Source organism: Streptococcus sanguinis (assembly GCF_019928825.1).
Classification (GTDB): domain Bacteria; phylum Bacillota; class Bacilli; order Lactobacillales; family Streptococcaceae; genus Streptococcus; species Streptococcus sanguinis_L.
Window position 1 is genome coordinate 1 of the sequence record NZ_JAHZOP010000003.1, and the last position, 57,671, is coordinate 57,671.

Here is a 57,671-nt window from a genome sequence, read left to right on the forward strand (position 1 = left end):
GTCACCCTGCACTTGGTTCGTCTTGTTCAGTTTTCAAAGGGCTTTGTCTTTCGCGACAACTATATTAGTATATCACCTATACCTACTACCTGTCAATACCTTTTTTGAAAAAAATTTAAAAAATATTATTTTTAAATTGCTGGATTGTTTCGCATACCTTTGAGACTGGTAAATTGACCTACATTCTTTCTTTTAAAGGCGCAAAAAATGCCCTTTCGGACATTTTTTCTATTCTTGTTCTTGTTTATACTTTTCGAGTTCAGCCTTATTAGCCCAGACGTAGTGTCCTGGACGAATCTCAGACATTTCTGGTTTATCAACAGAATAATCGTGCTGTTCAGGATCATAGACCTTCAACACTTTCTTGCGTTCTAAGATTGGGTCTGGAATTGGAACAGCTGAGAGCAGGGATTGTGTGTAAGGATGGACAGGATGGTTGAACAATTCTTCTGTTTCAGCTACTTCTACAATGACACCTTTGTAAATCACGGCGATACGATCAGAAATAAAACGAACTACCGAAAGGTCATGGGCAATAAACAGGTATGTCAAGCCAAGCTCTTTTTGGAATTTTTTCAAAAGATTTAGGACCTGAGCTCGAACAGATACATCCAAGGCTGAAATCGGCTCATCAGCAATTACGAAATCTGGTTGCATGACTAAAGCACGAGCAATCCCAATCCGCTGACGCTGTCCACCAGAGAATTCGTGAGGATAGCGAGTTAAATGCTCAGCCAACAAACCAACTTCATTGATGATATCTTTGACTTTTCTTTGACGGTCTTCTTCACTATCAAACAAATGGTAATTATAAAGACCCTCAGATATGATATAGTCAACTGTTGCACGTTCATTCAGGCTAGCTGCTGGGTCTTGGAAAATCATCTGAATCTTGCGAATCAAGTCCGCTTCTTCTGCTTTTGACTTTTTACCATTAATCTTTTTGCCTTCGTAGAAGATATCACCTGAACTGGTATCATTAAGGCCGATAATAGCTCGACCAATAGTAGTCTTACCAGATCCTGATTCTCCTACAAGAGAGAAAGTTTCTCCCTTGTTAATGAAGAAATTTGCGTTTTTTACTGCTACAAATTTCTTACTTCCTTCGCCGAAGGAAATTTCTAAATCTTTAATTTCAACTAATTTTTCAGTCATTTCCTTCCTCCTAAGCTTCTAATTGATTGAAGCCCATTTTTGAACGAATTTTTTCATGTAGATTTTCGATAATCTCTGGTTTATCAACCTTAGGCGCATCTTCGTGTAGCAACCAAGTCTTTGCCCAATGAGTATCTGAAACATTGAAAGCCGGTGCTTCTTCTTCAAAGTCAATTGACATGGCATAGTCAGAACGCAAAGCAAAGGCATCTCCTTTGATTGGTGAATAAAGTGACGGCGGAGTTCCAGGAATCGAGTAAAGAGCACCATTCGCATCTGCCAATTGAGGCAAGCTGGATAGCAAGCTCCATGTGTAAGGATGTTTTGGCTCGTAGAAGATTTCTTCAACTGTACCGTATTCTACAATTTCACCGGCATACATGACCGCAACCTTATCTGCAATACTAGCCACAACACCAAGGTCGTGCGTAATAAAGATGGTTGTGAAATGATATTCTTGCTGCAAGGATTTGAGCAAGTCAATGATCTGCGCTTGAATCGTTACATCAAGGGCCGTTGTCGGCTCATCACAGATAAGAATATCAGGACGGCAAGCCAAGGCAATAGCAATAACAATCCGCTGACGCATACCACCTGAGTATTGGAAAGGATATTCTTCGAAACGTTTTTCCGCATCTGGAATCCCGACCTTACTCATATAGTCAATGGCCATTTTTTTAGCTTCTTTAGCTGATTTCCCTTGGTGCTTGATTATGACTTCTGTAATTTGGCTTCCAATCGTATTAATGGGATCCAAGCTCGTCATCGGATCTTGGAAAATAGTCGCAATTTTTGCACCGCGAATTGGCTCCCAATCCTTATTACTACGAAGAGTTGTCAAATCTTTGCCGCGGTAGTCAATAGTTCCTTTGGCCACACGGCCATTTTCTTCTAACATACCAGTAAATGTTTTGGTCAAGACAGACTTACCTGAGCCTGATTCACCAACAATAGCCAGAACTTCGCCTTCAATCAAGTCCAGAGAGACTCCACGAATAGCTGTTAAAACTCGGTCGCGAACATCAAATTCCACGACAATATCGCGAGCAGTCAATATTACATTTTCATTCTTTGTCATATTTACTCCTATCTATGTGTACGTGGATCGCTGGCGTCGGCTAAGTTTTGACCAACTACGAAGAAGGTAAGGGATACCAAAATCAGAGTTGTGAGTGGAATCCAAAAGAGGTAGGCATTCGTCGTCACGTTTTGAGAATAATCTGAGATCAAGCGTCCCAAACTTGGCACTGTTACAGGAAGCCCTAATCCAAAGAAGGACAGAAAGGCTTCGTAAGAGATAAAGCTTGGCAACATTTGTGAAGTGGTGGTCACGATAACAGATACTAACTGCGGCATAATGTTCTTCGTAACAATCTTGAGAGTCGGTGTACCAAGAGTACGAGAGGCAAGGTTGTATTCCAAATCCCGATAGCGCATAATCTGCACACGGATGGTGTAGGCAATACCGACCCAACCAGTAATCGTCATGGCAAAAATAAGATTCCAGAAACCAGCACCGATAGAGTAGGTCAAGACAATAACAATCAAGAGGGCTGGGATATTTGAAATGATATTGTAGATTTCCATCATGACACGGTCAACTGTTTTGGAAATTCCCCAGATACCGCCAATGATAACTCCGATAGCCAGATTAATAACCGTCGCAATAATCGAAATGAGAATAGAGTTACGGGCACCAAACCAAACACCGTCAAAGAGAGACTTACCATTACTATCTGTTCCAAACCAGTACTGGGCACTTGGCTTGATATAACGCATGCTAAAGTCATTTACCTTGCTCACGTCATTAAAGTCGAAGTTTGAAAACATAGGATAAATGAAGCTCATGAGAATAATGGCAATCAGAATCCCCAGCATGGTAATGGTTGATTTCTTTTTCAGAAATTGACGCATGACTGATTTCCAGTAAGAATAGGCTGGAGCATCAATCGTTTCAGAGGCAAAATCGTCACGTTTGACAAATTGGAATTTGCTTTTATCAATTGTAGCCATTATTTACCTCCTTTAGATGTTAACTTAATACGTGGGTCCAGTACAGTCATCAGAATGTCACCCAGCAAGAGAGCAAAGATAGACAGACATGTGAAGATGAATACAAGACCAACAACCATAGAGTTATTGGATGCTTTAACAGAATCAATCAGCATCTTACCCATACCAGGAAAGGCAAAGACAGTTTCTGTCAGAGTCGCACCTGCAATAACACCAACGATTGAAGCTGGGATACTAGATACCAGCGGCACCATAGCGTTTTTAAAGATGTGCTTGTTAGAAATTTCTTTTTCAGAGAGACCCTTAGCACGTGCAAAGCGGACAAAGTCCTGAGACTGCAGGTCAATCATATAACGACGAATCCAAACAGCTGTCCAAGGAGCACTCAAAAGCCCTAAAATAACAGCTGGAAGGACATAAGAACGCCAATCTCCTGCTCCCAAGATTGGAAAGGAGTCTGGAAGACCAACAGCAGACCCCGCCAAACGAACGATGTAGACCAATGCGATGGTTGGCAGTGACATCATAAAGGTCAAGCCCGCTGTAGAAATGCTATCAAACCATGTATTCTTGAGTCGAGCCATGTAGGATCCGAGTGGAATAGCAATCAGATAAGACAGAGCCACACCAATTAAACCAATAATGGCTGAGCTGGTAATCATGGACGGATTTTGATAGTTGCTTTGAGTCGCTGTATAGGCATCTCCCTTACCAAACTTAGCAATGTCCTGTGAATCGGCTTTGCTTGGCGTCTTATAGGTACGAGAATAGATATTTACAGACGATGTCTTTTTACCTGTTGGGAATTGAACTTCAGAAGACTTAGTTTGTCCTTGTCCCTGCGTAATAACCTGCAGAACAGGGATATTGGCATAGGTTGGATAAGAATTCCCTAAATTAAAGGTAATAAAGTTCTGGTGGACAAATGGAAACTGACCATTAAAATAAAGCAGATACTTATGCTTGGTACCTGAACCCACAAGAGACCAGCCAACAGAAGGATCATTTTCAAACCGGATATAACGCTCTAGGTTTGGATTTTCCTCATCTTGGATAACATTTGGATGGTCAATTTGAATCAAATTAGCATAGAACTCAAAGACACGTTCATACACAGGTACTTCACGTACAGCGTAGAATTCTCCGCTCAGTGGGAACTTCTGCAATTTCCAGCCATTACCAAGTTTATCAACATACTTCTGATAAATCTTCTCGTTTGCTTCTGTAGCTTCTGTGGTAACAGAAGAATCTTCCTTGCTGGCTTTCTCCTGCAGTTCCTTTGTATCATAATAGTCAATGTAGCCCATCCGCTCAAAGATAGTGTTTTCATAGTTAGTCTTTTTATCTTTATTTGTCGCTATCTTATTATAGTTAGGATCCTGCTTGAAAATCAACCTTCTTGGCACCATAGTATAGATAATGGCATAAGTCAGGGTCGTCACCAAGAAAATCGACACAATTGAGCGTAAGATACGCATAAAAATATATTTTTTCATTTATCGTTTCCTTTAAATTCCAAAAGAACTTTCTCCTCTATTAGAGAAAGTTCTCTTAGCAAGCTTATTTCACGTGGTCTGCTAATTCTTCTTGAGCTTTTTTATTAGATTCCGCACGTTCTTTATTCCATTTTTCCTGAGCGCTATTATAATCTTTTGTCGTTACAGGCTCATCCTGCAATTTCATGTATTTATAACTTGCTGCTTCACGCGCCTTAGCACCAGACCAAGCAAACGGTGCTGAGAAAGGCACTACCTTAGTCAAGGTTGGACGACCTGTTCTAGAAGTTACCGGAATCAACAAAGCACTATCAGTCAGCCAAGCCTGAGCAGCCGCATATTTTTCATAACGCTTGTTCAAATCTTGCTTTTCTGCACCAGCTTCGTCAACCAGCTTGGTATATTCATCCAAACCAACTTGTTTCGCTGCGGCATTATCTGTGCCATCAAATCCTAAGAAGGTCTTGGTGTTTTCACCACCAGGTTTGATAACATCCAGATAGGTAGATGGGTCTTGATAGTCCGGAGACCAGCCGACATTATCTGAAATATCCCAGTCCTCTTCAGCAGCAGAAGGAGCAAACAAGGTAATGTTAGTCACTTCATCCTTAGACAATTGGTGAACATCAATCACAACATTATCTGTTCCCAAAGTCTTCTCAATGGATTGCTTGAGGGATTGAACGCGCTGTACTTTAGAAGTAGCTGTTTGATCAACCGGAATGTCCAGATGAATTGGGAATTCCACTCCATCAGCTTTCAAAGCTTCTTTTGCTTTAGCGAATTCAGCCTTTGCTTTGTTCTCGTTATAGAGACCATCTTGACCATCTGAGAAGTCAACGTCTTTCCATTCGTCGCCATAAGTTACTACTTTTTCCTTAACTAAGTCACCGAAGGACTTGTCACCAGCCTGCACAAATGTAGGTGGGATGTAAAGGTTACGAAGAAGTTTGTCTGCTCCGTCCTTACCATTAATCTGAGATGCATAGGACTCACGATTGAAGGCAAAGGTCAAAGCCTGACGGAAGTCCTTGTTAAGCAAGGCTTTCTTAGTTGAAGTCTTTTGAGCTTCTGACGTCTTAGCAGTATGGTTGTAAGACTGACGATCAATGTTTGTACCTACTAAGAAAGTTGAGGCATCTTGAGGTGTATAGACGATATTATCTTTAAAGTCTTTTTCAACCTTTTCATAGGTCGCACTAGTTGGGAAGAGTCTAGCTGTTGTCAGAGCCCCTTGACTGAACTGATCAGCTAGTTTCCCTTGATCTTGTCCATCATAGAAAGATAGTTTCACTGCATCTACGTGAACATTTTCTTTGTCCCAATAATTAGGATTCTTCTCAAATTGGATTTCAGATTTTGAAGTCAATGATTTGAGCAAGAAAGGTCCGTTGTAAAGCAAACTTGTTGGATCAGTTGCTTGAGCGAACTTATCGCCTTGGTTTTCCAAAAAGTCTTTGTTTACTGGGTAGAGAATTCCCATTGTAGTCTTAGAGTTCCAGAAGCTTTCTGGCTCATTAAGAGTATACTCAACGGTATGATCATCAACTGCTTTAATCCCTACTTCTGAGAAATCAATCTTCCCAGAAATATAGTCCTTAAGCCCTTTGACAGAATCCTGAACCAAGTAGATTGTTTCAGATTTATTGTCTGCTGCATACTTAAGACCTGTAACAAAGTCTTCTGCTGTCACATCTGCATACTCTTCACCTTCAGAAGTATACCACTTAGCATCTTTGCGAAGCTTATAAGTATAAGTTTTTCCATCTGGTGATACAGTCCATTCCTCTGCCATTGAAGGAACCAAGTTTCCATATTGATCGTTTTCTAAAAGACCGTCAATGACATTGGCAGTCAAGTCTGTTGTAGCAGCTTTACTTGAAGTGAGATAGTTCAAGTTTTCAGGATCTGTCTCGTAGATATAATTAAAGGTGTTTGAAGAGTCTGAGCTGCCTGACTTTGTGTTTGGCTTAGAGCCTGAGCAAGCTGCAAGAAAGCCAGCTGCAAGAAGAGTGACTCCTGCTAATGCAAGGACTTTGCTTTGTTTCATATGGGTTTCTCCATCTTTTAGATTTTTAGATTTAATTAAGATTATAGCATAGATAGTACTAAAAGTAAAATAAATTTTCAGAATATTAAGTTAGCTCACTAGCACCCTAAGATGTTTATGCATTTGCTTTCCTCAGATGTTTATTATCTAGGATTAGACAAGCTTAGTCTCGCCCATTTCGACTCTAAAATCATCAAAAATCCCACTGTCTGCTACAATGGGATTTCCTTGCTTTATTTGATATGTTCTGCGAGTTCTTCTTGAGCTTTTTTGTTGGATTCTTCCTTTTCCTTTGCCCATTTTTCACGCGCTTTTTCATATTCTTTAGTCGTTATTGGTTTATCTTGGATTTCAACATATTTAAAGCTGTATTCACCCTTGTTTCCAGTCCAAGCAAATGGTCCTGAGAACGGAACAACCTTACGGACACTTGGTGTTGCACCAGATGACCATGCCGGCATCAACAGGGCACTGTCTGTCAGCCAAGCCTGAGCTGCAGCATACTTTTCGTAACGTTTGTTAATATCCTCGTTTTCTGAAGCAGCGTCCTCCAAGAGCTTGTCATACTCTTCAAAGCCGGCCTCTTTAGCTGCTGCATTATCTGTTCCAGGGTCAAAACCAAAGTAGCTGTCAACATTCTCACCAGTCTTAGAGCCAGTGATTTCCAGATAAGAAGATGGATCGTTATAATCTGGGCTCCAGCCGAGATTATTATTCAAGTCCCAGTCTTCTTGAGATGCCGAGGTCGCAAAGTAGGTGATATTATTCAACTCATCATCTGTCATCTGCTGAATATCAATCACCACATTGTCAGAGCCAAGATTAGCTTCGATAGACTGCTTCAGTGACTGAACACTTTTAACGCCATTGGTATCTGCTGAGCTGACTGGAATATCCAGATGAATAGGGAATTCTACTCCTTCTGCCTGCAGCGCTTCTTTGGCTTTGGCAAATTCTGCCTTGGCTTTTTCTGGATTATAAAGACCATCCTGAGCGTCGTCTAATTTGACTCCCTTCCACTCATCACCGTAGCTAGCCAGATTTTCTTCTACAATGCTGCCGAACTCTTTACCATTAGCTTGAACAAAGGTTGGCGGAACAAAGGTATTACGAAGCTGCTTGTCTGCTGCTTCTTCGCCATTGGTTTGTGCAGAATAAGCAGTACGGTCAAAGGCAAAAAGCAAAGCCTGACGAAAATCTTTATTGAGCAGTGCTTTCTTAGTGGAAGATTTCTGTGCATCCGTTGTCTTAGAAGTATGCTCGTAAGACTGACGATCAATATTAGTTGTAACAAAGAAGGTTCCTGAGCCTTGAGGGGTGTAGACGATATTGTCGCCATACTGTTTCTTCACACTGGCAAAGTTTGAGCTGTTTGGGAAAAGACGAGCAATGGTGTAGTTGCCGTCAGAGAAGCCACGCACCAGCGATTCTGTATCTTGCCCATCGTAGTAAGAGAATTTGACAGTATCAATTTTCACCTTTTCCTTATCCCAATAGTTTGGATTCTTCTCTAAACTAATTTGAGATTTCGAAGTGATGGATTTCAAGATAAACGGACCGTTATAGAGGACACTAGTTGGATCTGTCCCCTGAGCAAACTTGTCACCTTTTGATTTCAGAAATTCTTCATTTATCGGGAAAAGAATCCCCATGGTTGTCTTAGAATTCCAGAAACTTTCTGGCTGATTCAAAGTATACTGAACAGTAGAATCATCCACCGCCTTAACACCAACTTGGGAGAAGTCAGTTATTTTACCATTAACATAGTCGTCCAAGCCTTTAATGGATTTTTGAACGATATAGAGACCATCAGACTTGCTGTCTGCAGCATGCTTCAGACTGGTCACAAAGTCCTTAGCAGTCACATCTGCATACTCTTCACCATCAGAAGTATACCATTTCACTCCCTCACGAAGCTTATAAGTATAGGTCAGACCATCCTTTGAAACGGTCCAATCTTCCGCTAGAGAAGGCACTAAGTTACCATACTTATCGCTTTCCAGCAAACCATCTACTACATTAGCCATAATCTCATTGGTTGCCCGTTTATTGGACACTGTGTAATCCAGCGTATCTGGATCTGCGGTATAAACATAGCTATAGTTTTTCCCAGATGAATTGGAGCCGCCAAACGAACAGGCAGCCAAAATTCCTGCAGAGAGAATGACAAGCCCAGCAGCTGCAGCTAACTTAGATGTTTTCATAAACTTCCTCCAGTTTTCATTAAGATTACTTTCATTATAGCACTTCTGCGACAGGATGTAAACGCTTCAATGTAATGGAGGCCAACATAAAAAGAGAGAACAAAAATGTTCTCTCAACTAAATAACTTGATTCAGGACAGCCACAAAGAGACAAACTTTTGCTGTTCAAAATCTTATTTGATATGTTTTTCTAGCTCTTCTTGGGCTTTTTTATTGGATGCTTCCTTTTCTTTTTCCCATTTCTTAAGAGCTGCTTCGTAGTCTTTAACTGTCACAATATCATTTTGGAGCTCCATGTTCTTAAAGACATAGGCATCTCCTTTAATTCCGACATAAGAGTAAGACTTGGTAAATGGCACAACCTTCTGAACGACTGGTGAACCACCACCAGAAACACTAGGAATAACAATGGAGCTATCCGTCAACCAAGCCTGAGCTGCTGCGTACTTGGTGTAACGAGCATCTGTATCTTGTTTTTCTTGATCAGCTTCATCCAGCAAAGCCTTGTATTCATTCAAGCCAACCTTATTTGCCACATCAGCATTTTTCCCTTTTTCTATACCAATATTATCTGCAGCATCACCTGTTTCAGGGTTAAAGATATTCAGATAAGTTGATGGATCTTGGTAGTCTGCTGACCAGCCAGATATGTTGAGATCGTAGTCTTTCTGAGCTGCTGTTTCTGCAAAGTAGGCAGAATTATCAAAGTCATCTGTTGACATTTGCTGAACATCAATAACGACATTTTCTTGGCCAAGCGCTGATTCGACAGACTGTTTGAAGGAGTTCGTCCGTTGTACCAAAACCTTGTCAGACTGATCGACAGGGACGTCAATATGGATTGGGAATTCTACACCTTCAGCTTGCAAGGTTTCTTTTGCCTTGGCAAATTCCGCCTTGGCTTTATCAGCATTGTAGATGCTGTCTTGGGCATCTGTCAGTTTGACACCGCTCCACTCATCACCGTATGTAGGAAGTTTGCTCTCTACTACATCTGAAAAGTCTTTGCCATCAACCTGCACGAAGCTAGGAGGAACTAGCAAGCTACGGATGAGTTTAGTCGCCCCATCTTTACCATTCATCTGAGCTCCAAAAGATGTCCGGTCAAAGGCAAAGTTGATTGCCTGACGGAAGTCTTTATTTTGAATAGCAGCTGTAGTTGATGCCTTTTGAGCATCTGATGTCTTAGACGAATGATTATAAGTCTTACGATTCAGATTGAAAGCAAAATAGAAACTAGTTGAATTCTGTGGTGTGTAAATAATATTGTCTTTGTACTGCTTTTCTACAGAAGCATAGTTAGAGCTCGTAGGGTAAAGCCGTGCTTGAGAATAAGCCCCGTCTGAGAAGTTGCGGATCAAGGATTCCTGATCCGAACCATCAAAATAAGTCAGTTTTATATTTTCAACCTTGACATTGTCCTTATCCCAATAGTTCTGGTTTTTAGCATATTCAATGACAGACTTAGAAGTGAATGCTTTCAGAACATAAGGTCCGTTATAAAGAATGGAAGAAGGTTTTACGGTACCAAAATCTTTGCCTTGTGACTTCAAGAAATCCTCATTGATGGGGAACAGAATCCCCATGGTCGTCTTAGAGTTCCAGTAGCTTTCTGGCTGGTTGAGCGTGTATTCGACCGTGTGGTCATCAACTGCTTTTACTCCAACTGTTGAGAAGTCTTTAGACTCTCCTTTGACATAGGCATCCAAGCCTTTGATAGAGCTTTGGACGATAGGAAGAGCTTCAGAATTTTCATCTGCCGCGTGCTTCAAACCTGCTACAAAGTCTTGTGCTTTAACCTCTGCATATTCTTCACCATCTGATGTGTACCACTTAGCATCTTTACGAAGCTTATAGGTATAGGTCAAACCATCCTTTGAAACAGTCCAGTCTTCCGCAATAGATGGAACCAAATTGCCATATTTATCATTTTCTAAAAGGCCGTCCACCAAGTTTGTAATAACATCGGACGTAGTAGCCCGATTTGAATTGACATAGTCCAAAGTATCAGGATCACTCAAATAGACATAAGAATAGGTATTACTGGCACTAGAGCTTCCACAAGCAGCTAAGATTAGTGTTGACACGACTGTCAGTCCAGTAATGGCCAACCATTTAGATTTTTTCATGAGCATTCTCCTTCTCAATTTATATTGTATTATTATACAATATTTTTTTATAAAAACAAATGTTTTATGTAGAAAAATAATAATTTTCTATTTTTCAGCTTGTATATCTGTATTATTTCAAATATTTTTCTATTTTGTGAGTTTTTCCGAAAGATGCTTTTATAAAAAATCTCTTTAAGGGGATTACCCTACTTTTCTCTACATTTATTTTGTAACCTTTTATTATCCTTGATTTATAAAAGAAAAGAGAATTTTATGATACAATGGTTATATCTTGTTTTAGGGGAAAGAAATGAAACGATTATTCCTATGTTTACTAGTTTTGGTCGGAATGACCGCCAACAAGGTGGCAGCAGATGATTTCAACATTGCCGCTAAAAGTGCAATGGCTGTGGATGCTACTTCTGGAAAGATTCTCTACGAAAAAGATGCTAATACTCCAATCGAAGTCGGCTCCATCACCAATCTTTTGACCGTCTATCTGGTCTATGAAGCCATTGACAGAGGAGACTTGACTGCCGATACTTATGTTGATATTTCAGACTACGCTTACAGTCTGACATCTAATCCAAATATCAGCAATGTCCCTTTGGAAGCCAAACGTTACAAAGTCAAAGACTTGATTGCCGCTTCCTTGATGTCCAGCTCCAACAGTGCCACGATTGCTTTGGCTGAGAAGGTTGGGGGCAGCGAAGAAAATTTCGTCCAAATGATGAAGGCTAAGCTTAAAGAATGGGGTATCAAAGATGCTACTATTGTGAACTCCACAGGGCTGAATACTCTTCTTCTGGAATACGCAACTGAAGAAACAGACTATACTGCCTCAGCTAGCACAGCTAAAAAAAGCAAGGACACTGAAAACAAATTCAGCGCCTACGACTTGGCTGTTATCAGCCGGCATCTGATTATGGACTTCCCTCAAGTGACAGAGATCACTTCCAAGTCCACAGCCAAAATTGCGGGGACGAGTCTGGAAAATTATAACTTCATGCTGGAAAACCAGTCCAACTTCCGCTCAGGTGTGGACGGACTCAAAGCCGGCAGTTCGGAGAAGGGAGGCTCTTCCTTTGTTGCAACGACTACTGAGAATGGCATCCGCATGATTACAGTTGTGCTAGACGTTGAGCAAACTGACGGAGACCCTTACGCACGCTTTGTAGCCACAGCGTCTTTGATGAACTATGTTTCGCAAAACTTCACCCAGACGACCATTGTGGCCGAGGGTGAAGCCTACAATAAAAGCCATTCAACCGTTATTGACGGCAAACAAAAGACCGTGCCAGCCGTTGCCAGCAAGGATTTTACCATCATTGAACGCATCGCCAATCAGGCGGAACACAAAGTAGAATTCTCCACCAACGAAAAAGGCTTCCAAGCTCCACTGAAAAAAAATACTGAGCTCGGAACCTTGACCTATAATGACCCTGAGCCAATCGGCCAAGGCTATCTGGAAAACAAAGCACCTTCTGTCACAATGGTAGCCGGCCAAGAGGTGGAAAAAAGTATCTTCTTCAAGGTCTGGTGGAATGACTTCGTCCGCTATGTCAACGAGAAATTATAAAAAAAGCCGCGAATCAAATGATTCGCGGTTGTTTTGTATGTTTTGTAAATGTTGGACTAGAACTAGTAAACTTCTTTGAATATTAACTCGCAATGCGGTTCTTTAAGCAGTGATTTAAAGTTTCGCCTAGACAAAGCTTTATCCAACTGATCCTTCCATTTCATAGCTAATCAAGCGGTTAAGCTCAACAGCATACTCCATAGGCAGTTCTTTGGTGAAAGGTTCGACAAAGCCCATGACAATCATTTCGGTTGCTTCGGATTCGGACAAGCCACGGCTCATGAGATAGTAGAGCTGCTCTTCGGAAATCTTAGAAACCTTGGCCTCATGCTCCAGAGCCACCTGAGAGTTATGAATTTCATTAAAGGGAATGGTATCTGATGCCGAAATATCATCCATGATAATCGTATCACACTCAATATGGCTGACAGATTTCTGTGAATTCTTTCCAAAGGTCACTTGACCGCGGTAATCCACTTTACCTCCGCCCTTAGCAATAGACTTAGACACGATAGATGAGCTGGTATGCGGAGCATTGTGAATCATCTTAGCCCCTGTATCTTGGTGCTGATTGGTATTGGCAAAGGCAATGGAAAGCATAGTTCCACGCGCTCCAGGTCCATCCAGATAGACAGACGGATACTTCATAGTCGTTTTCGCACCGAGGTTCCCGTCAATCCACTCAACTGTCGCATCTTTCATAGCCCGCGCCCGCTTGGTCACGAGGTTGTATACATTATCGGACCAGTTTTGAATAGTGGTGTAGCGCATATAGGCCCCATCGAGGGCAAAAATTTCAACAATCGCAGCATGCAAGCTATTGCTGGAATAAGTCGGAGCAGTACATCCTTCTACATAATGGACGCTAGCACCCTCATCAACGATAATCAAAGTCCGCTCAAACTGACCCGAATTTTCATTGTTAATCCGGAAATAAGTCTGCAAAGGAACATCTACCTTGACACCTTTTGGAACATATATGAAGGTACCACCTGACCAGACGGCGGAGTTGAGAGCTGCTAGCTTGTTATCTGTCGGAGGAACCAGCTTAGCAAAATACTGCTTGAAGAGCTCTGGATATTCCTTTAGAGCTGAGTCGGTATCCGTGAAAACGATTCCTAGCTTTTGGAACTCTTCCTTCATATTGTGGTAGACCACTTCTGATTCATACTGGGCCGCCGCACCAGCGAGATAAGCTCTCTCTGCTTCTGGGATCCCAATCTTCTCAAAGGTTTCCTTAATCTTCTCAGGCACTTCATCCCAGCTTCTAGCAGGCTTATCAGAAGCCTTTTGGTAATAAATCAAGTCATCAAAATTAATTTCTGACAAATCCGGCCCCCAAGTCTGCATCGGCATCTTCTTGAAAGCCTCGTAGGATTTGAGGCGGAAATCCAGCATCCACTCTGGTTCATCCTTGGCTGCAGAAAGCTCACGAATGACCGCTTCATTCAGCCCTTTCCCTGTCGAGAGAACAGGTTCAACATCGTCATGGAAACCAAACTTGTATTCACCGAGATCAATCGGTTTTGGTTCTACTCTTTCTTCTGACATAATTTCCTTTCACATTCTTACTTTTTATCTTCTTCAATTGCTCGCTTGAGGGCATTCCAACCCAAGGTCGCACACTTAATTCGCTGCGGGAATTTGGCAACGCCTGCTAAAAAGGCTCCATCTCCCAATTCTTTCTGGCGACTGTCTTCTTGACCCTGAACCATCTGCGAGAAAACTTCTGCTAATTCCAGCGCCTGCTCTTTTGTCTTGCCCAGAACCGCATCCGTCATCATACTGGCCGAAGCCGTTGAAATGGTACAGCCGGAATTCACAAAAGCAATATCCTCTATCTGATTTTTAGCATTAAACTTCACTGACAAGCTGATAACATCGCCACAGGTTGGATTATTGAGGACTACTTGCTCCACATCTTCCAGCTTCCCATGATGATGGGGGTGAGCCGAGTGATCAGTCACAACTGCCTTGTAAAGACTGTCTAACTTAGAAAGCGCCATTGAAAAACTCCTTTGTCTTTTCTAAAGCATCTACCAGCTTGTCACAATCTGCATAGGTATTGTAGATATAAAAGCTAGCCCGAACAGTCGCTGGCACCTGTAGATAGGTAAGCAAAGGCTGGGCACAATGGTGACCCGCCCGAACAGCTACTCCTTCGTAGTCTAGAGCCGTCGCGACATCATGCGGATGGAGACCATCCAAGTTAAAGGCAATCACGCCCGAACGCTGGGCTAAATCCTGAGAGCCATAAATGGTCAAGCCTTCCACTGCCTGAAGCTTAGGAAATACGTAGGCAATCAGGTCCTGCTCATGCTGGGCAATGGCATCCATACCCAAGTCTTCCAAATAATCAATGGCTGCCGCAAGACCGATTGCTCCTGCCATATTCGGAGTGCCAGCCTCAAACTTCCAAGGCAATTCCTTCCAGGTCGCTTCCTGCTCATAGACAAAATCAATCATTTCGCCGCCGAACTCAACTGGCGACATCTGCTCTAGCAGCTCTTCCTTGCCATAGAGAACCCCGATACCAGTCGGGCCTGCCATCTTATGCCCCGAAAAGGCGAAGAAGTCCACATCCAAATCCTGTACATCAATCCTCATGTGCGGAATGGATTGAGCCCCATCCACCACCAAAAGCGAACCTTGCTGATGAGTCAGCTGGGCAATCTCCTTGATGGGATTGATGACACCAAGGACATTGGAAGCATGAGCCAGAGAGACAAACTTTGTCCGCTCGTTGAGCTTGGCACGGAAATCCTCCATATCCAGAGCACCGTCTTTGAGATAGACATAGACCAGCTTGGCTCCAGTCTTCCTACAAGCTTCCTGCCAGGGAATGACATTGGAATGGTGCTCCATAATCGAAATCATCACTTCATCACCAGGCTGCAGCCTTTCAGCCGCAAATTGAGCCGCCCAGTTAAGGCCCGTCGTAGTTCCTCGTGTAAAGAGGACTTCTCTGCTTGAAGCTGCATTGATAAAAGAATGAACTCTTTCCCTGGCTGCTTCATAGGCCGCTGTCGCACGCTCGGCTAGCGTATGCACACCGCGGTGCACATTGGCATTGTCTCTAAGATAGTAGTTTTCAATAGCTGCCAGCACCTGCTTGGGTTTCTGGGTTGTCGCCGCATTGTCCAAATAAACCAAAGGCTCATCATTGACAATTTGGTCCAAAATGGGAAAATCTTGCTTGATTGCTTCTGCGTTAAATCCAGACATGAAGACTCCTATCTACTTTTACGGGACAAGGCCCAGCTTTTTATCTTTTTGCGAGAATAATATCGATATTTTCAATCATTTCATCACGGACTTCCTTAACAGGGATTTCTACTATCACTGAGCCCAAGAAGCCACGAACGACCAAGCGCTCTGCTGTTGCCTTATCAAGACCCCGACTCATGAGATAATACATATCCTCCGGATCCACCTGACCGATAGAAGCCGCGTGACCAGCTGTCACATCGTTTTCATCAATCAAGAGGATTGGATTAGCATCTGAGCGCGCTTGATCAGACAGCATAAGAACCCGGCTTTCCTGCTGGGCATCTGCTCCTTTAGCCCCTTTGATAATATGACCGATACCATTGAAGGTCAGAGTTCCTTTTTCTAGGATAACTCCGTGCTGCAGGATATTTCCGATAGAGTTGCAGCCATAGTTAGTTACTCGGGTGTCAATTCCTTGAACCTGCTTACCACTGGAGAGAGCCACCACTTTCATATCCGCATGGCTGCCCTTGCCATAAAGGTCGCTATCAAAGTCAGCCACAACATTGCCTTCGTTCATAACACCGATGGCCCAGTCAATCATAGCATCATTGTCCAGCTTGCCACGACGGCTGATATAAGCCGTTATATTTTCGCCCAAGCGGTCAATAGCTGAAAACTTAATCTGAGCTCCAGCCTGAGCAATAACTTCGACAGTGATATTAGCTGTTACTGGAACAGAGCCCTCACCGTAAGTTTCCAGACGTTCCAAGTAGTTAACCTTGGAATGCTTGCCCGCGATAATCAAAATATGCTTGTTAAAAGGAACATCGCTTTCGCTGTCCTGATAAAAAATTCCTTCAATCGGCTGATCAATCTCAACATTGTCCGGCACATAAAGAACCGCACCGCTGTTGAAATAAGCCGTGTGGTAAGCCGCCAATTTGTCCTCGTCATACTTGACCGCAGACATAAAGTGCTTTTCTACCAACTCTGGAATCTCTTCCAAAGCAGAGTGAAAATCTGTGAAGATTACACCTTGCTCTGCTAAATCAGCCGGCAATTGCTCCAGAACAGTATGAGTTCCCACTTGGACAAGCTTGAGATTGTCTTCTAGAGCTGTAAAGTCTGGAACACTTGTCAGCGGCTCACTCTCTGAAATACGGCCGTCACCCAGATTCCAACGGTGAAATTTAACCCGCTCAATACGCGGCAATTCTAACTGGTCAATCTTATCAAAGGCCTGCTGGCGCAGTTGAAAGAGCCAATCTGGCTCTGCATGTAGCTGTGAAAATTCTTGAATCAATTCTTTAGTCATGTCATTCTCCTATCTTTTATCAAAGTCAAAAGAATGTTTGACTAGGCTTCTTCGGTATAGGTGAAGCCCAACTCTTCAGCCAATTTAGCATAGCCTTCTTTCTCCAAGCGGACTGCCAATTCAGGACCGCCAGAAAGAACGACTTTACCATCCATCATGACATGAACTACATCTGGAGTGATATAGTTGAGCAGGCGTTGATAGTGAGTGATAATCATAGCACCAAAACCTTCACCTCGCATAGCATTAACCCCTTTAGATACAACTTTAAGAGCATCAATATCGAGACCAGAGTCAATCTCATCTAAAAGTGCAAAAGTCGGCTCTAGCATGAGCAACTGCAAGATTTCATTGCGCTTCTTTTCACCACCGGAGAAACCTTCATTAAGGTAGCGCTCAGCCATTTCTTCTTTCATGTTGAGCAGTTCCATCTTTTCATCCAGCTTCATGATAAAGTCGCGGACAGAGATTTTTTCCTCGTCTTCCTTGCCAGCATTCATAGCTGCACGTAGAAACTCTGCATTAGTAATACCAGGAATTTCACTAGGGTACTGCATAGCCAGGAAGAGTCCCATGCGAGCACGCTCATCCACTTCCAACTCCAAGATATTGACTCCATCAAAAAGCACCTCTCCTTGAGTCACTTCGTAGTTAGGATTGCCCATGATGGCTGCAGACAAGGTTGATTTCCCTGTTCCATTCGGGCCCATAATTGCTGCAACCTCTCCTGTTTTCAGAGTGAGATTCACCCCTTTGAGAATTTTTTTCCCTTCAATTTCAACATGAAGATCTTTTATTTCTAAGACAGACATTTCTTTTTCCTTTCTTTGCTTAGCTGATTTACATACTTTAGTATACCAAAAAAAAGCCCAAAAGGCTTTTATTTTGTTTAGAGCTATTCTTATTTATTCCTCTTTTGACGCCATTTCCGCCGAACTTCCTCACGGTAGTAGGAGTTGCCAATAAAGCGGAGAATATTGAGCAAAGGAGTACGATTAGGCCCCAAAACTCCGACCAGCTCAGCAAAGAGCTCAACACCCAGAAGTAAGCCTATCATCAAGAGCACGCCACCAATTCGACTGGAAACATTCAACAAGAGAGAAATCATGGCAAAGACCAGCGAAATCCCGTAGATAACCAGCACTGTCCCTCGGTGAGTCAATCCCAAGGACAAGAGTCTATGATGGAGATGGTGCTTGTCAGGCGTGTAGAATTTCTGACCAGACAGAGTACGGCGGATAATCGCTAGAAAAGTATCCGTAATCGGCACTCCTAAGATAATCATAGGCGTCACCACCGCAACAGCCGTTGCATTTTTCAGCCCTTGCAAGGACAAGACGGCAATCATAAAGCCGATGAAGAGAGCCCCCGTATCACCAAGATAGATGATAGCCGGGTGGTAATTGTAAGGGAAAAAGCCTGCAATTGACAAGACCAAGACGAAAATAGTCAGGGTCAGAAAGAGATTGTGTTGGGGCAAAAAGAAGTAAGAAACAATCCCCATCGTCACCAAGGAGATGATGGACACCCCACTCACCAGACCATCCAAACCGTCAATCAAATTAACCGCATTGGTGATAGAAATAATCCACACCACTGTCAAAATATAGGACAGCCAAGGCTCAAAATGCAGGAAAGGTCCGCCAAAAGGAATCTTAAAATCATCCAATCGGAAATCAGTCAGCCACCAGATTAGGCTGGCTGCTAGAACAATTCCACCCATTTTCAGCATAGGCGACAGCTCTTTGATATCATCAACCAGCCCTGTAAAGGCAATAATCAAACCGCCTAGAACGACTGGCCAAACATAATCAAAATAGGTTTGTCCAAAAAAATCTACAGCAACAATCTGCGGCATCAAGAGCAGAGTAGAGATAGAAAAGGCCGCTACAATCGCCAGCCCGCCACTGCTAGGCATGGGCTTTTTATTGATGCGGCGAGCATTGGGATAATCTACCGCACCAATCTTAAAGGCTAAGAGCCGAACCAAGGGCGTCAGAATCACCCCGATAAAAAAAGTTCCCAGCAATACCAAGATAAACTTTAACGGAAAAGTAATCATAGGCATTCAACCTTCTGCAGGCCGGAGACGGCATCTGTCACCAAAAGCAGATGACCGTGCTCCTGCAGCACTGCCCGAGTGATATCTGAATCATCTGCGAATTCACGCATCTTGGCCAAGAGCCAAGCTGGATAGCGCTCTGGGAAGCCCTCAACATCTACTAAAATCGTCAAATAATAAGCTGAATCATACTTATAAAGCTCTGATAAGTCAATCTTATAGTCCACTGTCTGGGCAAAGGCCGCAGCAGCCTTAATATCTTCAAATCGCAGGATGTAGTAAATGTAACGCTCTGCATTTTCTGCTGACTGCTCATCAGCCGCTTCCTGAGAAAACTGCTCCCCTTCCTCAGCTTCGGCTGTTTCCAAAGATTGGACTGCTTCAATGTCTTCCTTACTCTTTTCAAAAATGCTCTTTTCCAATGTCTTGAGGAATTCATCTGGAGACATATGAGACAGCTCGTCCATGTCTGGCAGATCTGCTAAATCCTCAAAGCTCAGATTCTTATCCAACTTAGACTTGGTAACAAAAACATCTACCTTGTCTGGCTTAGGCGTCACACGGAAACTCAGCATACCACTGTCCAAAAAATTATCCGGCATTTCCAACTCATCTAAGATGGTATAGAAAAACTCTTCCGTCTTTTCTTGGGGAACCAAGAAATCGGCCATTTCCATGCCGCGCTCTTCCAAATCTTCCAGCTGAATCGTGATTTTTATGGTCGAATCACTAATCTGTTTCATTTCCATATCTCTACCTCATACACTTCTAGTCCTACTATTATACTAAAAAATCCCCCGTATTTCAAAAAATAGCTAGTATTGCTCTGAAAACAGCAATTACCAAAAAAGCTCTCAGAAAATTCCGAGAGCTTATTATTTCACTACATGAGATAGTCAGAGAAACATTAAAATTACTTCTTTTATCCCATCAAGGCTTTGATTGCTGCATAAACCAGAAGCACGCCGCCCAGGCCAATTCGATATTTCCCAAAAATTGTAAAGTCATGCTTTTTGACATAGTCTGTCAGGAAACGAATCACGACTAGGCTGACTCCAAAGGCCACCCCCATGGCAACTAAGAGCAAGAAAATTTGCCCAAATCCCAGACTGTTCCCATTCTTGATAAACTTAAGAATTTTCCAGCCACTAGCGCCAAACATAATGGGAATCCCCAGATAGAAAGTGAACTCTGTCACGACAGAGCGACTGACACCATTCAAGAGACCGCCGACAATGGTGGCGCCAGAACGGCTAGTTCCAGGAAAGAGAGCTAGAACCTGAAAGAGACCAATCTGCAAGGCTGTCTTGTAAGGCAAATAGGCTAAATCCGTCACAGTAGGCTCCTCATGCTCGCGCCTTTCCAAATAGATAAAAGCTGCGCCATAGACAATCAGCATCACTGACACAGAGACTAGATTGTAGAAATGCGCTTCAAACCAATCATCCAAAAATAGGCCGATAACAGCAGCCGGCAAGGCTGCCACGACCACCTTAGCCCAAAGCTGCCAGGTCTTTTGAACCTGACGTGCTGACTTGCCTGATTTAAAAGGATTGAGCTTGTCAAAATAGATGACGACAACCGCCAAAATTGCTCCCAGCTGGATAACGACATTAAACATTTCCATAAAGGCTGGACTTTGATTTTTATACTGGATAAAATCTTGAATCAAAATCAGATGCCCTGTACTGGAAATCGGCAGCCATTCTGTGATTCCTTCGATGATACCGTAAATAATAGAGATGAAAATTTCAATGATAAACATAGAATACTCCTGAAACAAGGGTTTACTCAAGGAAAGTCACAGTTAAATTCCCAAAGAGTATTAGGTTTTATTATATCACAATTTCAAGGCTAGGAAAAGCCAGTACTAAGACTTTTCCGGCTAGGAGGGAGTTTATCTATTAGAAAGCTCCACCGCCTCCGCCGCCTCCGCCGCCAGAGAACCCCCCACCTGAACTTCCGCCAGATGAGACAGAGAAATTGCTGGCTGTAGTGGCTACATGACCATAGTTTGAGAAGCTGTGCATACTACTATAGAAGGCATAGTGCAGATTAGCCTGAACATAGCTGTCCATAGATGGATTTTCCAAGTGAATCCGACACAGAGCCATGACACGGCTGACACGATCTGCATAGCCAAAGAGGGTCGCATAAACCAAGAGACGGTTCCACAGGATAATGCCTTCGATTTCTGTATTGTCCAGATGGGCAATATCTCGCAGCATATTGGAAAAACTTCGCCACAGATAGAAGTCGTGTGCGCCTTCGTCATTCAGGACGCCATCTCGCCAATAAAGCTGTGCCTTACTAGCAAAAATCAAAATCAAGACAAGACTCACCAGCGCCAAAGGAATATAATACCATATAAAGCCGCCAAAAGAAGCCATATAGATAAAGAAAACAGCGATAGACACTACCAACCCAGCACAAGCTAGAATAATGGCAGTAATCAGCAATCTCTTTTCCTGAACTTTAAGAGGCCGGTAGTGACCAAAGAGACCCAAACGCTTGCCTTCAGAGCGCACTTCTTTAGATAAGGAGCGCAAACTGTTAGTAAACAAGGACTTAATATTGCTACCAATGTTACGGATATAGGACTCATCCGCAGAAGACTTGTGCTTATAAATATCTTCTGAAATTTGATAGGCTGAAAATAGATCTTTCACACTGGCTTGGGATTGCTTGTTGAAAGCCATGCCCAGAAAACGTCTCTCAAAGTCCGCTAGCCCATCATAGGTCGCTATTTGCAGAACAGGATTTTCAGCATCTCCCTGCAGGAGGAGATTGCCCCTATCCAGCAAGTCTAACAAAGTCGCCTGGACCATGTTTTCAAAGTTCAGCACTGCCTTGCCGCCCCTTGTTGGGTCGACATCCTCCATGTCTACCGCGTAAATATTTTCCGCCAAGACAAGGGGAGCCAAGTCCTGAGGAGCTTCGTATAGACGGGCATTCTTGGGATAAGACTGCTTAGGCTTGATCTTCTGGGCAAAGACAAAATAAAGGATAGCCGCTACAAGGATGGCACATAAGAGCAGCAAGGGCATATAAATTTCTCCTAGCTGCCGGTAAAAGACCGTCTTGCGGGCAATCTTTTCTTCTTGAGCTTTAAAGGTTGGCAAGTAGTCACTCTCGTCTTCATTCTGGGACACAAGAGAGACCGCTTGTCGATCCCAATAGCCGTGGAGCTCGACATTATCGCCCGAGCCAATTCCATTGAGTTTGACCAGATAATCGGTGCCATTCTTATCCACGAAAGGCTGGGTTCCAAAGTAGCCACTATGAGCAAAAAGCTCACTCTTATCTGGATTGCTCAAGCCAGAAACTGTCAAAACGACTTCTCCTATCCCCTGATCCCAGTCGCTGATAGGAGTCCAGTTGAGCTCAGCAATATCCCTGTGAAGAAAAAGGAGATTTCTCAGCTGCCAGGTTACAGTGACAACAACTCTGTCACCGTCGTTTCCGGAATTATAGATTTTGACTTCATAGCCATCTCCTAAGTCTCTGACTTGGGGGTTAATGTCCATATCTGGCTCACCATTCGTCAGAACCGAGACCGTCGGATTCCCATCAATGGCAAAGCCATTGGGCATCTTTCCAGCAGAGCCCAGCGAAACAATCTGACCATTATAGTCGTCATTAAACTTGTAGGTCACTTTCTCTGTGTAGGTAGCTGTATTGTCCTCACGCAAAACCAGATCTCCTTGATAGGATTCAATATCATAGTCAACAGCCGAGACAACCTGACCAAAACAAAGGCAGGAAAACAAAACCAACAGAAGATAAAAATATCGTTTCATACTCAACCTCTCTTTACAGATATTTTGTTCTATTATATCATTTTTATCAAGTAAGGGCTTACTAGGATTGAAAAGAACGGTGATTTTCGATAGAATAGGAAGAACTATTATTAGATAAGCAGGAGAAACCCATGAAGAAATTATTACTCACTTTATTTACAGCCCTCCTGGTCGCCTTAGGAACAGTCCATGTTATTCAGGCCGATGACTACCTGAGAATCGGTATGGAGGCAGCCTACGCTCCCTTCAACTGGACTCAGGATGATGATTCCAACGGTGCTGTAAAAATCGAAGGCACCAACCAATATGCCAACGGATACGATGTGCAGATTGCCAAAAAAATTGCACAAGAGATAGGCAAGGAACCTCTGGTTGTCAAGACTTCTTGGAATGGCTTAATTCCTGCTCTGACCTCTGGCAAGATTGACATGATTATTGCTGGTATGAGTCCAACTGCCGAGCGGAAAAAGGAAATTGCCTTTTCCAACAGTTACTACACCAGCGAGCCAGTTCTCCTAGTTCGTAAAGATGGAAAATATGCATCCGCTAAGACTTTAGAAGACTTCAAAGACGCTAAAATCACCTCCCAGCAAGGAGTTTACCTCTACAATCTCATTGACCAGTTGCCTGGCGCCAAAAAAGAAACAGCTATGGGCGATTTTGCTCAGATGCGTCAAGCCTTGGAATCTGGAGTTATTGATGGCTATATCTCTGAGCGGCCAGAAGCCTTGACTGCTGAGACTGCCAACTCCAACTTCAAAATGATTCAGTTTGAGAAAGGCTTTGAAGTCGGCGAAGAAGATGCTTCCATTGCCATTGGTATGCGCAAGGATGACGACCGTATTGAGCAGGCCAATGCAGCTATCGCTAAGATTACCACCAATGATCAAGTCAAGCTGATGGATGAGATGATTCAGAAACAGCCTGTTGATACGGATAGTGAAGCAGCTAAGGAATCATTCTTCAGTCAAGTTGCTAAGATCCTAGCTGAAAACTGGCCGCAATTCCTACGCGGAGCTGGTTTGACCTTGCTCATTTCGATTACAGGTACCATCGCAGGCCTCATCATCGGACTGCTAATTGGCGTTTATCGGACGGCACCAGCTTCTAAGAATAAACTCCTAGCATCACTGCAAAAAATCTTCGGCTGGTTCTTAAATGTCTATATTGAGATTTTCCGCGGAACTCCAATGATTGTTCAGTCCATGGTTATCTACTACGGAACAGCCCAGGCATTCGGAATTTCTATCGACCGGACTATCGCTGCCATTTTCATCGTCTCCATCAACACCGGAGCTTATATGAGCGAGATTGTCCGCGGTGGTATCTTTGCCGTTGATAAGGGGCAATTCGAGGCCGCAACGGCACTGGGTATGACACATGGTCAGACCATGCGCAAGATTGTTCTACCTCAGGTCGTCCGCAATATTCTGCCCGCAACTGGTAACGAATTTGTCATCAACATCAAGGATACATCCGTGTTGAACGTTATCTCAGTAGTAGAGCTTTATTTCTCTGGCAATACCATTGCTACCCAAACCTACCAGTACTTCCAAACCTTTACTATCATCGCTGTAATCTACTTTGTCCTGACATTCAGCGTGACACGCATCCTGCGCTATGTTGAAAAACGCTTCGACACAGACAACTACACGACAGGTGCCAATCAAATGCAGACAGGAGAAGTGAAATCATGACAGAAACCATTTTAGAAATTAAAAACCTCAAAAAGTCCTATGGTAAAAACCAAGTCCTCAAGGACATCTCCCTCACCGTTCATAAGGGAGAAGTGATTTCCATCATTGGCAGCTCTGGCAGCGGAAAGTCAACCTTCCTGCGCTCCATTAACCTACTGGAAACTCCAACCGGAGGTCAGATTTTTTACCGCGGCAAGAATGTCCTAGCAGAGAACTATGATCTGACTCATTACCGTGAAAAGCTGGGCATGGTCTTTCAATCTTTCAATCTCTTTGAAAATCTTAATGTCCTGGAAAATACCATCGTCGCTCAGACAACGGTCCTGAAAAAAGAGCGGTCAGAAGCCGAGAAAATTGCCAAAGAAAACCTCAACAAGGTTGGAATGGGCGAGCAGTACTGGCAGGCCAAGCCTAAGCAACTCTCAGGCGGTCAGAAGCAGCGGGTCGCTATTGCCCGCGCCCTCTCCATGAATCCTGATGCCATCCTCTTTGATGAGCCTACTTCAGCCCTCGACCCTGAAATGGTTGGTGAAGTTCTGAAGATCATGAAAGAACTGGCTCAGGAAGGACTGACTATGATTGTCGTGACCCACGAAATGGAATTTGCCCGTGATGTCTCTAGCCGTGTTATCTTTATGGACAAGGGCGTCATTGCTGAAGCTGGCAGCCCGCAGGATATCTTCACCAATCCCAAAGAAGAAAGAACCAAAGAATTCCTGCAGCGCTTCCTCAGTTAAATTACTTCTATTTTCAAAAGCAAAAAGGAATCTGGAACTAAGTCCAGATTCCTTTTTTTATTTAATGAGCAATATCAGTTGCACGATTTTGAAGTTTAGTCTTCAAATTTTTCATGGTTTTTGTCGTAGAAATCAATCAAGCCAAGAGCTGTTTCAAAAGAGATATTTTTCACTTTTGCACGTCCTTGAGCAAGAGCAATGATAGACATTTCACGTGCGTTTGTTTCTTTACTAATACGGTAACCGGTGATCTTCTTATCACGTACCCAACTAACAACAGACTCTACTTTCTCGAAATTAGATTTAGCCATTTCTTACTCCTCTCTATTCTAGCTACATCAACTACTATAATTGTTTTTATACAGTTTGTCAACTTAAACAAACCAAATTCGAACAAATTAAATAATTCTGAATTTTCTTTACTTAGCTTTGAGGGCTGAAAGTATCTGAGTCCGAATACTTTCGACTCCTTCTGGATTTGCTGGAAGGAAGATGGTATTATTACCCGAACTATCTGCAAAATTATTCAGCGTATCCAGGTACTGGTTGGTCAAAAGAATGGACATAATCTGCTCTTCAGTCAACTCAATATTGGCCCCCTTCAATTCCTTGATAGAGTCTGCCAAACCATCCACAATGGCCTTCCGCTGCTCGGCAATACCAACCCCATGCAGGCGGTCTTTCTCAGCTTCTGCAGAGGCAGCTGTCACAATCTTAATCTTATCTGCTTCAGCCAATTCCTGAGCAGCCACGCGCTTACGCTGCGCCGCATTGATTTCGTTCATAGACTGTTTAACTTCAGCATCAGGTTCAACCTTGGTAATCAAGGTTTTGACAATAATGTAACCATAGGTCGACATTTCTTCAGCTACCTGCTTTTGGACCTCTAGGGCAATTTCGTCCTTCTTTTCAAAGAGCTCATCCAAGGTCAGTTTTGGAACGGAAGAACGAAGGGCATCTTCGATATAGGACTTAATCTGAGCTTCTGGACGCATAAGTTTGTAATAAGCGTCAATCACGTTGTTTTCATTTACACGATACTGGGTCGCAACATTCATGGTTACGAAAACATTATCCTGTGTTTTAGTCTCAACGATAATCTCGCTCTGCAGCAAACGCAGCTGAACGCGAGCCGCTATCTTGTCAATCCCTAAAGGAAGACGGAAATTGATACCGCTACTGCTGGTTTTGTGGTAGCGTCCAAAACGCTCAATGATTGCCACAGATTGCTGACGAACCACATAGACTGCACTAAGCATCAAGAATACAAAGATTATGATCAATATGATAAAGAAAAATGGAATAAAAAACATGTTCAAGCCTCCTTGATTCACTATAGTATATTCTAACATATTTAATTTGCAGTTTCAAACGAAAGCATACAAATTAGGCTAAAATATCTTTATAATTAGACAAGCATATTGTAGAGTGTTTCATTCCCGTTCAGATTGATAAAGGAAGGATCGAACTGCTCAACACGGTTAATCAAAGAAGCATAATCATGCTTATCTGCCAGAGCAATACCAATCAGGACGGGACCCGTTCCCTTACTGGCCCGTTTGATATATTCAAAACGAGTGATGTCGTCATTAGGCCCTAAAATATCATTCACAAACTCACGCAAGGCACCAGGACGCTGCGGGAAGTTAACTACGAAATAGTGCTTAATACCATCATAAATAAGCGCCCGCTCTTCCATCTCTGGCATGCGGTTGATGTCATTATTCCCACCTGAGATAATGCAGCAGATAGTCTTCCCCTTGATAAACTCGCTCAGGACTTCCAAAGCTGCGACACTGGCAGCACCAGCTGGCTCTGCGACAATCCCTTGCTTAGAGTATAGGTCAATGATGGTCTCTGAAATAAGCCCTTCGTCTACACCAATAAGATTTTGAACATTCTTTTGTGTTACTTCATAGGTTGATGCACCGACTTTCTGGACTGCGATACCATCCGCAAATTTATCGATTTCTTTAAGCTTGACTGGACCACCTGCTTCAAAGGCTGCTTTCATACTGCGGGCACCGTTGGCTTCCACACCAATAACTTCAATAGTTGGCTGACTTTCTTTGATATAGGTTGAGACTCCTGATATCAGGCCGCCGCCTCCAACTGGTACCAAAACTGCATCAAAAGTAATAGCTTCTCTCTTGGCCTCATCTAAGATTTCATAGGCTACAGTCCCTTGACCAGCTTGGACATCTTCATTATCAAAAGGATCGATAAAGGTGCGATTTTCAGTCTTAGTATAATCAAGCGCTGCCTTGGCTGAAGCATCAAAGGTATCTCCAACCAATTTAATTTCCACAAATTCACCGCCAAAGAAGCGAACCTGACTAATCTTCTGCTGAGGGGTCGTGATTGGCATAAAAATGGTTGCTGGAATTTTCATTTCCTTACATGTATAGGCCACTCCTTGGGCGTGATTGCCCGCAGAAGCACAGACAACCCCACGCTGGCGCTCCTCTTCGCTAAGTTGAGAAATAGCGTAATAAGCCCCGCGGAGTTTAAAAGAGCGCACCCGCTGCATATTTTCTTTCTTCAGGTAAATTTTAGCCTGGTACTTCTCTGACAAATAGTGATCGTAGTCAAGCGGTGTATTGACAACCACATCTTTTAACACTTTATGAGCATGCGTGATATCTTTTGCTCTGAGCATATTTCTTCCTTCCCTGTTTTTTCAGTTTATTCTCTATCAAGCAAAACAAGGGGCTGGGAATTCGCATTCCAACCCCTAATTTCTTATCTGCTCTTTATCTTAATTATAAATCTTGAAAGCATCGTCGTCGTTTTTACCAACGAATGGCATTGCTTTACGTAATTCTGCACCGACCTTTTCAATCTCCAGATTAGCAGCTTGCTCGCGGTAAGCAGTGAGTTTTGGACGACCAGCCTTGTAGTCATTTACAAAGTCGTTCGCAAATTTACCGTTTTGGATATCAGCCAAGACCGCCTTCATGTTTTCTTTGACTTGCTCAGTAATCACGCGCGGACCAGATACATAGTCACCATATTCGGCTGTATTTGAGATAGATTGACGCATCTTCTTGAAGCCACCTTCATAGATTAAGTCCACAATCAGTTTCATTTCGTGCAGCACTTCAAAGTAAGCCAATTCTGGCGCATAACCTGCTTCAGTCAGAACTTCAAATCCTGCTTCAATCAGGGCAGTCAAGCCACCACAAAGCACAGCTTGTTCACCAAAGAGATCTTCTTCAGTTTCTTCTTTGTAAGTTGTTTCAAGCAAACCAACACGAGCCGCACCAACACCTTTACACCAGTCCATTGCGATGTCTTTTGCATTTCCAGTAGCGTCTTGGTAGACTGCATACAGAGCTGGTACACCAAAACCTTCTTCGAAAGTACGGCGAACCAAGTGACCAGGGCCTTTCGGTGCACACATAAAGACATCTACATCGGCAGGAACTTTGATAAATTCAAAATGGATGTTGAAACCATGAGCAAACCCAACTGCGTTTCCAGCTTCCAAGTTTGGAGCGATTTCTGCTTCATAGAGATCTTGTTGGATTTCATCTGGAGCCAAAATCATGATGACATCAGCTAATTTAGCTGCTTCTGCTACTGTATAAGTATCAAAGCCATCTTCTTTAGCCTTGTCAAATGACTTACCAGGACGAACACCGATAATCACATCGTGGCCTGTATCACGCAAGTTTTGTGCATGCGCATGTCCTTGTGAACCATAACCGATAACGGCGATTTTTTTACCGTCAAGCGCTGCTACTTTAACATCTTTTTCGTATTCCATTGTTACTGCCATAAGTTTTACTCTCTTTTCTATTTTTATTGCCTGTTAGGCGGTTTTAACAAATTAAAGGTTTGATTTAATCTCGGGTAAAGCCTGTCGCTCCAGTCCGAGCAATATTTTTGATACCATACGGGCGAATGACCCGAAGCAGGGCTTCGCTCTTCTCGGCATCACCAGTCATCTGAACGGTAATGGAGCTAGGTGCTACATCTACAACTGTCGCCCGGAAGGGTTGGATAATAGACAGAATCTCTGCCCGCTTATCAGCTGGAGCCGAGACCTTAACCAGAATCACTTCACGCTCCAAGTGAGGACGGTCCGTGATATCTCGAACCCGAATCACATCAATCTGACGATTGAGCTGCTTGATAATCTGCTCAACCTCTGCCAACGAAGCCACATCAATAATGATGGTGATACGGGAGACTTCCGGATTTTCCGTCGTTCCGACTGAGATACTCTCGATATTAACCTGACGTCTGGAAAGGACACCAGTGAAGCGGTTTAGAACACCCGAACGGTTTTGGAGTTTAGCTGTCAACATTCTACGCATGGAACTTCACCCCCAACATCTCATGATTGCTCTTGCCAGCCGGCACCATCGGAAGAACGTGCTCCTTACGAGAAATATCTACCTCGATAAACATTGGTATATCTTCCTTCAGGACTTCCAAATCCTGGACAATGGTCTCCGGATTGTCAAATTTATAAGCTTTAACACCATAGGCCTGAGCCATGAGCTGGAAATCTGGCAAAGTATCAAAGACAGACTCAGAGGTACGACCATCATAGAAAGCCTCCTGCCACTGGCGCACCATACCTAGCGAATGATTATTGAGCATGATGACCTTAATCGGAATCTTATAGATATTGAGAATAGCCATCTCTTGGTTTGTCATCTGATAGCCACCATCTCCGACAAAGAGTACGACTTCCTTATCCGGATTGGCAATCTTAGCCCCAATCGCTGCAGGCACACCGAAGCCCATGGTTCCCAGACCGCCAGATGTTACCAGTTGACGCTCGTTTTTATATGGATAATATTGGGCGGCCCACATTTGGTGCTGACCGACGTCTGTTACAACGATGGCATCACCCTTGGTCAACTCACCTACGCGCTCAATGACAGCCTGAGGCTGTACGACACGTTCTTTCTTATCATATGAGCGGACCCGTTCCTTATCCTGCGTTACTTTTTCAATCCACTTGCTGGTATTGTTATGCACCTGCTCTTCATTCAACAGCATCTGCAGGGCTTTCTTAGCATCCCCTACGATAGGAATGTCTACACTGATAATTTTTCCAATTTCCGCTGGGTCAATATCAATATGTGCTACTTTAGCATTCTTGGCAAAAGTTTTCGGATTACCAGTCAGACGGTCATCAAAGCGGCAGCCGATACTAATCATAAAGTCGGCCTCAGTCATGGCAATATTGGCCGCAAAAGAACCGTGCATTCCACCCATACCTAAGAACAAAGGATGGTCAGTCGCAATGGTTCCCTGACCCAACAAGGTAGTGACTACTGGAATCTGATACCGCTCCGCCAAAGCAACCAGCTCTGCTGCTGCCTCAGCATAACTAATACCACCCCCTGAAAGAAGAACCGGCTTTTTAGCCTTAGAAATCTGCTTGATAATCTTCTTAATCTGCAATTCATTAGGCTCAATAGTCGGCTGATAGCTCGGCAGATGCAACTTGCTGTCATAGATAAAGTCCGTTTCCAGAGCGGAGACATCCTTAGGCAAATCAATAACGACTGGCCCAGGACGACCTGTCGTCGCAATGTGAATAGCTTCTGTAATAATACGCGGAATTTCTGCCGTCTCCCGAACCTGGTAATTGTACTTGGTAATAGGAGTCGTAATCCCAACAATATCCGCTTCCTGAAAAGCATCTTTACCGATTCCGGCCTTGGCTACCTGACCAGTAAAGACTAAAAGGGGTACGCTATCACTCATGGCATCAGCAATACCGGTAATGGCATTAGTAGCTCCTGGACCGCTGGTCACAACCGCAACTCCGATTTTCCCAGTAGACTTAGCATAGCCTTCTGCTTCGTGAACACAGCCTTGCTCATGGCGGCCTAGAATATGACGGATGCCTTCAAAACTATAAATAGCATCATAAAGCGGCAGTACAGCGCCGCCGGGATAGCCAAAAATCGTATCAACACCAAGATTTTTCAAGGTTTCCAAAACAAGCTCTGAACCTGTCTTAGAAGTTTCTAATTTGATTTTCTCCATTCTTCCCCTTTCATTTATTTACAATTTTCTAAAAATTCAAAAAGCTTTCTACTATGATAACATTTTTGAAAAAAATTGCAAGCCGCTAGTTAATTTTTTTCTTGATTTTTTATCTAAATCCGAATGTTTTTCAAACAAAAGATAAAAAGCCAGAACTATATCTTTAGTACTGACCTTTCATTAGAATTATTAGCTCTCAAATGTTCCGTTTATGGGAAAGCTACCGCTCCTCATCTTTTCTACAAAACTGAGCATGCCATCTATAACCAGCCTTTCTCTTGCCCGATTCGGACTGCTTCTGTTCGGTTTTCAGCATCTAGCTTGGTCAAAATAGCAGACATGTAGTTACGAACCGTTCCATTTGACAGGAAGAGTTTTTCTGCAATTTCTTTATTAGACAGACCATCCGCTGCTGCTTGTAGGACTAGCCTCTCCTGGTGAGAGAGAGGGTTCCTTCTGGTCATCAGTACCTCCATCAATTCTGGCGAATATTCCTTTTGCCCATCTAGAACGGTATGGATGGTCTTCATCAAATCCGCAATGCTGCGCTCTTTGAGCACATAAGCATCTACATCAGCCTTAACAGCTCGCTCAAAGTAGCCCGGTCGCTTGAAGGTTGTGACGATTATGACCTTGATGTTTGGTCGATTTGCCTTGACCCATTCGAGAACGTCTAGGCCGGTCTGGTGGGGCATTTCCACGTCTAAAATAGCTACATCAACAGTTTCTGACTTGAGACAGTCAATAGCCTTCTGCCCATCTGCGGCCTGATAGACTTCTTCGACATCTGGCTGCAGCTGCAAGAGCTGAGCTAAGGCATCTCTCAGCATACTTTGATCTTCTGCTAACAAAAGTTTCATGCTTCCTTCCCTCCGTATGGCAATTCAATTCGAATCCATGTTGGATCTTGGCTGCTAAGAATCTCAAGCCTTCCTGACAAGGCAGACAGTCGCTCTCGAATACTATGCAACTCCCGACCAGTCAGCTTTTGAAAACCACAACCATCATCCTGAATGTCTAAAACAAGTTTTTCGTTTTTCTTTACCAAAGAAAAATTGCTCTTTTTAGCCTTGGCATGCTTAATAATATTGGTAGCAGCCTCCAGCACAATCATACTGATTGTTGACTGCTGACTCGGTGGGATACTAGCAACATTGAGCTGGTTATCTATCTCGACCTGAACACCGCTCATCTCCAGCATGGCACGAATGGTCACTAGTTCCTCGTCCAGCGTCCGATTCTTTAGATCATTAATAATCCGCCGAACATCAGCCATTGATTTCTTACTAATTTCTTGCACTTCCTGCAGTTCTTTTGCTGCCTTGTCGTAGGCTTCCATCTGCAAAAACTGCTGAGCCAGCTCCGCTTTAACACTGAGCATGGCAAAGGTGTGTCCTAGACTATCATGTAAGTCTCGACCAATCCGATTGCGCTCATTTTCTGCCAGGAAAAGATTCAGCTGGGCATTTTGCTTGACCTTTTCTTCCTTGATTCGCTCTGTCGTTTGAATCCGATGGAGACCAAAAGTCAAACCATCTGAAAAGAGAAAGGTTACAATAAAGAAGATCAGCTCTGCTGGACCAACATTACCCATCAAATAATTAGTTAGTACAATAGCAGGCTGCAAGGCGATAAAGGTCAAAAAGCGCCAGGATTTAAAAGAAATGTCATCCAGTTCGTAAATGAGCAGATTAGATAGATAAAAAATGTACCAAGTAAACCCTGTATTTAACCAGACAGAACTATAATAAATGTAAGCAATCAAGAGCCACCAAGAAAAAAACTGGATGAGGCGATGGTTACTTAACAAGACCGCATAGTAAGCCACAACAAAAATAGCTGTCCAGAGCAAGACGAAAAGCGGGTATTCCCCGCTAATCACTCCCGCAACTGGAAAGATGATAAAGACCAGCGCAATATGAAACATATAGTGGACTTGTTTAAGTTTTTCCCACATGAATTTATTTTACCTCAATTCGCTTTTTGAGCTGCAGCACAAGAATGCTGACCAAAATCGTATAAATCAGAACAATCAAGGCTGCCTTACCATTAAACTGATGGTGTTCTAGATAAGAAGAAACAACCTGCATCAGTTGATAACTTGGTGTCAACTTACCGATTGGCTGGAGCCATTTTGGAAACATAGTCAGAGGAAACCATAGACCGCCCAGAACAGCCAGTGCCATATAGACGATATTTCCCACAACAGACATGAGCTGAGCACTTGGCAAGAGACTGACCAATACACCCATAGCAATAAAGACCACACTTCCTACCAGAAGGATCAAGGCAATAAGAAGCCAGTCTACCATTGGTAGATTAACCCCGCGAACAAAATGCCCAATCGAGAAGACTACGATGATAGAAAGCATAAAAGTCAACAGCGTACTGCAAAGTTTTGATATATAATATTTTACCATAGAAATCGGTGAGTGCTGAATCATTTTTTGCCAGTTATTATTTTTATCAGACTGCAAAGTGCTTGGAATGCTAAAGAAGGCACTAGACATGATACTAAAAAGAGTCATTGAGAAGAGGTAGCCTTGAAGCACCAGATTAGGCGTATCACTTCCAGACATCATTCCTGAGAAAATCAGGTAAAAAACGCTGGGCAGACCAATAGACAAGAGATAATAAGCAGCCTGCCGTTTCATTAAAATCAACTCAATCTTCATAAGACTTGCCATATTTTTCATGATTACTCTCCTATTCTTGTGTCGTTTCAAAAATACTATCCAAGAGGGTACGGTTACGTACTTCAATCTCTTCGATTGTACAGCCGTGTTCCTGCAGAACCTGCCAGACCTGTCCAGCATCTCTAGTCGCAAAAGATAAAGCCTTTTGCTTGATTTCTAAATCAGTCACATTATCCAGCTTTTCCAGCACAGACTGATAAGTCAGCGGCAAGGTGAAGTGTTTTTCCTGCTCCTCACTGCGCATAGCATAAGGTGTCGTATCCCGAATCAGCTCACCCTTGTGCAGCACCAAAATCCGGTCTGCCGTATGCTCGACTTCTTCGATATAGTGAGAAGAATAAACGATGGTCACTCCCTGCTGCTTGAGCTGATTAACAATTTCCCAGAAATGCTGACGAGTAGAGGTGTCCATAGCAGAAGTCGGTTCGTCCAAGAACAGAATCTTAGGACGGCCAATCAGACTCAGAACAAAAGAGAAGAGACGCTTTTGTCCACCAGACAGCTTGCTGGCCAACTGATTCTTTTGCTTGTCTGTAAATTGCAGCAAGTTATCAATTTCTTGATTGGACAGACTATTTGGATAAATAGCTTGGAAGAAAGTCAAGAGTTCCTTGACCTTCAAATCTTCTACCACTGTATTTTCCTGTGGTAAAATCGCTACCGACTGCTTGAGATGATTGTCAGTTGGTTTGAGCCCCTGAATCGTTGCCTGGCCTGCTGTCAGAAACTTATCACCCAGCAAACAGTCCATGAGAGTCGTTTTCCCAGCTCCGTTGGGACCAATCAAGGCTACACAGTCACCTTGGGAGATTTCAAACGAAATATCCTTTAAAATCTCCTTGCCGCGAATGCTTTTTGAAAGCTTCTTTACTTCAATCAGTTCCATTTTGCTCCTCCTTTGATTTGATAAACCGTATGTGCATCTTTCCTTTATTTTTCCAAAACCGGAAGAAGAACAAAGACCAAATGCCTTTTGAATTCTTACAGCAACCTTTTATCATTTTGTTAACTATATTATAAGACAAAGAAATTTTTCCTACTAGTTGATTTTGTCACCGACTGACATGACAAATGTCACTATTCCGGTTTTTGAACCCAAAACTAGCAAATATTGGAATAATCTGATTATTTCCCTTCTGCATGAAGACCCAAAAAAGCCGGCTCCCTCATTGAGAGGAGCCGACTAGTTGTATGTCTGTTGCAATTTAGATAGAAACTGAACTTAAAGTAACTTAATCTAAAAATTTTTTCAATAAATTAACTACTCAATCTTGTATGACGAGGCTACCAACGCTTTTTAAACTTTAGCTCTGTCCCTCTTCTTTGAGACCGTTGAGCTTCAGACTCAGAATAAACATCTCAGGTGTGCTTTCCTTAATATCCTTAAGACCCAAATCTTGGAAGAAAGAATTCTTTTCCATCTCCTCAATATTGACTTTTTGCAAATCAATTTCAATCAAGGTTTGCAATTTTTTCTCTGCTGTGACTGAATAGTCAATATTAACACCTTCCAGACTCTTAGCCGCTACAAAGTTTGGATCGGACTGGACCCCTTCACGAATGAGAGCTGTCATTTCCTCTGGAGTCAGGGTAGCTGAAGCCGTACTAGCTTCTTCTGGCAAGGAAGTAAGCAATTCCATCCGAAGATTCAAGATCTTTCTGCCCTGATAGGTAATGGTATCTCGATGATGAATGCCCTCAATGTCTCCGACTAAAGTTTTAGAGACGACCTCTGTACTTTCGGAAGAAGAACTGGATGACTCGCTGGAGCTAGAGCTGGTTTTAGTCCGCCTAGAAGAAGCTACTGATTCAGAAGAATGTCTAGGACGATGCTTGCTGAAGTTAGGAAACACACAGCCCGTCAAGAGCACCGAAGCAGAAATAACAAGAATGAAAAATTTTTTCATAGTTCACCTTTTTTACTTTTTATTTGTTACAGTATAACATAATACCAGTTTCTTGTCTAAGTATTTTCTATAAAATGACAAAAGGCAACCTTTCGATTGCCTTTTTATGCTATTCAACACTAAAAATATATGGATAAACCGGCTGACTGCCCTGATGAATTTCTACTTCAACATCCTCGAATTGTTCCATTAAATCTTGAGCAAGACTGCTAGCCAATTCTTCTCTGCCGTCTTCACCGATATAGATAGAGACAATCTCGCTATCTTCATCCAGCATCTTGCTGAACGTTTCTTTCAAAGCTGTCAGCATGTCTGGATTAGAAACAACAATCTTACCATCCACCATACCGAGGTTGTCATTTTCATGAATTTCCAAGCCATCAATGGTCGTATCTCGAACCGCAGTCGTCACGCTGCCACTGACTACTTCTGATAAGGCAGCAGTCATACGTTCTTGATTTCCCTCGATGGTCTTGCTGCCATCAAAAGCTAGGAGACTGGTCAAACCTTGAGGGATTGTGCGAGTCTCAATAACAGCTGCAGGCTGTTCAATCACTTCTGCTGCTGATTGGGCTGCCATGAAGATGTTTTTATTGTTTGGCAAGATAATGATATTACGAGCATTGACTTGCTCCACAGCTTTGATGAAGTCTTCTGTTGATGGGTTCATGGTTTGCCCGCCAGAGATGATATAGTCAACTCCCTGAGCCTTAAAGATTTCAGCCAGACCCTCACCAGCTACTACAGCAATAATCGCAAACTCTTTTTCTTGAGCCGGCTTAGCTGAGCGCTCTTCCTTTTCAACCTGTGCTTCGTGCTGGTTGCGCATATTGTCAACCTTGACCTTGACCAAACTACCGTACTTGAGACCTTCCTGCATAACCAATCCTGGATCTTCAGTATGGACATGGACTTTGACTATTTCATCATCGTTGACTACCAACAAGGAATCCCCCAAATCGTTGAGGTAGTTGCGAAATTCATCATAATCAAAATCTTTTACATAGGTTGGCCCTGTCTTGAGAGCCACCATGATTTCTGTACAGTAGCCGTAAGTGATGTCTTCTGTTGCCACATGGCCAGCTACAGACTTATGATGCTCAGCATTGATCATCTCAGACATGGTCGCAGGTGTCGCCACAAAGTCCTCAGAAGCGATATATTCGCCTGTAAGAGCAGACAAGAAACCTTCGTAGATAAAGACCAGCCCTTGACCGCCAGAGTCCACAACACCGACTTCTTTCAGAACCGGTAGCATATCTGGTGTCTTAGCCAGAGCAGCCTTAGCTCCTTCAAGAGCCGCTTTCATAACTTCTACAGCGTCATTAGTGACTTCAGCTTTCTTCTTGGCACCAATCGCTGCACCGCGGGAAACAGTCAAAATTGTTCCCTCAACCGGCTTCATAACTGCCTTGTAAGCCACTTCTACACCAGACTGAAAGGCCAGTGCTAGATCTTCACCAGTCAGCTCTTCATGCTCTTTCACACTTTGAGAAAAACCGCGGAAAAGCTGGGAAGTGATAACACCTGAGTTACCACGCGCGCCCATCAAAAGACCTTTCGCAAAGATACCTGCCGCTTCGCCAACTGTTGAAGCAGACTTATCTGACACTTCCTTAGCACCATTTTCAATGGTCATGCCCATGTTGGTCCCTGTATCTCCGTCTGGAACTGGGAAGACATTCAAAGAGTTTACATATTCAGCCTGTTTATTTAAGCGAGTAGATGCTGCCTGCACCATTTCTTGGAATAAACTAGTAGTAATATTTGCCACGATTATTCTCCTACGACTTTAATATTTTGGATATAAACATTCACTGCATGGGCAGTAATTCCGAGCTTGTTTTCCAAACTGAATTTAACACGCTCTTGGATGTTTTTGGAAACTTCGCTGATTTTGACTCCATAGCTTAAGACAGTGTAGACATCAACTGCGATATCACCTTCATCAGTCGCTTTCACAACCACACCCTTAGCATAGTTTTCTTTTCCTAAAAGGGCTTGAAAATTATCCTTGATTGCATTTTTGCTGGCCATGCCAACTACACCAAAAATTTCAGTCGCTGCACCTCCGACGATTGTCGCAATAACGTCATCAGTCAGCTCAATTTGACCATCTTTTGTATTAATTTTCACAGTCATAATTTGTACCTCAAAAGTATTTTATAGTTTATTCTACCATATTTTATACAGGGTGTAAAAGAGGAAGGGTCTAAATCAACTGTCTAGGCGGAAATTCCCAAGCAAAAAAAGGACGGAAATTTTCCATCCTTTTTAAATAAAGATTAAACGCGTTCAACTTTACCTGATTTAAGGGCACGAGCTGAAGCCCAAACTTTTTTAGGTTTACCGTCAATCAAAACAGTAACTTTTTGAAGATTTGGTTTAACAGCGCGTTTTGTTTGGTTCATCGCGTGAGAGCGGTTGTTTCCTGATACAGTCTTACGACCAGTAAAGTAACATACTTTAGCCATTATCGTGTTTCCTCCTATTAGATCTAATATTACGGATGTGCTAGCACCACATACCTTCCTATATTACCAAAAAACTTGACGTTTGACAAGTACATTTGTCCAAACTTTCGAAATTAATCCGTTTTCCTAAACATAGCTAATCTTCAAAGAACCAAAAGCCACGTTGCCTTTGACATAGAGAGTTTTTCTCTTTTCATTGACATTGCGAGGATTGTAGACAGAGCCAAAGGCATTATCTACATCCAGCTCTACACGCCAGTCACTGGGCACATAAAGCATCACACTGCCAAAAGATAGATCCACTTCAAAAGTTGCTGAGTCCCCTTCGATAGTCGCATTATCAAAATAAACCGATGCACTGCCAAAAGCACAGTCTAACTTTTCATAGGTGAAGTTATCTGAGTTGATATAGCGCGTGCCGCTGCCAAAAGCAATATCATCTTTTGAGGAAGAAGAAGCAGCCGAGAAGATACCCCCCTTAAAAATGCGCTGGGGCTTGAAAATCATATTGAGACCAATACAAGCCAGAATACCACCCAAAACCAAGGTTCCTGTTGAAATAGCTAAAAAGTGGTAGACGGCATTGGCAATAATCAGCGCAATAACTGCCATGATAAGCCCAGTGCCAAAGTCTCTTTCTAAGAAATTTTCCAAGGCGAAATAGGCAAACATTGCAACTACTAGCATGGGCCAAATATTAAAATTGAAGGCAGGAATCCCAAAATTCCCCTGCAGCAAGACCCAAGCTGCCAAGACTAAAAAGCCGATTCCAAAAATTGTTTTTTTCATGATAATTACCTCACTTCACTTAACTTTTCTTTTACTAACTGATAATAATGCCTAGACACATGCACCTGCTTATGGGTATTGTAAAACTGGACGGTGCTCGTTCCTGAAAAGGACTTGTCCAAAGCATAGATAGCCTTGATATTGGCAATGGTGGACTTAGAAATCCGACAGAAATAGCGGGGCAGAATCTCTTCTAACTCATAGAGCTTTAGTTTGACCTCATAAGCATCATTGCGAGCATGGGCAAAAATCTTGCTGCCATCCGTCTCGAAAAAGAGAATGTCCGCTAAATCAAGAAAGTACTCACTGCTTTCCTTATAGAAAAGAATGGATGGAGTCGCCGTTTTTTCTAGAGCTTCCTGGATGCGCTGAATCCGCTCATCCAGCCGCGAAACTTTTATCACCATTTCTGTTTCATCCAAACTCTGATCTAATTCAATCCGAATGTTCATACGCTCTCCTTTCCATCTGCTTATCTTTATTATAACAAGAAACTCCCGAGAAACAAGGCCTTTTCAGTAAGTGGTTAAATTTGACCAGTAAGTGGTTTATAAGAGATGATAGAAAGTATATTTACCCCAGACAACAAAAATTTCTAGCATAAGCAAAGAAAAAAGAAGCCTTTAAGCTTCCAAATTAAGATGCCGATTGCAGGGATCGAACCTGTGACCTACGCGTTACGAGTGCGTTGCTCTACCAACTGAGCTAAATCGGCGCCTTTCCCCTTTATTCTAGCATCTTGAGTTTTTTTGTCAAGCGAAAATTTCACAACTTTTTAACCCAAATCAAACAAGGGTTGCTTTTATCCCAAAGCTCAGGAAAGATTTCTAACTTTTTAAAGCCCCGAGCCTGATAGAAAGCGTTAGTCCTGTCGTAAGTAGGATAATGACCTGGTGCTACCGTTTTTACCTGCAGATAGGATGCTTTTTGACGAGCAGATTTTTCTAAAACTTCTAGAAGTTGACTGCCAATTCCCGCTCTATGATAGAATTTTTTAACAGCTAGGCAGTCAATCTCAGCACAATCTTCACTAGAGTATGATAAGCTTACAAAGCCAGCCAAATCACTCTCCTGATAGGCAGCCCAAACTTGCAAATCCTTGGCTCCTTCAATGTAAGCTCGTGTACTTTCAGGTATTCCAAACCATTCTGGTAGATCCTTCAAAACTTCGCTAACCACTATCATCTTTTGTTTTTCTTCCTTCACTTCTTCAATTACTATCATCTGAAAATCCTTTCTTGATTTAAGCTTTAGGACTAAACATATGTTCTATCTTACGAACCCGCACTCTCGTAGGCGTCTAAGCCTCTGTCCCATAGTTTCAAAGAAATGACAAAGAAGATAAGAGAAGTCAGAATCAAACCACCGATATTAAAGAGTCCATTCTTGTCCTGCAAGAAATAGCTAGCTGGATAGTAGGCCGTAAAGGCGAAAGGCACGATAAAACTAATCAACCAACGGATAAGCGAATGGTAAATCGAAATCGGATACTTGGCAAAATCATTGAACATATAGAAAATGTAAATCATGGCGCCTGACTGCTTGGTCCAAAAAGCGATACTGGCTGTCGCGATTTTCAAAGAAGTATAAATCAAGGTCGCAAAAGGAATACAAACTAGGAAAAGCAAAAATTTAGGAAAGGTCCAGCTAATACTGGTGACCGTTGTCGCCAGAAGGATTCCACCGACCAAGAGTTCGCCCAAGGCATCAATCTGAAAGGTCTCAACTAAGATGTGAAAGAGAGGATTGATAGGACGAGTCAGGTATTTGTCAAACTCTCCTTTTCGCACCAAGCGTTGCCCCAGTGCCCAGAGATTGTCAAAAAAGAGATGGTCCAATCCCTTGGGAATCAAGGAAAAGCCATAGATAAAGGCAATTTCTTGAAAGGTCCAGCCCTCCAAGGAAGGGATGTGTTGAAAGAGTACATTGAGAAACAAGAGGTTCAAGCCTTGGGTCAGAAAGACTCCCAGCACACCAACTACAAAATCAACCTTGTATTCCATGATTTGCTTGATGTATTGTCTGATAAAAATCAGATGCATGCGCTGATATTTTTTCATACTAACCTCCTTGAATGGTGATAAATGACTGGACTCTTTTCCAAATCAACTGAGACAAGCCAACCATCACTAAGAGCCAGAAAAACTGAAGCAAAAGTGCTTGAAGAATCTGACTGGCATCGTATTTCCCAACAATGATCATGACTGGAGTATAAATCAAGGACGAAAAAGGCAAAAAGGACAGAATATTTGAAACAATCTTGGGAAAGAAAGCCAAGGGAATCAAGCTTCCAGACATAAAAGCCACTAGGGAATTCTTGAGTAGATTGGAACCCCAAAGATTTTTAAAAACAAAAGCTGAAAATCCAAAACAGATATTAAAGAAAAAGTTAATCAGATAGGCCAGCGTTAAGCTAAAAAGATATAGTGCAGTTAAACCCAATATTTCTACAATGCCTTGACCCGATATGATTTTCATTAATACAATGACACTTAAAAATGGAAGGCCAACGCTGATAAAAATCAACCACTTAGAACCAAGCTCGGTGAAGAGATAAGAAGCCGCAAAGTGCACCGGTCTCAGCAAGCGCATGATAATGGATCCGTCCTTGACCTCTTCTCCAATCATAAAGGAACCATCAGACCTAGTCAAAAGATTGGTCACAAAACTCATGATGATGTAGAGGGTGATATCTGCCATACTGAAGCCTTGAATCAAAGACTCCTGCGACGAATCAAAGACTGCCTTCCAAAGATAAAAAGCAACAAAAGCCCCCATGACATCGCCAATCCGATAGAGAATAAAGTTGACTCGATAGGTAATCAACTCCTGAATCCCTGCATTGATAAAGGGTTTATAACGTCTCCACAATTTGACCATCTTAGAGCTCCTTTCGGTAGAAGCGACGGATAATATCCTCAATATCCGTATCCACCATCTTCAAATCACGGACTTCAAAATCAGACAGGGTTTGCTTGATAATATCAGCCGATTGGTAGCGGGAACTATCGTATTGAATGTTGAGGCTATTTCCTTGTCTATCAATAGTCATATCAGGCAAGCCTTCATAGTGAGAAACGAGATGACTTTGCCCTGGCACCAGTTCAAAGGAAAGAGTCTTCATCTTGCCAAAGGTTTCCTTAAGCTGGCTCACCGTTCCATCAAAAATCTCCTGCCCCTTGTCAATCATAAAAATCCGATCACAAAGTTGCTCAATATCACTCAAATCATGAGTAGTCAAGAGAATGGTTGTCTCTTCCTCCTGATTGATCTGGGTAATGGCCCGACGAATGTTGTCCTTGACCGAAACATCCAAACCAATGGTCGGCTCATCTAAAAAGAGAACCTTGGGATTGTGGAGCAAGGAAGCCGCAATGTCCGCCCGCATCCGCTGCCCCAATGAAAGAGTCCGCACGGGATCTTTGATAAATTCCTTCAAATCTAAGACTTCATTCAAAAAGTCCATGCGCTTATGGAAAAGCGAGTCTGGTACATCATAAATCTCCTTTAAGACCGTGTAGGTCTCTTGCAGAGCTAAATCCCACCACAGCTGAGTTCGTTGCCCGAAGACCACTCCAATATCCTTGACATAGTCTTGGCGATTGTCCTGCGGAATCTTGCCATTAATCCGACAAAAACCAGATGTCGGTTTCAAAATCCCTGTCAGCATTTTGATGGTTGTCGACTTCCCAGCACCATTGGCCCCGATGAAACCTAAAATCTGCCCTTTTGGAACCTCAAAGGTTAAATCCTTGACCGCTTCAAAGGTCTGCTTTTCAGGATGAATAAAGGAGCGCAAAGCTCCTTTCAAACCTGGTTCCTTCACCGTCTTCACAAAATTCTTTTGAAGATGTTCTACTTCTATCATTGCCATACGTTTCTCAATATCCTATTATTCAATTCATGTTTCAGACCCTTTCCCCACCTAACTCAGGAAAATAGAATCTTATCTCCCCACTATACTACCACTTTTACTTCCAAACTAACATAGGAAATTCAAAAATAATTATCATATTTTATCACACACCAAAAAACCCACCTTTACGGGCAGGTTTCTATTTTGTAGTCTTCAGCTAGATTAAGCTTTACCTTCTCATTTCAATTCTTTAGCCAAGATACTCATGTTTTCTTCTAGATTCTCTAGGTAGTTTTTATCATTTTGGGGATCGGCTTCTAAAGGATTGAGAGTTTTCAGTCTGACTCCCGTTGACTTGACGAGCGTTTCTGCCACTTTCGACGATGCATTGCTTTCGGTAAAAATCGTTTTAACTTTATAGGTTTTCACAAATTCTTGAATTTCAGTAAGCTGCCTTGCATTTGGCTCTTGTTCAGGAGAAATCCCTGCAATACCTAGCTGCTGCAAACCAAACCGCTTTGCTAAATACGAGAACGCAGTATGTTGAGTGACGAAAGTCTTTTGCTTAGCCTTTTCAAAGATTGGTTGGTATTTTTTGGTCAATTCTTGAGCTTTAGAAATGAATTTCTTAGCATTTTTTTGATATATTTCCTTGTGTTCTTTATCGAGTTCAGATAGCTTATCTGCAATAATCTGTGCTTCTTCACCAGCTTTTTCAGGATCTAGCCAGGTATGAGGATCGTAGAGAGTTTTTTCATCAATTCCTTGGCCAGCTTCCACATCTTCCAAACCCGGTACACGTTCCAGGGGCATTCCTTCGGAAGCTTCAAGTACTTTCACCTTAGATTTTTGCAAATTTGGATCCAAGCTCCCCGCCCACGACTCTAAGGTATGTGAATGATAGACAAAAACATCCGCATCATAGATAGCAGCTACATCATTAGCCGATGGTTCAAATGAATGGATCCCTGTACTAGATTGAATCATGCGAACATCATTCAAATCACCAGATACTTCTTTAACCATGGCATAAACCGGATAAAAACTGGTCACAATCTTCAAACCTTTAGCTTGTTGTTCTTCTTTCTGAGTACACGCTCCCAGCATCAAAACTAGTATACTCAGCATTAGTAATACTGCAGTTCTTTTTTTCATACAATACTCCTTCACCTCAGCTAATCAGTTACTTCTGTACTTGACACAGAAGCTGAAGAAGCAGATTGCAGCAAGGCTAGCATTTTTTCTACTTCTGCCATGATGTTATTATTATCCATAGTCCCTAAATTAAGATTATTTCGCAATCCTGTTAAGGTCTCAGTTGCATTGGATTTCAAACTTGGATCCGTCGTCTTTTCAAGTAAGTCTTCCGCCTCTTGCAACTTAGCTTCTACTTTAGCAGTTTCAACTTGAGGTACTTCTGGCTCAGTTGGTGTTTCCTCTTCAACTTCTTCTTGAGGTTTCTCTGGGCTAACAGCATCCTCCTTGTCATCTTTTTTACCTAAAACATGATCACTTGTATTCCCCCATCCATCGCTAGACTGTGGTCGCTCATCTGGATGTTCAACATAATACTTGATAGTTGCAAATAAATCCTCTAATGTATAGCCATTAGGAGCTCGGTAAGTCTTATCATCGAACCAAGCAAATTTGATGTTGTGGTAGTGATCCTTATGAGGGATAATCAGATTACCATTTTTTACTGCTACAGTATGCTCAACATTGTAAGGCAGACGAACGAGCGGTATTCGTTTCTCTCCTTGAACACGTTCGTAGATAGCAGCCGCACTTTCTCCACTTGGATTGGCTTTGGAATCATCTGTTGGTGCAGGTGGAAGAAGACCTTTTTCTTTAGTATACGCCTGAGCAGCTGCTTTTTCTTTAGCTGAAAGACTATCTTTTCCTATCCAGTGACTGTGTCCCATATGAGGGGTCACATAAGCATCTCCTTCGTCGCTGATAATATCCCGGGCATCAAAGATATATCCATCAGATGTCGTATATTTGTCAGCCAGCTGGGCTACTCGAACTTCGGTTTCAGTATACTCAATTTGTGAATTTGCTTTGCCGAGACGTTCTGGATGATTGATAGGCGCAAGAAATGCTAATAAGTCATCAATTAATTGCACCTTATCACTTGTTTCATCATTCAAACGCTTCACTAAATCATCCAAGACTTGAAAATCTGACAAACGTCCCTTATTTTCTAGTAATTGCTGATGAGCCTGAGTCAGAAGACCATATACTTTATCGTAAAATTCTTGATTTTTCGGTTCAACTGATTCTTTCTTAGCTTGCAGGACATGAGACATGCTTTTCTGCTTCGCCAATTTATTTTCAATCGCTGTAATAATCTCTTTAGGCAAGTCTTTAGCTAAAAGATAGCGGGACACTCCTTTATCCTCTAGCACATAACCGTCAGCTATTTTCCTAACGACCTGCTGGATTAAATCCTTATCCAATGAATCCGCATGTTCCAAATTTAACTTTGGAGGAAGAATCGGTTTTAAAGCTGGTTGAGATGGAGTTAGTATCGGAGTTGGTATAGGTCTATAAGGTGTCAATCCTAACATAGGTTTATTAGGCTGACTTATAAGAGGAATTGTCCGAGCAAGCTTTTCTTCCAATGCCGACATTTGTGTATAAGGAATAAAGTGATAATGATTACCATGCGGCACTGCTACTCCATTTTGTGTTCGACTAGTAATTTGTGCTGGATCAAAGATCAAGCCATCTGATTCAACATGACGCTGACTAAGTGGAAGATTATAAAGTTGCTGAAGGAGACTCTTAACATCTTCTCCTTGACTCGGTTGATAGTTGTTTGAAATTTGAGTAAAAGTAGGTTGTGTCTGTATCCAGCCACTGCTTCCATTATTATACGAACGGCTGACTACAGTACTAGCTACTTTTCCTCTACCTGATAGGTAAGCTTGAGCTGCAGCTAGCTCACTAGGCGACAAATCACTCTTTGGGATATAGTGAAAATGATTACCATGAGGTACAATATACGCATCTCCCGTATCCTCAATAATGTCTGAAGCATTAAAAACATAGCCATCATCTGTTGTATAACGGCCTTGAGCTCTAGCTGCTGCTACTTCATTGCTTATTTTCGTAATATTATGACCATGTTCCTGCTTTTGACGATTAATCTCTTCCTTACTGCGAATATTATCCGCGCGAGCTACATCTTTCAGATAAACATAATATTGGCCATTAACCTTGATAACATATCCACCCTTGACTTCATTGACAATATCCTCAGTCCTAAGTTGATAGTTGGGATCTTTCATCAAAAGATCTTCGCTGAAAATAGCATCATATGGAACTTTCCCATTATAATAATGATAGTGATCACCATGAGAAGTGACATAACCCTGATCAGTAATTTTGATAACAATCTGCTCCGCGTTAATCCCCTCTTTTTTGCTTACTTCGTCAGGCGTTAACTCCTCAGACTTTTGAACACCTTGCTTACCATCAATATAGCTAACTCGATTGGATTTTTTAATCGAACTGTTTGCCTGATAATAACCTAACTGATGAGCAAAAAGACCCACAGTAGCAATGACAACAATTCCTGTTAAGTATTTCTTATTTTTTTCCATTGGATATCACTTTCTTTTTTGATTACATAGAATTCGCTAAAACTTATCACAATTTACAATTAACTCATAATATACCCCCAAAGAAATCATCTAAATATTTTTTTCTATAAAATATAGCAGAAACTCAATTTTTAACAACTTACTAAACTAATTAACCGGTTAATTAACTGGTTAATATTTTACTCCTCATCATCTAATCTGTCAAGATTTTTTTATTAGATTGTAAGAAAAATATTATTTATTCTTTACTTGTCCAATTATCATAATACAAAAAAGCTTATCCTTTCGGATAAACTTTTTTAAAAATATATCAAGCTTCTTAAGCTTTACCTTCTGAACCGAATACATCGATACGTTCTTCAACTGATGCTTGGATAGCTTTTATACCGTCAGCCAAGAATTTACGTGGGTCGAAGAGTTTCTTCTTGTCGTATTCTGCTTCGTTTGCTTCGTAGTCACGAGCAAATTTACGAGTTGCGTTAGCGAATGCGATTTGGCATTCAGTGTTAACGTTAACTTTCGCAACACCAAGTTTGATAGCTGCTTGGATTTGATCATCAGGAATACCTGAACCACCGTGCAATACAATTGGGAAGCCTGGAAGAGCTTCTGTCAATTTCTTCAAGTGGTCAAGGTCAAGACCTTCCCAGTTTGCTGGGTAAGGGCCGTGGATGTTACCGATACCTGCAGCCAAGAAGTCGATTCCAGTTTCAACCATTGCTTTAGCGTCTTCGATTGGAGCCAATTCTCCCTTACCGATGATACCGTCTTCTTCACCACCGATAGTACCAACTTCAGCTTCTACTGAGATACCTTTAGCGTGTGCTTTTTCAACAACATCTTTAGCCAATTTAAGGTTTTCTTCTACTGGAAGGTGTGAACCATCAAACATGATAGAAGTGTAACCAACTTCGATACACTCAAGTGCATCTTCGTAGTGACCATGGTCCAAGTGAATCGCAACTGGTACAGTGATGCCCATTGATTCTACAAGGTTAGCGATCAAGTTACGAGCAACTTTGTAGCCACCCATGTATTTAGCAGCACCCATTGAAGTTTGGATAAGCACTGGTGCTTTCTTTGCTTCTGCCGCACGCAGGATAGCTTGAGTCCACTCAAGGTTGTTTGTGTTGAATCCACCAACTGCGTAACCATTGTCACGAGCTGCTTGGACAAATTTTTCTGCTGAAACGATTGCCATTCTTATCAGGCCTCCTCTTATTTTTTGTGGTTAAACCACTTACATTGTTTATTTTATCACTTTTTCACTAAAATTGCTAGTTTTTCCTGAAATTTTAAAGAATTGCAGGTAGACACTTAGCCTTTTTAAGCGTTTCTATTGCAAAAAGAAAAAGCTGACCGAAGTCAGCTTACTTAATGCGGAGAGAGGGACTTGAACCCTCACGACCTAAAGCGGTCACAGGATCCTTAGTCCTGCGCGTCTGCCAATTCCGCCATCCCCGCGATTGAGTACCTTACTAGTATAACAGGACAGCTAAGGCTTGTCAAGAAAATTTTTGACTTTATTTCAAAAAATCAACTTTCTACTCAATCAGCAAATCTAGGAAATCTAAGCGAAAATGAAGCTAAGGCAGGGACACAGAAAACTCAGTGCTGATGAGTCGCAACAAAGACAGCCACCGTTTGGTCGGGATCGTATTTTTCAAAGTCAATAGTATAATCTCGATGAAGCTCACCTGTTTCTTCTGCCTGCCAAATCCTCTGCCAAGCATGAAGAATCGCTTGCGGATCCTCCTTATCAGCCTCAAATACTTGATAGGTCTGCTCGGATGTGTCAAAATCATAGACTTCCCCATCTGTCAAACGGCAGATAGAGAGACTATAGTCTCCTTTGTAATCACTAGCATAGTCATGATAGACAGCATAAACCGGCTCCCCTTGGGCAAAAGCTTCTTTCACAGCTCCCTCTTGTTCCTGCCAGAGAGCTTGGATTTTTTCTATACAATGCTCATCTTGAAAATTATTAGTACGAATACTAGCTAAAATATTCAAAAACATCTTCTTGCCTCCTTTTGTTTTTCATTATAACATTTCTCTAGAAAAATCGCTTATCCTAGAAAAAGCAAGTCTATCTCTCCTGACTCTTTTCTACCGCTACTGTGACAAAGGCCGTATAAAGACCTTCAGGTCGGTTCGGTCGGCTGGAAAGCTCTGGGTGATACTGACAGGCTACGAAGAATTTATTTTCTGGGATTTCTACTATTTCGACCAAGCGATTGTCTGGTGAAACTCCTGAAAATATAAATCCAGCCGCCTCAAACTGCTCACGGAAAGCATTGTTAAACTCATAGCGATGACGGTGACGGCGCTGCACGACTTCTTGATAGTCGTAAGCCGCTGCTGCCTTAGAGCCACTCTTAAGCTTAGAAGGATAGAGCCCCAATCTCAGCGTTCCACCCAAGTCTTCGACATCAATCTGATCACGCATGAGGTCAATAATCGGATACGTTGTGTCTGGATTGAGCTCCGCTGAGTTGGCATCTGCCAGCCCAAGGACGTGACGGGCGAATTCAACACAGGTTAGCTGCATACCCAAGCAAATCCCCAACATAGGAACATCCTGCTCACGCGCATAGCGGATTGCCTGAATCTTACCCTCAGTTCCTCTCTGACCAAAGCCACCCGGAACGATAATTCCATCTGCACTTCCAAGAAGATCTGCTGCGTTTTCGGCTGTTACCTGATTCGCATCAATCCAGTCAATCTTAACATCTGCATCATTGGCATAGCCGGCATGCTTGAGCGCTTCGACAACTGAAATATAGGCATCTGGCAACTCGACATACTTACCGACCAGAGCAATACGTACTTGCTTTTTCAGGTTCATCACTTTTTCTACCATAGCTGACCACTCCGTCATATCCGCTGCCGGCACATCCAGCTTCAGATGGTCACAGACGATTTGGTCCATCTTTTGCGCCTGCAAATTGAGAGGAATTTGGTAAAGATGCTCCACATCTAGCGACTCAATGACCGCCTCCGGCGCCACATCACAGAATTGAGCCAGTTTATTTTTGATGTTTTGTCCAGCTGGCTTCTCTGTGCGGATGACCAGCATATTAGGCTGAATCCCCAAACCGCGCAACTCTTTGACAGAATGCTGAGTCGGCTTGGTCTTCATTTCACCGGCTGCCTTGAGATAGGGCAGGAGGGTCGTATGGATATACATGACATTATCTGCACCGACGTCCGCCTTCATCTGGCGCAAAGCTTCTAAGAAAGGAAGAGACTCGATATCCCCCACTGTGCCACCGACCTCGGTGATAATCACATCCGAGTCCGTCGTCCGTGCAGCCCGCTTGATCTTGTCCTTGAGAGCATCCGTAATATGCGGAATGACTTGGACCGTTGCCCCCAGATACTCGCCTTTACGTTCCTTGCGCAGGACTTCGCTATAGATTTTACCAGTGGTGACATTGGAGTATTTATTGAGATTGATGTCAATAAAACGCTCATAATGCCCCAAATCCAGATCCGTCTCGGCTCCATCATCTGTGACAAACACTTCCCCATGCTGGTAAGGGCTCATGGTGCCGGGATCAATGTTGATATAAGGGTCAAACTTCTGAATCGTAACCTTGAGGCCTCGATTCTTCAAAAGCCGGCCCAAGCTAGCTGCCACAATCCCTTTCCCGATAGAAGAAACTACACCACCGGTGACAAAAATATATTTAGTTGACATACATGCTCCTTTTCATAAAACAATTCATTCTAGCAACCACGTCGTTGCTGGAAACTTATCTAGAGGAGGATTTTCCGTAATCTGTCTGAAAAAGAAAAATAGCTCCCTGAAAACAGGAAGCTCTGACCTCTAAAAGAGGTGCCCGAACAGTATGATATCGCAAACCTAAAAAATTGTCAAATATTTTCAGTCGGTTTTCATTCATTCTCACCAATACTGATAACATGTGTTTCAAATTCTAAATCAGGCATGGACTCTGCTAAATCGTGACGGATTCGCTCCAAGGCTTCCAGACGCATTTCGACAGAGGTGTTGGCATTTCCCTGAATAATGAAAATGGCGTCCTTGGTGTCCTCATCAAACTTATAATACTCGCTGTCGCGAACATCCAGCCAAGCCAAAATGCCTTTGGCATCCCGATAGACATAGTCCGTCTTGGCAACATGCTTCTCCTTGGACAAAATAGGCAGAAAAACATCTTCCTTCTGGCTTACGGTAAATTCTATCTGACCATCAATCTTATCAAAATCATGCCCACCAATAGCCAGTAGAGAATGTAGGGCTTCGACATTATAAATATCAATAATGCTATTAATACGAGGGAGCGAGCCTCGGTGCTGGATATTGCGAATCAGAGCGGGAACCGTCGGAGGATTTTTCTTGACACTGCGACCTACGCGCTGGAGTATGTCTATATAACCTTGAACTACTGGCGACTCAAGCACCTCATCCAAGTCACAGGCCAGAGCCCAGTCTTCCATTTCCTTTTTCTTTTTTAGAAATGAGGCAGACAGTTCTGCATGCGGATTGACATTCTTGGCAATCCCGATAACAACACTTTTTATGCCTAGTTCACCCAGACTCTTATCAATGACAAATTTCATAGCAGCATACCTCCATCTTTTCTTTATTAAATTTTATTAGTATTCTACACCTTCCGAACTCATATTTCAAGGAATATCAAAAGAAACAAGGAACGAAATCCCTTGTTTCTTTTGGTTGATTTATTCTTCCTCTTCGGTCTCCGTGTCTTCGTCAGAGTAGTCGTCATCTTCTTCGTTGAGTTCGACTTCTTCACCTAGATCATCCGGAGCGATTTCGTTGATTTCAGCATCGTAAGCTTCCACTTCATTCTTCTCATCGTCTGGATTTTCCTCATCGTATGAGAGAGCTGGATCTGCTTCGTAGCCGTCCTCATCTTCTGGATCGTCATCGCTGTAGTCAATGGCATCCTCGTCGCCATCCATAAAGGCATTGACGCGTTTCTTCTTACGTTTCTTAGGTGCGTCGTCCTCATCAGTCTCTTCCAAGGCGATGATCTCTTCATCCACTTCGTCGATGGCATACCATGAACGCAGGCCCCATTTATTATCTCCCAGCGGAATAAAGCTGCCGTCTACATTGAGTTCTGTGTAGAATAAAGGCAGAGCATCGCGAATCTCACTGTTTGATTTTTCCAGGTAGTTTTGAATCTCATTGACCAGATCATTAAAATACATCTCATGATCGCGGCCGCGGGCTTCCAAAATGGCACGCGCCACTTCAATCATAGAAAGCTCACTTTTTTCCTGTCCAGCAAATACTTCTAATTCCAAGGCTTTTCTCCTTTTTTGTCTTTCCTTACTATTTTACGCTAATTTCCAAAAATAGTCAAAGGGTTACCATTTATATTTTAAGTTAAAATTTTTCAAATTCCTAAAAAAACGAATCTAAGCAAATCAACTACAGCATGGGCTGTTATGGCGCTGTAGAGCCCCTGTTTCCGAAGCAAAAAAGCAAAAGGCAAGCCGAAAACAAGACTAAGAATAACGACGCTTCCTATATCAAATTTTTCCAAACTAAAGTGAATCAGAGTATGAGGCAAGGTCAGAATACCATAAACTAGCATATTCTCCATTTTTGAAAAAGTATCTTTTTTAGTCAGATAAAAGATAATAGCAAAGAAAAATAGTCTAAAAGCCACTTCTTCAAATACACCTGCGCGGAGAGCATCTAGGACAGCCTGAATAGGAAAAGAGCCTGGTAGACTGATAGGCTTGTGGGCCGAAGCGAGATTTAAAAACCCCAGCACAAATCCCACAAGAAGTCCCAAAATCAAAGCAAGAGCTGCTTGTTTCGGACTATCAAGTTTTAAAAGAGTGCTGAATTTTTCCTTTTCCTTCAATAAAAGACTGCTAGCCAGATAAGTCAGGACAGTCAAAGCAGCAAAAATAGGATTCGAGAAGACCGCTAAAAATCCCAGAATAATAGCTGTTATCCAGTCCCTTTTTGAAAGTTTGCGGTAGTTCTTAGCAATTACGGTCAGGGCAATGCCAGCTAATAAAAGGAGCCAAAAAAGCCCTGTATTATGAAATAAAAGATTGACTATTAGCCAATAGAAAATAAAAAAGATAAGAAGCAAGCTTAGCTTCAGATAAGATTTTTTACTGCTTTTCATGCTCGACCTCCTTCACGAGTTCTATGGACTAGCGACAGAGCCAGCTTTCCTTTCAACTATATACTATTATTATAGCAGATTTGCCTCTTGTTTTCTAAAAAAAGGAGGCAAGAATCATATCTTGCCTCTTTCATCTTTATTTCACTTTCGCAGTGCTTGTAATCACTTCAACAGCTTTCTTGATAGCAATGTCGTGTTTCAGCATATCTTCTGACAGCAATTGACGAACACGTTCTACTTCCATGTTGTAGTCTGTAGCCAATGAAGTTACTTCAGCTTCGATTTCTTCTGCACTAGCTTCAAAACCTTCTGCCTTAGCAACAGCTTCTACGACAAGGTTTGTCTTAGTGCGTGACTCAGCATCTGCTTCGTATTGCTTGTGCAGGTCTTCCTGAGTAGTTCCAGTGATTTGGAAGTACATGTCAGGTGAGATTCCTTGGCGTTGCATATTACCCAAGAATTCATTAACAGCGCGGTGTACTTCTTCGTGGACCATTTCTGCTGGCAAGTCAACGATTTCCGCATTTGCTACTGCTTGATCAATAGCTGCTGCTTCTACCGCATCCTTATAAGCTGTTTCCTTAGCTTCTGACAATTCTTTGCGGTACTTTTCTTTCAGCTCGTCAAGAGTTTCCACTTCTTCGTCGATATCTTTTGCAAGTTCATCGTCCAATGCTGGAACTTCTTTTTCTTTAACTTCGTGAATAGTTGTCACAAACTTAGCTTCCTTGCCTGCCAAGTCTTCTGCTTGGTAGTCTTCTGGGAAGGTTACGACAACATCCACTGTTTCACCTGCACTGTGGCCAACCAACTGCTCTTCAAATCCTGGGATGAATTGACCGCTGCCCAGTCCAAGTGAGAAGTTATCACCCTTGCCGCCGTCAAATTCAACGCCGTCGACAGAACCAACAAAGTCAATCACAACTGTATCACCGTCAGCTGCTGGACCTTCTTTGAGAACCAACTCAGCCAAGTTGTTGCGCTCACGCTCAATGCGCTCATCTACTTCAGCGTCAGTCACTTCTTTAGTAGCTTCAACAGTTACTTCCAAGTCTTTGTAAGCACCCAGCTTAACTTCTGGCTTAGTGACTACTTCAGCTTTGATGACCCAGTCTTGACCTTTTTCCATAGACTCTACATCAAACTGAGGCTGAGCAACTACTTCGATACCCGCTTCTTTGACAGCCGCTTCGTATGCTTCTGGAAGAAGAGCGTTCAAAGCATCTTGGTAGAGGGCTTCTTCACCAAAGCGTTGGTTGAAGATAGCACGTGGAAGGCGACCTTTACGGAAACCTGGTACAGCAATATCTTTTTTTACTGACTTAAATACACGGTCCAAGGCAGGCTTGATTTTCTCTTGACTGATGCTAAAAGTCAAAAGACCGCGATTTGTTTCTTTGTTTTCAAATGATACAGACATTCTGTCATTTCTCCTTAAAATTTATTGAATACAACCCATTATAGCATAATTAGAGTTTTTTTCAAAATTATTTTTCCTTTTATCCCTTCCTGATTTTATCCTCTATATAGGCCGCTCTGGCGCCGCCGATTAGCTTGGGACGGCTGGCTAAAGCCGTGACATGGGCAGCTCCCAATTCCTTGAGAATCGGTCGGATAGGAATCTGCACGTGCTTGACATGCATGCCGATAGCAGTATCGCCAATGTCCAGCCCCGCCTGAGCAACGATAAACTCCACCTCGACAGGATCCTTCATGTATTGGAAAGCTGCTAGCTGACCGCTGCCTCCAGCATGAAGAGTAGGCAGAACATTGACTATCTCCAAATCCTTCTTGTTCGCCAAGGCTCTTTCGACTACGAGGGCCCGATTGAGATGCTCACATCCCTGAACTGCCAGAAAGATATCCTTCTCTTCTAAGATATCCAGTATGGTTTTGACAATGACCTGTCCGACTTCCAGACTGGAATTCTGACCGATATGTCCTCCGACAACCTCACTAGAGGATAGACCCAGAACAAAAATATCTCCCTCGACCAAGGCAGCCTTGTCCAAAACATCTAGAAGAATCTGACGAGTGTCTGCTCCAATCTTAGCTAAGTCCATGTCTCTCTCACCTCACTTATTTCACTGTGACTGTCTTTTTCAAACTCTCTGGGAAGGCCTTGTAAAGAGCAAAACCGACCGCTAAACCAAAAGCATTCTGCATAAAATTACTTAAGATTTCGGCTAGGGCAGCCCCGACACCATTCATGATACTACCAAAGAGGGCATAGCCACCGACCATAGCTACTGCAGCCAAGACCAGCCCAAGGTAACGTTTCTTGCCCTCAAAGCCAGCAAAGAAACCTTGAAGACCATGGCAAATCAGACTGAAAATCATCCACTGGGGATAGCCAGCAACCATATCAATCAAAAAGCCTGAAAGGCCTCCGACAATAGCCGCTTCCTTGCGGCCAAAATAGAATGCTGTAAAATAAATCCCTGCATCCAGCAGTGTCAAAAATCCTGTCGCCGTTGGGATTTTCATAAAATTCCCCAAAACCACAGATAGAGCTGTGATAAAAGCTAAGATAACTAATTTTTTAACTTGATGATTTCTCATACTGAACTACCCCATATTGATCTGAGCGCTGAATCGCTCGATAAACAAAATCTTTAGAAATTTGAACTGCTGCAAGCGGAGACTTGCCTAGAAGCAACTGACTGGCAATGCTGGAAGCAAATGTGCAGCCTGCTCCGGTATTGTTGCTGGCCAGCACTGGCGATTCCATGACCTTAAAATCGCGTCCGTCATAGTAAACATCCACTGCCCGCTCCTTGCTTAAGCGATTGCCGCCCTTAATCACCACATGCTTGGCCCCCAAATCATAGAGCTCCTTGGCTGCAGCCTGCATATCCTCCAGACTTTTGATTTCTTTTTGGGTTAATAGCTGAGCTTCTGCTAGATTTGGTGTGATGATGCTGACATAAGGAAAGAACTTGATGATTTCTTCTCTCAGTGCACTGACTTCCAAGTCATGATTTTCCTTGCAAACCAGAACAGGATCCAGCACTACTGGTATATCCGCATGCTGCTTGACAAAAGCCAGAGCTTGCTCTGCTATTTCCAGATTGGGTAAAAGTCCTATCTTAATAGCAGAAAAAGGAACATCCTTGAGACTGGCTAACTGCTGGGCAAAAACCTCTTCCTCAACTGGAATGACCTCAAATCCCTTGTCAGTCATCGCCGTCAGGCAAGTCACAGCTACAAACCCATGCAGACCATTGACTGTATAGGTAGCCAAATCAGCGTGCAGTCCGCCGCCGCTGAAAATATCATTGCCCGAAAGGGCTAAAATCAACTTATTCTTCATAACGAATCCCCTTTAGATAGAGGCCGTTTGGACCAGCTGTTGGCCCTGCCAGATGACGGTCTTTCTCCCCTAAAATCCTCTGAATCTGCTCCACCGGCATGCGCTTGTTGCCAATCTTGAGCAAGGTACCGACCATATTGCGGATCTGCTTGTAGAGAAAGCCATTGCCCGAAAAAGTAAAGACTAGAAAATTACGCTCCGCATCATAGCGGACCTTGGCCTCGGTGATGGTCCGAACCTTGTCTTCCACGCTGGTCCCAGAAGCCGTAAAGCCAGTAAAATCATGCGTCCCCTCTAACTGAGCAATCGCTTCTTCTATCAGACCCAGCTCCAACGGATAAGGATAATGCGTGGCATAATGGCGCATCATAGGATTTTTGGGCCGGCCGATATCCACCAAAAATTCATAGGTTTTGCTGTGCTTATTGTAGCGAGAGTGAAAATCGTCCGACACCTGCTCCACCCTGATAAAATCAATATCTTCTGGCGTCTGTGTATCCAAGGCAAAACGCAATTTCTCTTCATCCCGTCCCTCCGGTAAATCAAAATGCAGGACTTGTCCCAGAGCATGGACACCGCTGTCAGTCCGACCTGCTCCATGAATCACCACAGGCTGGCCTTTATTGATACGGGTCAGGGTCTTTTCAATCTCTTCCTGAACACTTCTGGCATGGGGCTGCCGCTGAAAACCAGCAAAGCCATAACCATCATAGGAAATAATAGCTTTATAACGTGTCATGTGTTTATTTTAGCAGGAAAAAAAGCCCCCAGCAAGCCCTAAAAGCAGGAACTGTCCGGGGACAGATTTTTTGAAAAATATTGTATAAGAAATAGGGATAATCTGCACTTTGACTTGCCATTATACAACAAAACAACCCATCTGAATCAGACCGTCAGTGACGACACAAACAGAGCAAATTCAAATGGGTTATTGATTGCATATTGCTAAAGGTCATTATCTGCAGTTACACATGCAGCAAATCTGACACTTTTTCTTAGGAACCCCAAATGGAGTTTTCATCCATAAAGCTGTTGGTGTTCTTGAGTAATTGCGTAAAGACAGCGTACTTGAAGTCCTTGGTTGCGCGTTCATCGACACGAGACTTCTTCAAATCCTTGTCAACAGCTTCTGCAAAGCCAGCTTTCAACTCTTCATAAGTGTGATAGACTTTTCCGTTGACAGTCACTGGCTTAATACCTGAGGTTTGTGCTTTATCCACAACTTTTCTGAAGTAAGCTTTCTTGAAGGCTTCCATGGTTTCAAATTCGCCTTCAGAAATTTGCTTGATGATAAAGTTATCGCTCAAACCAGTCACCCCTTGCTCATTGGCTGTCTTACGGTGTTTATTAGAAGCATAGCTTACAAAACCTTTCTCATAGCCATAGTAACCCCAGATTCTGAAAGTATTATGCTTGAACATCAAGGCACCTGGCGCTCCAG

The 57,671-nt window shown here is 42.7% G+C and carries 53 protein-coding genes and 2 tRNA genes (1 of these 55 running past the window's edge); 3 read left to right on the top strand and 52 right to left on the bottom strand.

The features are described 5' to 3' along the window. Nucleotides 1-228 precede the first annotated feature (228 nt). The 7 genes from K1J09_RS06105 to K1J09_RS06135 all read right to left on the bottom strand — a co-directional run bounded on the left by K1J09_RS06105 (nt 229) and on the right by K1J09_RS06135 (nt 11,047). The gene (locus K1J09_RS06105) at nt 229-1,155 is read right to left on the bottom strand and encodes an ATP-binding cassette domain-containing protein (RefSeq protein WP_223323496.1); all 927 of its coding nucleotides are present in this window, start codon (nt 1,153-1,155) and stop codon (nt 229-231) included. 10 nt (nt 1,156-1,165) lie between these two features. Beyond that, nucleotides 1,166-2,233 (bottom strand): ABC transporter ATP-binding protein, encoded by a 1,068-nt coding sequence (locus K1J09_RS06110; protein ID WP_002898856.1) that lies wholly within the window; start codon nt 2,231-2,233, stop codon nt 1,166-1,168. An 8-nt stretch (nt 2,234-2,241) separates the two neighbouring features. Next, nucleotides 2,242-3,168: an oligopeptide ABC transporter permease OppC gene (oppC, locus tag K1J09_RS06115; protein WP_002898857.1), complete on the bottom strand. Its 927-nt coding sequence runs from the start codon at nt 3,166-3,168 to the stop codon at nt 2,242-2,244. Next, nucleotides 3,168-4,664, bottom strand: coding sequence for an ABC transporter permease (locus K1J09_RS06120; RefSeq protein WP_004192144.1), 1,497 nt, complete (start codon nt 4,662-4,664; stop codon nt 3,168-3,170). The genes oppC and K1J09_RS06120 overlap by 1 nt, the downstream gene beginning before the upstream one ends. A gap of 64 nt (nt 4,665-4,728) precedes the next feature. Then, on the bottom strand, nt 4,729-6,714 hold the full coding sequence (locus K1J09_RS06125; RefSeq protein WP_223323499.1) for a peptide ABC transporter substrate-binding protein: 1,986 nt from the start codon (nt 6,712-6,714) through the stop codon (nt 4,729-4,731). A 233-nt stretch (nt 6,715-6,947) separates the two neighbouring features. Further along, nucleotides 6,948-8,918, bottom strand: coding sequence for a peptide ABC transporter substrate-binding protein (locus K1J09_RS06130; RefSeq protein ID WP_223323501.1), 1,971 nt, complete (start codon nt 8,916-8,918; stop codon nt 6,948-6,950). 173 nt (nt 8,919-9,091) lie between these two features. Next, nucleotides 9,092-11,047: a peptide ABC transporter substrate-binding protein gene (locus tag K1J09_RS06135; protein WP_223323502.1), complete on the bottom strand. Its 1,956-nt coding sequence runs from the start codon at nt 11,045-11,047 to the stop codon at nt 9,092-9,094. A gap of 292 nt (nt 11,048-11,339) precedes the next feature. Between K1J09_RS06135 and pbp3 the strand changes: the two genes are divergently transcribed. Further along, nucleotides 11,340-12,608, top strand: coding sequence for a D-alanyl-D-alanine carboxypeptidase PBP3 (gene pbp3 / locus K1J09_RS06140; RefSeq protein WP_111675345.1), 1,269 nt, complete (start codon nt 11,340-11,342; stop codon nt 12,606-12,608). A 138-nt stretch (nt 12,609-12,746) separates the two neighbouring features. On the opposite strand, the gene sufB is transcribed toward pbp3, so the two are convergent. The 9 genes from sufB to K1J09_RS06185 all read right to left on the bottom strand — a co-directional run bounded on the left by sufB (nt 12,747) and on the right by K1J09_RS06185 (nt 22,998). Continuing rightward, nucleotides 12,747-14,159: a Fe-S cluster assembly protein SufB gene (sufB, locus tag K1J09_RS06145; RefSeq protein ID WP_002893631.1), complete on the bottom strand. Its 1,413-nt coding sequence runs from the start codon at nt 14,157-14,159 to the stop codon at nt 12,747-12,749. 17 nt (nt 14,160-14,176) lie between these two features. After that, nucleotides 14,177-14,614 (bottom strand): Fe-S cluster assembly sulfur transfer protein SufU, encoded by a 438-nt coding sequence (sufU, locus tag K1J09_RS06150; RefSeq protein WP_061592734.1) that lies wholly within the window; start codon nt 14,612-14,614, stop codon nt 14,177-14,179. Beyond that, a complete protein-coding gene (locus K1J09_RS06155; protein ID WP_223323504.1) occupies nt 14,601-15,833 on the bottom strand; it encodes a cysteine desulfurase in 1,233 nt (410 codons plus the stop codon). The genes sufU and K1J09_RS06155 overlap by 14 nt, the downstream gene beginning before the upstream one ends. Nucleotides 15,834-15,873: 40 nt before the next feature. Next, nucleotides 15,874-17,136, bottom strand: a complete 1,263-nt coding sequence (gene sufD / locus K1J09_RS06160) for a Fe-S cluster assembly protein SufD (RefSeq protein ID WP_223323506.1) — start codon at nt 17,134-17,136, stop codon at nt 15,874-15,876. A 41-nt stretch (nt 17,137-17,177) separates the two neighbouring features. Next, nucleotides 17,178-17,948, bottom strand: coding sequence for a Fe-S cluster assembly ATPase SufC (gene sufC, locus K1J09_RS06165; RefSeq protein WP_002893635.1), 771 nt, complete (start codon nt 17,946-17,948; stop codon nt 17,178-17,180). 89 nt (nt 17,949-18,037) lie between these two features. Beyond that, nucleotides 18,038-19,204 (bottom strand): glycosyltransferase family 4 protein, encoded by a 1,167-nt coding sequence (locus K1J09_RS06170; RefSeq protein ID WP_270619277.1) that lies wholly within the window; start codon nt 19,202-19,204, stop codon nt 18,038-18,040. Further along, on the bottom strand, nt 19,195-19,947 hold the full coding sequence (gene mecA, locus K1J09_RS06175; RefSeq protein ID WP_223323510.1) for an adaptor protein MecA: 753 nt from the start codon (nt 19,945-19,947) through the stop codon (nt 19,195-19,197). Before mecA ends, K1J09_RS06170 begins: the two co-directional genes overlap by 10 nt. 173 nt (nt 19,948-20,120) lie before the next feature. Next, nucleotides 20,121-20,963 (bottom strand): undecaprenyl-diphosphate phosphatase, encoded by an 843-nt coding sequence (locus tag K1J09_RS06180; RefSeq protein ID WP_223323512.1) that lies wholly within the window; start codon nt 20,961-20,963, stop codon nt 20,121-20,123. A gap of 139 nt (nt 20,964-21,102) precedes the next feature. Continuing rightward, nucleotides 21,103-22,998 carry a DUF2207 domain-containing protein gene (locus K1J09_RS06185; protein ID WP_223323514.1) on the bottom strand — a complete coding sequence of 632 codons (1,896 nt, stop codon included), beginning with the start codon at nt 22,996-22,998 and terminating at the stop codon, nt 21,103-21,105. A gap of 131 nt (nt 22,999-23,129) precedes the next feature. On the opposite strand from K1J09_RS06185, the gene K1J09_RS06190 reads away from it, so the two are divergent. Together K1J09_RS06190 and K1J09_RS06195 are read left to right on the top strand one after the other, a co-directional pair. Then, nucleotides 23,130-24,695: an ABC transporter substrate-binding protein/permease gene (locus K1J09_RS06190; RefSeq protein ID WP_223323516.1), complete on the top strand. Its 1,566-nt coding sequence runs from the start codon at nt 23,130-23,132 to the stop codon at nt 24,693-24,695. Further along, nucleotides 24,692-25,432 (top strand): amino acid ABC transporter ATP-binding protein, encoded by a 741-nt coding sequence (locus K1J09_RS06195; RefSeq protein ID WP_223323518.1) that lies wholly within the window; start codon nt 24,692-24,694, stop codon nt 25,430-25,432. The genes K1J09_RS06190 and K1J09_RS06195 overlap by 4 nt, the downstream gene beginning before the upstream one ends. Before the next feature lie 95 nt (nt 25,433-25,527). Here K1J09_RS06195 and K1J09_RS06200 read toward each other — a convergent pair whose 3' ends face one another. The 36 genes from K1J09_RS06200 to K1J09_RS06375 all read right to left on the bottom strand — a co-directional run. After that, nucleotides 25,528-25,743 (bottom strand): capsule biosynthesis transcriptional regulator, encoded by a 216-nt coding sequence (locus K1J09_RS06200; protein ID WP_002893653.1) that lies wholly within the window; start codon nt 25,741-25,743, stop codon nt 25,528-25,530. Between the two features lie 108 nt (nt 25,744-25,851). Next, nucleotides 25,852-26,784, bottom strand: coding sequence for an SPFH domain-containing protein (locus K1J09_RS06205; RefSeq protein WP_002927673.1), 933 nt, complete (start codon nt 26,782-26,784; stop codon nt 25,852-25,854). A gap of 56 nt (nt 26,785-26,840) precedes the next feature. Then, nucleotides 26,841-28,091, bottom strand: coding sequence for a threonine ammonia-lyase IlvA (gene ilvA, locus K1J09_RS06210; RefSeq protein WP_002927674.1), 1,251 nt, complete (start codon nt 28,089-28,091; stop codon nt 26,841-26,843). Between the two features lie 99 nt (nt 28,092-28,190). Continuing rightward, a complete protein-coding gene (gene ilvC / locus K1J09_RS06215) occupies nt 28,191-29,213 on the bottom strand; it encodes a ketol-acid reductoisomerase (protein ID WP_002905287.1) in 1,023 nt (340 codons plus the stop codon). Nucleotides 29,214-29,277: 64 nt separating this feature from the next. Next, nucleotides 29,278-29,754 carry an acetolactate synthase small subunit gene (ilvN, locus tag K1J09_RS06220; protein ID WP_002898887.1) on the bottom strand — a complete coding sequence of 159 codons (477 nt, stop codon included), beginning with the start codon at nt 29,752-29,754 and terminating at the stop codon, nt 29,278-29,280. Further along, entirely contained in the window at nt 29,747-31,447 is a 1,701-nt protein-coding gene (locus K1J09_RS06225; RefSeq protein WP_223323520.1) for an acetolactate synthase large subunit, read from the bottom strand. The genes ilvN and K1J09_RS06225 overlap by 8 nt, the downstream gene beginning before the upstream one ends. A 260-nt stretch (nt 31,448-31,707) precedes the next feature. Continuing rightward, complete coding sequence (locus K1J09_RS06230) at nt 31,708-32,307, bottom strand: response regulator transcription factor (protein ID WP_223323522.1); 600 nt, start codon at nt 32,305-32,307, stop codon at nt 31,708-31,710. Continuing rightward, a complete protein-coding gene (locus tag K1J09_RS06235) occupies nt 32,304-33,404 on the bottom strand; it encodes a sensor histidine kinase (protein ID WP_223323524.1) in 1,101 nt (366 codons plus the stop codon). Before K1J09_RS06235 ends, K1J09_RS06230 begins: the two co-directional genes overlap by 4 nt. Nucleotides 33,405-33,408: 4 nt before the next feature. Next, nucleotides 33,409-34,143, bottom strand: coding sequence for an ABC transporter permease (locus tag K1J09_RS06240; RefSeq protein ID WP_223323526.1), 735 nt, complete (start codon nt 34,141-34,143; stop codon nt 33,409-33,411). 10 nt (nt 34,144-34,153) lie between these two features. Continuing rightward, nucleotides 34,154-35,029: an ABC transporter ATP-binding protein gene (locus tag K1J09_RS06245; RefSeq protein WP_223323528.1), complete on the bottom strand. Its 876-nt coding sequence runs from the start codon at nt 35,027-35,029 to the stop codon at nt 34,154-34,156. A 418-nt stretch (nt 35,030-35,447) separates the two neighbouring features. Next, a complete protein-coding gene (locus tag K1J09_RS06250; protein WP_223323530.1) occupies nt 35,448-36,050 on the bottom strand; it encodes an SP0191 family lipoprotein in 603 nt (200 codons plus the stop codon). Between the two features lie 109 nt (nt 36,051-36,159). Next, entirely contained in the window at nt 36,160-37,824 is a 1,665-nt protein-coding gene (locus K1J09_RS06255) for a DAK2 domain-containing protein (RefSeq protein ID WP_223323532.1), read from the bottom strand. Nucleotides 37,825-37,826: 2 nt separating this feature from the next. After that, the gene (locus K1J09_RS06260) at nt 37,827-38,192 is read right to left on the bottom strand and encodes an Asp23/Gls24 family envelope stress response protein (protein WP_002893676.1); all 366 of its coding nucleotides are present in this window, start codon (nt 38,190-38,192) and stop codon (nt 37,827-37,829) included. Nucleotides 38,193-38,335: 143 nt separating this feature from the next. Beyond that, nucleotides 38,336-38,524, bottom strand: coding sequence for a 50S ribosomal protein L28 (gene rpmB / locus K1J09_RS06265; RefSeq protein WP_001140948.1), 189 nt, complete (start codon nt 38,522-38,524; stop codon nt 38,336-38,338). 126 nt (nt 38,525-38,650) lie between these two features. Beyond that, the gene (locus tag K1J09_RS06270) at nt 38,651-39,313 is read right to left on the bottom strand and encodes a LiaF transmembrane domain-containing protein (RefSeq protein ID WP_223323534.1); all 663 of its coding nucleotides are present in this window, start codon (nt 39,311-39,313) and stop codon (nt 38,651-38,653) included. A 5-nt stretch (nt 39,314-39,318) separates the two neighbouring features. Then, complete coding sequence (locus K1J09_RS06275; protein ID WP_049547619.1) at nt 39,319-39,765, bottom strand: LytTR family DNA-binding domain-containing protein; 447 nt, start codon at nt 39,763-39,765, stop codon at nt 39,319-39,321. Nucleotides 39,766-39,955: 190 nt separating this feature from the next. Further along, a tRNA-Thr gene (locus tag K1J09_RS06280) sits at nt 39,956-40,028 on the bottom strand. A gap of 50 nt (nt 40,029-40,078) precedes the next feature. Continuing rightward, nucleotides 40,079-40,537, bottom strand: coding sequence for a GNAT family N-acetyltransferase (locus tag K1J09_RS06285; RefSeq protein ID WP_049547620.1), 459 nt, complete (start codon nt 40,535-40,537; stop codon nt 40,079-40,081). Between the two features lie 50 nt (nt 40,538-40,587). Further along, nucleotides 40,588-41,373 carry an ABC transporter permease gene (locus K1J09_RS06290; protein ID WP_002920174.1) on the bottom strand — a complete coding sequence of 262 codons (786 nt, stop codon included), beginning with the start codon at nt 41,371-41,373 and terminating at the stop codon, nt 40,588-40,590. 1 nt (nt 41,374) lies between these two features. Further along, nucleotides 41,375-42,193: an ABC transporter permease gene (locus K1J09_RS06295; protein WP_049547621.1), complete on the bottom strand. Its 819-nt coding sequence runs from the start codon at nt 42,191-42,193 to the stop codon at nt 41,375-41,377. A gap of 1 nt (nt 42,194) precedes the next feature. Further along, nucleotides 42,195-43,187 carry an ABC transporter ATP-binding protein gene (locus K1J09_RS06300; protein ID WP_223323535.1) on the bottom strand — a complete coding sequence of 331 codons (993 nt, stop codon included), beginning with the start codon at nt 43,185-43,187 and terminating at the stop codon, nt 42,195-42,197. A gap of 219 nt (nt 43,188-43,406) precedes the next feature. Further along, entirely contained in the window at nt 43,407-44,324 is a 918-nt protein-coding gene (locus K1J09_RS06305) for a metal ABC transporter solute-binding protein, Zn/Mn family (protein ID WP_049547623.1), read from the bottom strand. 20 nt (nt 44,325-44,344) lie between these two features. Next, complete coding sequence (locus K1J09_RS06310; protein ID WP_223323537.1) at nt 44,345-46,777, bottom strand: pneumococcal-type histidine triad protein; 2,433 nt, start codon at nt 46,775-46,777, stop codon at nt 44,345-44,347. Between the two features lie 319 nt (nt 46,778-47,096). Next, entirely contained in the window at nt 47,097-47,978 is an 882-nt protein-coding gene (locus tag K1J09_RS06315; protein ID WP_223323539.1) for a class II fructose-bisphosphate aldolase, read from the bottom strand. 177 nt (nt 47,979-48,155) lie between these two features. Further along, nucleotides 48,156-48,241: transfer RNA gene (locus K1J09_RS06320), tRNA-Leu, on the bottom strand. Between the two features lie 144 nt (nt 48,242-48,385). Next, the gene (locus K1J09_RS06325; RefSeq protein ID WP_049547625.1) at nt 48,386-48,796 is read right to left on the bottom strand and encodes a GyrI-like domain-containing protein; all 411 of its coding nucleotides are present in this window, start codon (nt 48,794-48,796) and stop codon (nt 48,386-48,388) included. A gap of 70 nt (nt 48,797-48,866) precedes the next feature. Beyond that, nucleotides 48,867-50,480, bottom strand: a complete 1,614-nt coding sequence (locus K1J09_RS06330; RefSeq protein ID WP_223323541.1) for a CTP synthase — start codon at nt 50,478-50,480, stop codon at nt 48,867-48,869. A 197-nt stretch (nt 50,481-50,677) separates the two neighbouring features. Next, complete coding sequence (locus tag K1J09_RS06335; protein ID WP_223323543.1) at nt 50,678-51,364, bottom strand: B3/B4 domain-containing protein; 687 nt, start codon at nt 51,362-51,364, stop codon at nt 50,678-50,680. A gap of 120 nt (nt 51,365-51,484) precedes the next feature. After that, the gene (gene rpoE / locus K1J09_RS06340; protein ID WP_002898937.1) at nt 51,485-52,075 is read right to left on the bottom strand and encodes a DNA-directed RNA polymerase subunit delta; all 591 of its coding nucleotides are present in this window, start codon (nt 52,073-52,075) and stop codon (nt 51,485-51,487) included. Nucleotides 52,076-52,167: 92 nt separating this feature from the next. Further along, the gene (locus K1J09_RS06345) at nt 52,168-52,917 is read right to left on the bottom strand and encodes a CPBP family glutamic-type intramembrane protease (RefSeq protein ID WP_011837485.1); all 750 of its coding nucleotides are present in this window, start codon (nt 52,915-52,917) and stop codon (nt 52,168-52,170) included. Nucleotides 52,918-53,053: 136 nt separating this feature from the next. Continuing rightward, nucleotides 53,054-54,337, bottom strand: a complete 1,284-nt coding sequence (gene tig, locus K1J09_RS06350) for a trigger factor (protein WP_125378246.1) — start codon at nt 54,335-54,337, stop codon at nt 53,054-53,056. A gap of 79 nt (nt 54,338-54,416) precedes the next feature. After that, the gene (locus tag K1J09_RS06355) at nt 54,417-54,980 is read right to left on the bottom strand and encodes a TIGR01440 family protein (RefSeq protein WP_223323545.1); all 564 of its coding nucleotides are present in this window, start codon (nt 54,978-54,980) and stop codon (nt 54,417-54,419) included. 16 nt (nt 54,981-54,996) lie between these two features. Then, nucleotides 54,997-55,479 (bottom strand): ECF transporter S component, encoded by a 483-nt coding sequence (locus K1J09_RS06360; protein ID WP_223323546.1) that lies wholly within the window; start codon nt 55,477-55,479, stop codon nt 54,997-54,999. Then, a complete protein-coding gene (locus K1J09_RS06365; RefSeq protein ID WP_223323548.1) occupies nt 55,460-56,230 on the bottom strand; it encodes a bifunctional hydroxymethylpyrimidine kinase/phosphomethylpyrimidine kinase in 771 nt (256 codons plus the stop codon). Before K1J09_RS06365 ends, K1J09_RS06360 begins: the two co-directional genes overlap by 20 nt. Further along, a complete protein-coding gene (gene truA / locus K1J09_RS06370) occupies nt 56,220-56,969 on the bottom strand; it encodes a tRNA pseudouridine(38-40) synthase TruA (protein ID WP_223323550.1) in 750 nt (249 codons plus the stop codon). The genes K1J09_RS06365 and truA overlap by 11 nt, the downstream gene beginning before the upstream one ends. 256 nt (nt 56,970-57,225) lie before the next feature. Continuing rightward, nucleotides 57,226-57,671 carry the 3' end of a ZmpA/ZmpB/ZmpC family metallo-endopeptidase gene (locus K1J09_RS06375; RefSeq protein ID WP_223323552.1) on the bottom strand. It continues 5,287 nt past the right edge of the window, so the window shows 446 of its 5,733 coding nt (coding positions 5,288-5,733); its start codon lies beyond the right edge, outside the window — the gene reads right to left on this strand; the stop codon is at nt 57,226-57,228.

What these genes read in the sequence shown, in the direction of transcription:
- K1J09_RS06105 (WP_223323496.1), bottom strand. Translation starts at nt 1,155, where the DNA reads ATGACTGAAAAATTAGTTGAAATTAAAGATTTAGAAATTTCCTTCGGC.
- K1J09_RS06110 (WP_002898856.1), bottom strand. Translation starts at nt 2,233, where the DNA reads ATGACAAAGAATGAAAATGTAATATTGACTGCTCGCGATATTGTCGTG.
- oppC (WP_002898857.1), bottom strand. Translation starts at nt 3,168, where the DNA reads ATGGCTACAATTGATAAAAGCAAATTCCAATTTGTCAAACGTGACGAT.
- K1J09_RS06120 (WP_004192144.1), bottom strand. Translation starts at nt 4,664, where the DNA reads ATGAAAAAATATATTTTTATGCGTATCTTACGCTCAATTGTGTCGATT.
- K1J09_RS06125 (WP_223323499.1), bottom strand. Translation starts at nt 6,714, where the DNA reads ATGAAACAAAGCAAAGTCCTTGCATTAGCAGGAGTCACTCTTCTTGCA.
- K1J09_RS06130 (WP_223323501.1), bottom strand. Translation starts at nt 8,918, where the DNA reads ATGAAAACATCTAAGTTAGCTGCAGCTGCTGGGCTTGTCATTCTCTCT.
- K1J09_RS06135 (WP_223323502.1), bottom strand. Translation starts at nt 11,047, where the DNA reads ATGAAAAAATCTAAATGGTTGGCCATTACTGGACTGACAGTCGTGTCA.
- pbp3 (WP_111675345.1), top strand. Translation starts at nt 11,340, where the DNA reads ATGAAACGATTATTCCTATGTTTACTAGTTTTGGTCGGAATGACCGCC.
- sufB (WP_002893631.1), bottom strand. Translation starts at nt 14,159, where the DNA reads ATGTCAGAAGAAAGAGTAGAACCAAAACCGATTGATCTCGGTGAATAC.
- sufU (WP_061592734.1), bottom strand. Translation starts at nt 14,614, where the DNA reads ATGGCGCTTTCTAAGTTAGACAGTCTTTACAAGGCAGTTGTGACTGAT.
- K1J09_RS06155 (WP_223323504.1), bottom strand. Translation starts at nt 15,833, where the DNA reads ATGTCTGGATTTAACGCAGAAGCAATCAAGCAAGATTTTCCCATTTTG.
- sufD (WP_223323506.1), bottom strand. Translation starts at nt 17,136, where the DNA reads ATGACTAAAGAATTGATTCAAGAATTTTCACAGCTACATGCAGAGCCA.
- sufC (WP_002893635.1), bottom strand. Translation starts at nt 17,948, where the DNA reads ATGTCTGTCTTAGAAATAAAAGATCTTCATGTTGAAATTGAAGGGAAA.
- K1J09_RS06170 (WP_270619277.1), bottom strand. Translation starts at nt 19,204, where the DNA reads ATGCCTATGATTACTTTTCCGTTAAAGTTTATCTTGGTATTGCTGGGA.
- mecA (WP_223323510.1), bottom strand. Translation starts at nt 19,947, where the DNA reads ATGGAAATGAAACAGATTAGTGATTCGACCATAAAAATCACGATTCAG.
- K1J09_RS06180 (WP_223323512.1), bottom strand. Translation starts at nt 20,963, where the DNA reads ATGTTTATCATTGAAATTTTCATCTCTATTATTTACGGTATCATCGAA.
- K1J09_RS06185 (WP_223323514.1), bottom strand. Translation starts at nt 22,998, where the DNA reads ATGAAACGATATTTTTATCTTCTGTTGGTTTTGTTTTCCTGCCTTTGT.
- K1J09_RS06190 (WP_223323516.1), top strand. Translation starts at nt 23,130, where the DNA reads ATGAAGAAATTATTACTCACTTTATTTACAGCCCTCCTGGTCGCCTTA.
- K1J09_RS06195 (WP_223323518.1), top strand. Translation starts at nt 24,692, where the DNA reads ATGACAGAAACCATTTTAGAAATTAAAAACCTCAAAAAGTCCTATGGT.
- K1J09_RS06200 (WP_002893653.1), bottom strand. Translation starts at nt 25,743, where the DNA reads ATGGCTAAATCTAATTTCGAGAAAGTAGAGTCTGTTGTTAGTTGGGTA.
- K1J09_RS06205 (WP_002927673.1), bottom strand. Translation starts at nt 26,784, where the DNA reads ATGTTAGAATATACTATAGTGAATCAAGGAGGCTTGAACATGTTTTTT.
- ilvA (WP_002927674.1), bottom strand. Translation starts at nt 28,091, where the DNA reads ATGCTCAGAGCAAAAGATATCACGCATGCTCATAAAGTGTTAAAAGAT.
- ilvC (WP_002905287.1), bottom strand. Translation starts at nt 29,213, where the DNA reads ATGGCAGTAACAATGGAATACGAAAAAGATGTTAAAGTAGCAGCGCTT.
- ilvN (WP_002898887.1), bottom strand. Translation starts at nt 29,754, where the DNA reads ATGCGTAGAATGTTGACAGCTAAACTCCAAAACCGTTCGGGTGTTCTA.
- K1J09_RS06225 (WP_223323520.1), bottom strand. Translation starts at nt 31,447, where the DNA reads ATGGAGAAAATCAAATTAGAAACTTCTAAGACAGGTTCAGAGCTTGTT.
- K1J09_RS06230 (WP_223323522.1), bottom strand. Translation starts at nt 32,307, where the DNA reads ATGAAACTTTTGTTAGCAGAAGATCAAAGTATGCTGAGAGATGCCTTA.
- K1J09_RS06235 (WP_223323524.1), bottom strand. Translation starts at nt 33,404, where the DNA reads ATGTGGGAAAAACTTAAACAAGTCCACTATATGTTTCATATTGCGCTG.
- K1J09_RS06240 (WP_223323526.1), bottom strand. Translation starts at nt 34,143, where the DNA reads ATGAAAAATATGGCAAGTCTTATGAAGATTGAGTTGATTTTAATGAAA.
- K1J09_RS06245 (WP_223323528.1), bottom strand. Translation starts at nt 35,029, where the DNA reads ATGGAACTGATTGAAGTAAAGAAGCTTTCAAAAAGCATTCGCGGCAAG.
- K1J09_RS06250 (WP_223323530.1), bottom strand. Translation starts at nt 36,050, where the DNA reads ATGAAAAAATTTTTCATTCTTGTTATTTCTGCTTCGGTGCTCTTGACG.
- K1J09_RS06260 (WP_002893676.1), bottom strand. Translation starts at nt 38,192, where the DNA reads ATGACTGTGAAAATTAATACAAAAGATGGTCAAATTGAGCTGACTGAT.
- rpmB (WP_001140948.1), bottom strand. Translation starts at nt 38,524, where the DNA reads ATGGCTAAAGTATGTTACTTTACTGGTCGTAAGACTGTATCAGGAAAC.
- K1J09_RS06270 (WP_223323534.1), bottom strand. Translation starts at nt 39,313, where the DNA reads ATGAAAAAAACAATTTTTGGAATCGGCTTTTTAGTCTTGGCAGCTTGG.
- K1J09_RS06275 (WP_049547619.1), bottom strand. Translation starts at nt 39,765, where the DNA reads ATGAACATTCGGATTGAATTAGATCAGAGTTTGGATGAAACAGAAATG.
- K1J09_RS06285 (WP_049547620.1), bottom strand. Translation starts at nt 40,537, where the DNA reads ATGATAGTAATTGAAGAAGTGAAGGAAGAAAAACAAAAGATGATAGTG.
- K1J09_RS06290 (WP_002920174.1), bottom strand. Translation starts at nt 41,373, where the DNA reads ATGAAAAAATATCAGCGCATGCATCTGATTTTTATCAGACAATACATC.
- K1J09_RS06295 (WP_049547621.1), bottom strand. Translation starts at nt 42,193, where the DNA reads ATGGTCAAATTGTGGAGACGTTATAAACCCTTTATCAATGCAGGGATT.
- K1J09_RS06300 (WP_223323535.1), bottom strand. Translation starts at nt 43,187, where the DNA reads ATGGCAATGATAGAAGTAGAACATCTTCAAAAGAATTTTGTGAAGACG.
- K1J09_RS06305 (WP_049547623.1), bottom strand. Translation starts at nt 44,324, where the DNA reads ATGAAAAAAAGAACTGCAGTATTACTAATGCTGAGTATACTAGTTTTG.
- K1J09_RS06310 (WP_223323537.1), bottom strand. Translation starts at nt 46,777, where the DNA reads ATGGAAAAAAATAAGAAATACTTAACAGGAATTGTTGTCATTGCTACT.
- K1J09_RS06315 (WP_223323539.1), bottom strand. Translation starts at nt 47,978, where the DNA reads ATGGCAATCGTTTCAGCAGAAAAATTTGTCCAAGCAGCTCGTGACAAT.
- K1J09_RS06325 (WP_049547625.1), bottom strand. Translation starts at nt 48,796, where the DNA reads ATGTTTTTGAATATTTTAGCTAGTATTCGTACTAATAATTTTCAAGAT.
- K1J09_RS06330 (WP_223323541.1), bottom strand. Translation starts at nt 50,480, where the DNA reads ATGTCAACTAAATATATTTTTGTCACCGGTGGTGTAGTTTCTTCTATC.
- K1J09_RS06335 (WP_223323543.1), bottom strand. Translation starts at nt 51,364, where the DNA reads ATGAAATTTGTCATTGATAAGAGTCTGGGTGAACTAGGCATAAAAAGT.
- K1J09_RS06345 (WP_011837485.1), bottom strand. Translation starts at nt 52,917, where the DNA reads ATGAAAAGCAGTAAAAAATCTTATCTGAAGCTAAGCTTGCTTCTTATC.
- tig (WP_125378246.1), bottom strand. Translation starts at nt 54,337, where the DNA reads ATGTCTGTATCATTTGAAAACAAAGAAACAAATCGCGGTCTTTTGACT.
- K1J09_RS06355 (WP_223323545.1), bottom strand. Translation starts at nt 54,980, where the DNA reads ATGGACTTAGCTAAGATTGGAGCAGACACTCGTCAGATTCTTCTAGAT.
- K1J09_RS06360 (WP_223323546.1), bottom strand. Translation starts at nt 55,479, where the DNA reads ATGAGAAATCATCAAGTTAAAAAATTAGTTATCTTAGCTTTTATCACA.
- K1J09_RS06365 (WP_223323548.1), bottom strand. Translation starts at nt 56,230, where the DNA reads ATGAAGAATAAGTTGATTTTAGCCCTTTCGGGCAATGATATTTTCAGC.
- truA (WP_223323550.1), bottom strand. Translation starts at nt 56,969, where the DNA reads ATGACACGTTATAAAGCTATTATTTCCTATGATGGTTATGGCTTTGCT.